The sequence below is a fragment of the Falsiroseomonas frigidaquae genome (assembly GCF_012163145.1).
GTDB lineage: Bacteria > Pseudomonadota > Alphaproteobacteria > Acetobacterales > Acetobacteraceae > Falsiroseomonas > Falsiroseomonas frigidaquae.
On record NZ_JAAVTX010000005.1, the window covers coordinates 113,225 to 167,806 of the forward strand.

Annotated in this window: 55 protein-coding genes, 1 tRNA gene and 1 pseudogene (2 of these 57 only partly in view); 22 read left to right on the forward strand and 35 right to left on the reverse strand. The window is 71.0% G+C overall.

The window, feature by feature from the left end:
* The 3 genes in view from ubiM to HB662_RS16760 are tightly spaced (at most 56 nt apart) and all read right to left on the reverse strand, a layout consistent with a single transcriptional unit that may run on beyond the window.
* Positions 1-771: the 5' portion of a 5-demethoxyubiquinol-8 5-hydroxylase UbiM gene (gene ubiM / locus HB662_RS16750; RefSeq protein WP_168050976.1), read on the reverse strand. The gene continues 417 nt to the left of window position 1, outside the view; only the first 771 of its 1,188 coding nucleotides appear in the window; the start codon lies at positions 769-771; its stop codon lies beyond the left edge, outside the window.
* Positions 772-827: 56 nt separating this feature from the next.
* On the reverse strand, positions 828-1,505 hold the full coding sequence (locus HB662_RS16755; protein ID WP_168050977.1) for a TVP38/TMEM64 family protein: 678 nt from the start codon (positions 1,503-1,505) through the stop codon (positions 828-830).
* A complete protein-coding gene (locus tag HB662_RS16760) occupies positions 1,505-2,293 on the reverse strand; it encodes a glycosyltransferase family 2 protein (RefSeq protein WP_168050978.1) in 789 nt (262 codons plus the stop codon). Before HB662_RS16760 ends, HB662_RS16755 begins: the two co-directional genes overlap by 1 nt.
* A 118-nt stretch (positions 2,294-2,411) precedes the next feature.
* On the opposite strand from HB662_RS16760, the gene HB662_RS16765 reads away from it, so the two are divergent.
* From HB662_RS16765 to tldD, 3 genes are read left to right on the forward strand one after another with little or no spacing between them, the layout of a single operon-like run.
* A complete protein-coding gene (locus HB662_RS16765) occupies positions 2,412-3,497 on the forward strand; it encodes a COX15/CtaA family protein (protein ID WP_168050979.1) in 1,086 nt (361 codons plus the stop codon).
* Positions 3,494-5,728 (forward strand): PAS-domain containing protein, encoded by a 2,235-nt coding sequence (locus HB662_RS16770; RefSeq protein ID WP_168050980.1) that lies wholly within the window; start codon positions 3,494-3,496, stop codon positions 5,726-5,728. Before HB662_RS16765 ends, HB662_RS16770 begins: the two co-directional genes overlap by 4 nt.
* A 60-nt stretch (positions 5,729-5,788) precedes the next feature.
* Positions 5,789-7,228, forward strand: coding sequence for a metalloprotease TldD (gene tldD, locus HB662_RS16775; RefSeq protein ID WP_168051790.1), 1,440 nt, complete (start codon positions 5,789-5,791; stop codon positions 7,226-7,228).
* A gap of 80 nt (positions 7,229-7,308) precedes the next feature.
* Here the strand turns inward: tldD and HB662_RS16780 are convergent, their stop codons facing one another.
* The 4 genes from HB662_RS16780 to HB662_RS16795 form a co-directional block, all read right to left on the reverse strand.
* On the reverse strand, positions 7,309-8,322 hold the full coding sequence (locus HB662_RS16780; protein ID WP_168050981.1) for an aldo/keto reductase: 1,014 nt from the start codon (positions 8,320-8,322) through the stop codon (positions 7,309-7,311).
* 86 nt (positions 8,323-8,408) lie between these two features.
* Positions 8,409-9,101, reverse strand: a complete 693-nt coding sequence (locus HB662_RS16785; RefSeq protein ID WP_168050982.1) for an ArsR/SmtB family transcription factor — start codon at positions 9,099-9,101, stop codon at positions 8,409-8,411.
* Between the two features lie 85 nt (positions 9,102-9,186).
* Positions 9,187-9,387 carry a DUF1127 domain-containing protein gene (locus HB662_RS16790; RefSeq protein WP_209443343.1) on the reverse strand — a complete coding sequence of 67 codons (201 nt, stop codon included), beginning with the start codon at positions 9,385-9,387 and terminating at the stop codon, positions 9,187-9,189.
* A 205-nt stretch (positions 9,388-9,592) separates the two neighbouring features.
* The gene (locus HB662_RS16795) at positions 9,593-10,252 is read right to left on the reverse strand and encodes a DUF1796 family putative cysteine peptidase (protein WP_168050983.1); all 660 of its coding nucleotides are present in this window, start codon (positions 10,250-10,252) and stop codon (positions 9,593-9,595) included.
* Between the two features lie 85 nt (positions 10,253-10,337).
* Between HB662_RS16795 and HB662_RS16800 the strand changes: the two genes are divergently transcribed.
* Both HB662_RS16800 and HB662_RS16805 read left to right on the forward strand, forming a co-directional pair.
* On the forward strand, positions 10,338-11,516 hold the full coding sequence (locus HB662_RS16800) for a pyridoxal-phosphate-dependent aminotransferase family protein (protein WP_168050984.1): 1,179 nt from the start codon (positions 10,338-10,340) through the stop codon (positions 11,514-11,516).
* A gap of 44 nt (positions 11,517-11,560) precedes the next feature.
* Entirely contained in the window at positions 11,561-11,965 is a 405-nt protein-coding gene (locus HB662_RS16805) for a GNAT family N-acetyltransferase (protein WP_342449527.1), read from the forward strand.
* Here HB662_RS16805 and HB662_RS16810 read toward each other — a convergent pair.
* From HB662_RS16810 to HB662_RS16820, 3 genes are read right to left on the reverse strand one after another with little or no spacing between them, the layout of a single operon-like run.
* On the reverse strand, positions 11,950-13,191 hold the full coding sequence (locus HB662_RS16810; protein WP_209443344.1) for a 3-phosphoshikimate 1-carboxyvinyltransferase: 1,242 nt from the start codon (positions 13,189-13,191) through the stop codon (positions 11,950-11,952). The genes HB662_RS16805 and HB662_RS16810 overlap by 16 nt on opposite strands.
* 2 nt (positions 13,192-13,193) lie before the next feature.
* The gene (locus tag HB662_RS16815; RefSeq protein ID WP_168050986.1) at positions 13,194-14,537 is read right to left on the reverse strand and encodes a glutamate--cysteine ligase; all 1,344 of its coding nucleotides are present in this window, start codon (positions 14,535-14,537) and stop codon (positions 13,194-13,196) included.
* A gap of 49 nt (positions 14,538-14,586) precedes the next feature.
* Entirely contained in the window at positions 14,587-15,306 is a 720-nt protein-coding gene (locus HB662_RS16820; RefSeq protein ID WP_168050987.1) for a 16S rRNA (uracil(1498)-N(3))-methyltransferase, read from the reverse strand.
* A gap of 29 nt (positions 15,307-15,335) precedes the next feature.
* On the opposite strand from HB662_RS16820, the gene ubiA reads away from it, so the two are divergent.
* Genes ubiA through HB662_RS16840 form a run of 4 tightly spaced genes read left to right on the forward strand, consistent with a single transcriptional unit; the run spans position 15,336 to position 17,726 of the window.
* Positions 15,336-16,235, forward strand: coding sequence for a 4-hydroxybenzoate octaprenyltransferase (gene ubiA / locus HB662_RS16825; RefSeq protein WP_168050988.1), 900 nt, complete (start codon positions 15,336-15,338; stop codon positions 16,233-16,235).
* Positions 16,232-16,876 carry a 50S ribosomal protein L11 methyltransferase gene (locus HB662_RS16830; protein WP_168050989.1) on the forward strand — a complete coding sequence of 215 codons (645 nt, stop codon included), beginning with the start codon at positions 16,232-16,234 and terminating at the stop codon, positions 16,874-16,876. The genes ubiA and HB662_RS16830 overlap by 4 nt, the downstream gene beginning before the upstream one ends.
* Complete coding sequence (locus HB662_RS16835) at positions 16,876-17,280, forward strand: hypothetical protein (protein ID WP_168050990.1); 405 nt, start codon at positions 16,876-16,878, stop codon at positions 17,278-17,280. Before HB662_RS16830 ends, HB662_RS16835 begins: the two co-directional genes overlap by 1 nt.
* 23 nt (positions 17,281-17,303) lie before the next feature.
* Positions 17,304-17,726 (forward strand): hypothetical protein, encoded by a 423-nt coding sequence (locus HB662_RS16840; RefSeq protein ID WP_168050991.1) that lies wholly within the window; start codon positions 17,304-17,306, stop codon positions 17,724-17,726.
* Here HB662_RS16840 and HB662_RS16845 read toward each other — a convergent pair whose 3' ends face one another.
* Positions 17,727-18,983, reverse strand: coding sequence for a c-type cytochrome (locus tag HB662_RS16845; protein ID WP_168050992.1), 1,257 nt, complete (start codon positions 18,981-18,983; stop codon positions 17,727-17,729).
* Between the two features lie 69 nt (positions 18,984-19,052).
* On the opposite strand from HB662_RS16845, the gene HB662_RS16850 reads away from it, so the two are divergent.
* A complete protein-coding gene (locus HB662_RS16850) occupies positions 19,053-19,823 on the forward strand; it encodes a creatininase family protein (RefSeq protein ID WP_168050993.1) in 771 nt (256 codons plus the stop codon).
* 7 nt (positions 19,824-19,830) lie between these two features.
* A complete protein-coding gene (locus HB662_RS16855) occupies positions 19,831-20,472 on the forward strand; it encodes a hypothetical protein (RefSeq protein ID WP_168050994.1) in 642 nt (213 codons plus the stop codon).
* Here the strand turns inward: HB662_RS16855 and HB662_RS16860 are convergent.
* Entirely contained in the window at positions 20,469-22,154 is a 1,686-nt protein-coding gene (locus tag HB662_RS16860) for a M10 family metallopeptidase C-terminal domain-containing protein (protein ID WP_168050995.1), read from the reverse strand. The genes HB662_RS16855 and HB662_RS16860 overlap by 4 nt on opposite strands.
* A 312-nt stretch (positions 22,155-22,466) precedes the next feature.
* On the opposite strand from HB662_RS16860, the gene HB662_RS16865 reads away from it, so the two are divergent.
* Positions 22,467-22,541: transfer RNA gene (locus tag HB662_RS16865), tRNA-Gln, on the forward strand.
* A 120-nt stretch (positions 22,542-22,661) separates the two neighbouring features.
* On the opposite strand, the gene HB662_RS16870 is transcribed toward HB662_RS16865, so the two are convergent.
* From HB662_RS16870 to HB662_RS16880, 3 genes are all read right to left on the reverse strand, one after another.
* A complete protein-coding gene (locus HB662_RS16870; RefSeq protein ID WP_168050996.1) occupies positions 22,662-23,228 on the reverse strand; it encodes a CAP domain-containing protein in 567 nt (188 codons plus the stop codon).
* A gap of 146 nt (positions 23,229-23,374) precedes the next feature.
* Positions 23,375-26,530, reverse strand: coding sequence for an efflux RND transporter permease subunit (locus HB662_RS16875; RefSeq protein WP_168050997.1), 3,156 nt, complete (start codon positions 26,528-26,530; stop codon positions 23,375-23,377).
* A gap of 26 nt (positions 26,531-26,556) precedes the next feature.
* Positions 26,557-27,672 (reverse strand): efflux RND transporter periplasmic adaptor subunit, encoded by a 1,116-nt coding sequence (locus HB662_RS16880; RefSeq protein ID WP_168050998.1) that lies wholly within the window; start codon positions 27,670-27,672, stop codon positions 26,557-26,559.
* Positions 27,673-27,865: 193 nt separating this feature from the next.
* Between HB662_RS16880 and HB662_RS16885 the strand changes: the two genes are divergently transcribed.
* Positions 27,866-28,453 (forward strand): TetR/AcrR family transcriptional regulator, encoded by a 588-nt coding sequence (locus HB662_RS16885; RefSeq protein WP_168050999.1) that lies wholly within the window; start codon positions 27,866-27,868, stop codon positions 28,451-28,453.
* 50 nt (positions 28,454-28,503) lie between these two features.
* Here the strand turns inward: HB662_RS16885 and HB662_RS16890 are convergent, their stop codons facing one another.
* Together HB662_RS16890 and HB662_RS16895 are read right to left on the reverse strand one after the other, a co-directional pair.
* Positions 28,504-29,427: a polysaccharide deacetylase family protein gene (locus HB662_RS16890; protein ID WP_168051000.1), complete on the reverse strand. Its 924-nt coding sequence runs from the start codon at positions 29,425-29,427 to the stop codon at positions 28,504-28,506.
* Positions 29,424-29,906, reverse strand: coding sequence for an ureidoglycolate lyase (locus tag HB662_RS16895; protein ID WP_168051001.1), 483 nt, complete (start codon positions 29,904-29,906; stop codon positions 29,424-29,426). The genes HB662_RS16890 and HB662_RS16895 overlap by 4 nt, the downstream gene beginning before the upstream one ends.
* A gap of 267 nt (positions 29,907-30,173) precedes the next feature.
* On the opposite strand from HB662_RS16895, the gene HB662_RS16900 reads away from it, so the two are divergent.
* A complete protein-coding gene (locus HB662_RS16900; protein ID WP_168051002.1) occupies positions 30,174-30,947 on the forward strand; it encodes an SDR family NAD(P)-dependent oxidoreductase in 774 nt (257 codons plus the stop codon).
* Between the two features lie 9 nt (positions 30,948-30,956).
* Here the strand turns inward: HB662_RS16900 and HB662_RS16905 are convergent, their stop codons facing one another.
* The 13 genes from HB662_RS16905 to HB662_RS16965 form a co-directional block, all read right to left on the reverse strand.
* Complete coding sequence (locus HB662_RS16905) at positions 30,957-32,204, reverse strand: molybdopterin molybdotransferase MoeA (RefSeq protein WP_168051003.1); 1,248 nt, start codon at positions 32,202-32,204, stop codon at positions 30,957-30,959.
* A gap of 12 nt (positions 32,205-32,216) precedes the next feature.
* Positions 32,217-32,720: a molybdopterin-guanine dinucleotide biosynthesis protein B gene (gene mobB / locus HB662_RS16910; protein WP_168051004.1), complete on the reverse strand. Its 504-nt coding sequence runs from the start codon at positions 32,718-32,720 to the stop codon at positions 32,217-32,219.
* A 78-nt stretch (positions 32,721-32,798) separates the two neighbouring features.
* Positions 32,799-34,001 (reverse strand): formate dehydrogenase subunit gamma, encoded by a 1,203-nt coding sequence (locus HB662_RS16915; protein WP_168051005.1) that lies wholly within the window; start codon positions 33,999-34,001, stop codon positions 32,799-32,801.
* Positions 33,998-34,594 carry a formate dehydrogenase FDH3 subunit beta gene (gene fdh3B / locus HB662_RS16920; protein ID WP_168051006.1) on the reverse strand — a complete coding sequence of 199 codons (597 nt, stop codon included), beginning with the start codon at positions 34,592-34,594 and terminating at the stop codon, positions 33,998-34,000. Before fdh3B ends, HB662_RS16915 begins: the two co-directional genes overlap by 4 nt.
* Before the next feature lie 2 nt (positions 34,595-34,596).
* Positions 34,597-37,521, reverse strand: coding sequence for a formate dehydrogenase subunit alpha (locus HB662_RS16925; protein WP_168051007.1), 2,925 nt, complete (start codon positions 37,519-37,521; stop codon positions 34,597-34,599).
* An 18-nt stretch (positions 37,522-37,539) separates the two neighbouring features.
* Positions 37,540-37,755, reverse strand: a complete 216-nt coding sequence (locus HB662_RS16930) for a twin-arginine translocation signal domain-containing protein (protein ID WP_168051008.1) — start codon at positions 37,753-37,755, stop codon at positions 37,540-37,542.
* A gap of 16 nt (positions 37,756-37,771) precedes the next feature.
* On the reverse strand, positions 37,772-38,392 hold the full coding sequence (locus tag HB662_RS16935) for a TorD/DmsD family molecular chaperone (protein ID WP_342449528.1): 621 nt from the start codon (positions 38,390-38,392) through the stop codon (positions 37,772-37,774).
* A gap of 108 nt (positions 38,393-38,500) precedes the next feature.
* Positions 38,501-38,773, reverse strand: a complete 273-nt coding sequence (locus HB662_RS16940) for a hypothetical protein (RefSeq protein WP_168051009.1) — start codon at positions 38,771-38,773, stop codon at positions 38,501-38,503.
* A gap of 86 nt (positions 38,774-38,859) precedes the next feature.
* Positions 38,860-39,516 (reverse strand): DUF3306 domain-containing protein, encoded by a 657-nt coding sequence (locus HB662_RS16945; protein ID WP_168051010.1) that lies wholly within the window; start codon positions 39,514-39,516, stop codon positions 38,860-38,862.
* Positions 39,513-40,034, reverse strand: coding sequence for a DUF3305 domain-containing protein (locus tag HB662_RS16950; RefSeq protein ID WP_168051011.1), 522 nt, complete (start codon positions 40,032-40,034; stop codon positions 39,513-39,515). Before HB662_RS16950 ends, HB662_RS16945 begins: the two co-directional genes overlap by 4 nt.
* Positions 40,035-40,134: 100 nt before the next feature.
* The gene (locus HB662_RS16955) at positions 40,135-41,196 is read right to left on the reverse strand and encodes a DUF6352 family protein (RefSeq protein WP_168051012.1); all 1,062 of its coding nucleotides are present in this window, start codon (positions 41,194-41,196) and stop codon (positions 40,135-40,137) included.
* Positions 41,193-41,732, reverse strand: coding sequence for a DUF6505 family protein (locus tag HB662_RS16960; RefSeq protein WP_168051013.1), 540 nt, complete (start codon positions 41,730-41,732; stop codon positions 41,193-41,195). Before HB662_RS16960 ends, HB662_RS16955 begins: the two co-directional genes overlap by 4 nt.
* Positions 41,729-42,451, reverse strand: a complete 723-nt coding sequence (locus HB662_RS16965; protein WP_168051014.1) for a biotin/lipoate--protein ligase family protein — start codon at positions 42,449-42,451, stop codon at positions 41,729-41,731. The genes HB662_RS16960 and HB662_RS16965 overlap by 4 nt, the downstream gene beginning before the upstream one ends.
* Positions 42,452-42,562: 111 nt before the next feature.
* On the opposite strand from HB662_RS16965, the gene HB662_RS16970 reads away from it, so the two are divergent.
* The 6 genes and pseudogenes from HB662_RS16970 (at position 42,563) to HB662_RS16990 (ending at position 47,085) form a co-directional block, all read left to right on the forward strand.
* Positions 42,563-44,614: a 4Fe-4S dicluster domain-containing protein gene (locus HB662_RS16970; RefSeq protein WP_168051015.1), complete on the forward strand. Its 2,052-nt coding sequence runs from the start codon at positions 42,563-42,565 to the stop codon at positions 44,612-44,614.
* Positions 44,615-44,670: 56 nt separating this feature from the next.
* Positions 44,671-44,916 carry a type II toxin-antitoxin system CcdA family antitoxin gene (locus tag HB662_RS16975; protein ID WP_168051016.1) on the forward strand — a complete coding sequence of 82 codons (246 nt, stop codon included), beginning with the start codon at positions 44,671-44,673 and terminating at the stop codon, positions 44,914-44,916.
* A gap of 13 nt (positions 44,917-44,929) precedes the next feature.
* Positions 44,930-45,010 (forward strand): annotated as a pseudogene (locus HB662_RS30080) (hypothetical protein); the annotation flags it as partial.
* A gap of 1 nt (position 45,011) precedes the next feature.
* Positions 45,012-45,257, forward strand: coding sequence for a CcdB family protein (locus HB662_RS16980; RefSeq protein WP_245185703.1), 246 nt, complete (start codon positions 45,012-45,014; stop codon positions 45,255-45,257).
* Between the two features lie 27 nt (positions 45,258-45,284).
* The gene (locus HB662_RS16985) at positions 45,285-46,295 is read left to right on the forward strand and encodes an NADP-dependent oxidoreductase (RefSeq protein WP_168051018.1); all 1,011 of its coding nucleotides are present in this window, start codon (positions 45,285-45,287) and stop codon (positions 46,293-46,295) included.
* 4 nt (positions 46,296-46,299) lie between these two features.
* The gene (locus HB662_RS16990) at positions 46,300-47,085 is read left to right on the forward strand and encodes a hypothetical protein (protein ID WP_168051019.1); all 786 of its coding nucleotides are present in this window, start codon (positions 46,300-46,302) and stop codon (positions 47,083-47,085) included.
* Positions 47,086-47,097: 12 nt separating this feature from the next.
* Here the strand turns inward: HB662_RS16990 and HB662_RS16995 are convergent, their stop codons facing one another.
* The 5 genes from HB662_RS16995 to pdxH form a co-directional block, all read right to left on the reverse strand.
* Positions 47,098-48,534, reverse strand: coding sequence for a calcium-binding protein (locus tag HB662_RS16995; RefSeq protein WP_168051020.1), 1,437 nt, complete (start codon positions 48,532-48,534; stop codon positions 47,098-47,100).
* A 145-nt stretch (positions 48,535-48,679) separates the two neighbouring features.
* Positions 48,680-49,390 (reverse strand): pirin family protein, encoded by a 711-nt coding sequence (locus tag HB662_RS17000; protein WP_168051021.1) that lies wholly within the window; start codon positions 49,388-49,390, stop codon positions 48,680-48,682.
* A gap of 135 nt (positions 49,391-49,525) precedes the next feature.
* Complete coding sequence (locus HB662_RS17005; RefSeq protein ID WP_168051022.1) at positions 49,526-50,404, reverse strand: universal stress protein; 879 nt, start codon at positions 50,402-50,404, stop codon at positions 49,526-49,528.
* Positions 50,405-50,475: 71 nt separating this feature from the next.
* Positions 50,476-51,939: an AAA family ATPase gene (locus HB662_RS17010; RefSeq protein ID WP_168051023.1), complete on the reverse strand. Its 1,464-nt coding sequence runs from the start codon at positions 51,937-51,939 to the stop codon at positions 50,476-50,478.
* Positions 51,936-52,478 (reverse strand): pyridoxamine 5'-phosphate oxidase, encoded by a 543-nt coding sequence (gene pdxH, locus HB662_RS17015; protein ID WP_168051798.1) that lies wholly within the window; start codon positions 52,476-52,478, stop codon positions 51,936-51,938. The genes HB662_RS17010 and pdxH overlap by 4 nt, the downstream gene beginning before the upstream one ends.
* Positions 52,479-52,696: 218 nt before the next feature.
* Between pdxH and fabI the strand changes: the two genes are divergently transcribed.
* Positions 52,697-53,488 (forward strand): enoyl-ACP reductase FabI, encoded by a 792-nt coding sequence (fabI, locus tag HB662_RS17020; RefSeq protein ID WP_456305476.1) that lies wholly within the window; start codon positions 52,697-52,699, stop codon positions 53,486-53,488.
* An 85-nt stretch (positions 53,489-53,573) separates the two neighbouring features.
* Positions 53,574-54,582, forward strand: the 5' portion of a protein-coding gene (aroC, locus tag HB662_RS17025; protein ID WP_168051025.1) for a chorismate synthase. 95 nt of this gene lie beyond the right edge of the window; the window shows 1,009 of its 1,104 coding nt (coding positions 1-1,009); it begins with the start codon at positions 53,574-53,576; the stop codon falls past the right edge of the window.

A 54,582-nucleotide genomic window follows, 5' to 3' on the forward strand; every position in this document is an offset into this window, starting at 1 on the left:
CAGGGTCATCGCGCCGAGCCGCCGCTGGTAGCGCCGCGTCACCTCCGCCCCGAATTCCTCCGCCGTCATCGCCATCGCCGCCTCGGCTTCCGCCGGCAGCAGCGTCAGCACGGCGGAGGACATGGCGCCGTTCAGCGGCAGCATGGCGATGGTCTGGCCATGGCCGAACCACTCGGTCGCGACGCCGCCATGCGGCGCTTCATGCGCCACGCGCGCCACGATCATGGTGCGCCCGAAATCCAGCATCTCCGCACCGATGCCCGCCAGGCGCCGCGCCGCCGAGAAGCGTGAATCGGCGGCGACCACGACCCGTGCCGTCACCGCCTCGCCGCCCTCCAGCGTCACCGTCGCGCCCTGCGGCGCCAGCGCCAGGCCGGTGACGGCGCGGCCAGCGACCAGCCGCGCCTCGGTGGTGGCGGCCACCTGGAACAGGGCGCGCCGGATCAGCTGGTTCGGCACCAGCCGCCCAAGCGGTTCTCCATCCCGCCCGGGCGCGAAGCGCAGCGCCAGCGGGTTCGCGCCGTTCAGCACCTTCGCCTCCCGCAAGGGCGCCGTCTCAGCCATGGGAATATGCGCCCAGGCCCCAAGATCGCGCAGGATGCCCTGGGAGCGATGGGTCAGCGCAATCTCGCGCCCATCGAAGGCCGGGTCGGCGATCGCCGCTTCCGGCGCGCGTTCCAGCAAGGTGATCCGCAGCCCGCTGCCCGCGAGCCCGCATGCCAGGGCAAGCCCCGCGGGGCCGGCTCCGATGATGGCGACATCCGTGTCCATGGCCACTCCTTCTCCCGGACCATCTCGGGCGTCCATGATCCCGCGCAAGCCGCGCGTCAGTTTTCGCTCTGCAGCGCCTGCCCGGCCCGGTGCCGCCGCAGCAGCACGAGGCCGATCGCCGCCGAGACGACGAAAAGCCCGACGCCGAGGGCCAGTTGCCAAGCCCCCTCCACCCGGATGCCCTTGCCGAGCAGCGCGAAGATCACCGTCTGCGGCAGATAGCCGATGGCGGAGGCCGCCAGGAACGGCCCGGCGGCCAGCCCCGCCATGCCCCCCAACAGGTTCAGCGCCAGGTTGTTCCCCACCGGCAGCAGCCGCAGCGCCAGCGTCGCCTCGAAGGGGCTCTGGCGCAGCGCGTCGCGCAGCGGCCGCAGCCGGTGGCCGAAGCGCCCCTGCATCCGGCGTTCCGCCCAGCCGCGCCCGAGCAGCCGCGCCCAGGCATAGGATGCGGCGCAGCCCAGCATCTGCGCCGCCAGCCCCAGCCCGGTGCCGAGCAGGGTGCCGAAGCCATAGCCGCCGAGGAAGGCGATGCTCTGCCGCGGCACGCCGGCCGCGGTCAGCGCGGCGCCGACCAGCACGAAGACCAGCTCGCCCCACAAACCTTCGTTGCGCAGTTCGCGATCGACCCAGCCGGTGCCGGGCACGCCGCCCATCTGCCGCAGCAGCGCCCCGGCCGCCACCAGCCCGGCCGCCAGCAGCAGCAGCTTCCCCAGCGATCGCCAGCGCTCGGGCATCAGCCTGCGGGCGGGGTCGGAACCCGCTCGGCGACCGGCCGCTTCCAGCGCCGCTGCAGCCAGATCACGCCCAGCATGTCCGACAGGCTGACCACCAGCCGGTCGAGCGTGCCGTAGTTGGACTGGCCGCGCAGCCGTGGCCGGTGGTTCACCGGCTCGCTCACCACCCGCCCACCGGCCCGCAGCACCAGGGCCGGCAGATAGCGGTGCATGTGATCGAAGCGCGGCAGGTCGAGAAACAGGGCGCGCGGAAACACCTTCAGCCCGCAGCCGGTATCCGGAGTCGCATCGCCCAGCAGCCGGGCGCGGATCGCATTCGCCATCCGGCTGGTCACCCGCTTCACGCCGCTGTCCTTCCGCCGCGTGCGGTGCCCGGCCACCAGCAGGTCGCCGCTGCCCTCCGCCTGCGCGCGGCGCCACAAGGCGGGGATGTCCGCCGGGTCGTTCTGGCCATCGCCGTCCAGTGTCGCGATCCAGGGCGCCCGCGCCGCCAGCACGCCGCTGACCACGCCGGCCGATTGCCCGCAGGACACGGCATGGCGCAGCACCACCACGGGATGCCGTGACGCGGCCTGCAGCAGCTGGTCGCGGGTATCGTCGGTGGATCCGTCATCGACGCAGACCACCTCATAGGGGTGGCCTTCCAGCGCCTGCGCGATCTCCTCGATCAGCGGCAGCACGTTGGGGCCCTCGTTCCGCATGGGAATGACGACGGAAATCGCCGGGAGCGGGGAAGCCGGGTCGGCGGTGATCGGCCGGTCCGGCCTCGGGGACAGGTCGGGGGCCATGGGCGGGCGGGGTAGCAGGGGGCGCCGCGGGCGGCAAGCCGGGGCCGCACGCACGTATTCTGCACCTCGTGTGCTGCTCGTGTGCTGCACCTTGGCGCGGTGCCTTATATAAAGCGACATGCCCTTCGATCCGCCCCCGTCCCCCCTTTCCGCAACGCAGCGCCGCGACGCCCGCGCCGTGGCCTTCTGGCTGTTCGGAGTCGCCGGTCTCGTCTGGATCATGGTGGCGATCGGCGGCGCCACCCGTCTCACCGGCTCCGGCCTGTCCATCATGGAATGGGCGCCGCTGTCGGGCACGCTGCCGCCGATGAGCGAGGCGGAATGGCAGCGCCTGTACGATCTGTACCGGACCATCCCGCAGTATGCGTTGGTCAACCAGGGCTTCGGCATCGACGGCTTCAAGCAGATCTTCTGGCTGGAGTGGATCCACCGCTTCTGGGGCCGACTGATCGGCCTGGCCTATGCCGCGGGCCTAGCCTGGTTCTGGCTGCGCGGCCGCATCCCGGCCGGCAGCAAGCCGCGGCTGCTCGGCCTGCTGGCACTGGGCGGGCTGCAGGGTGCGATCGGCTGGTACATGGTCGCCTCCGGCTTCGAGGCGGACCGCACCGCCGTCTCCCCCTACCGGCTGGTCATCCATCTCGGCCTGGCCTTGCTGATTTTTTCCGCTCTCGTCTGGACCGCGCTTGGACTAATGCGACCGCAGGGCACGGCACCGGCGGAGGCGCGGCCGGTGCGGCGGATGCTGAAGGTGGCGGCCTGGACCCTGGTCGGCGCCATGCTGGCCGGCGGCTTCGTCGCCGGCATCCGCGCCGGGCTGACCTTCAACACCTTCCCGCTGATGGATGGCCAGCTCGTGCCGGATGGCTACTGGCTGCTGTCGCCGGCCTGGACCAACCTGACGGCCAATGTGGCCGCCGTGCAGTTCAACCATCGCCTGCTCGCCACGCTGACGGCGCTGTTCGCCATCGGCGCCGTCTGGGCGGCATTGCGGCGCCTGCCGGAAGGTCGCGCACGCCGCGCGGTGCTCGGCTTCGGCGCGGCGGTGGCGCTGCAATACGCGCTGGGGATTGCCACCCTGGTCTATGTGGTGCCGGTGGCGCTCGGCACGCTGCACCAGGCGGTGGCCGTCCTGGTGCTGACCACGGCGCTGGTGGCGCTGCACGCGCTGCGGCCGGCGCCGAAACCCCCGGCCCGACCAGCGTGAGCACCGCCCCGGCCGCGACGTCCGACCTGCTGCCCGCGTTGTTCGCGGCGCTGCCGGTTGCGATCGCGGTCTATGACGGGGACCACCGGCTTGTCATGGCGAGCGATGCGAGCTTCCGCTGGCATGGGCTGGAGCCGTCCGTCGCGCCACCCGGCATCCGGTTGCAGGAGATGGTCCGCATCCTGGCCTGGGGCGGCGCATATGGGCCCGGGGACCCGGAACAGCTGGTCCGCGCCGTGCTCGCCGTGGACCGCACCCGGCCCAGCAGCCGCCTGGTCCGCAGCCATACCGGCCGGGTCGGCCTGGTCGAAAGCCGCCCGATTGAAGGCGGCGGCTTCCTGACCTGCACCACCGATGTCAGCGCGCTGAGCCGCGCCGAGGCCAGTTCCGCCGCCCGGGTCCGGCTGCTGGAGATGGTGCTGGCCCGGCTGCAGGGCGGTGTCGCGGTGTTCGATGGCGCCATGGAACTGGCCCTGTCCAACCCGGCCTATGAGGGGCTGATCGGCCTGTCCGCCGGCGGCATCCGCCCCGGCATGACGCATCGCGACATCCTCCGCTTGCTGGTCGACCGCGGCGAGATGGACGCCGATGAGGCGGCGGAGACGGCGGAACGCATGGCGCTCGGCCGCTTCCGCCCGGGCAGCCGGCAGCGCGTCCGGCCGAATGGGGATGTGCTGCGCGTCGGCAGCCAGCCGCTGCCGCCCGGCGGCTTCATGATCGAGGTGGACGACGTCACCGCCCTGAAGCGGGCGGAGGATGAGGCCAGCCGCCGCGCCGCCCTGCTGGATGGCGTGCTGGACGCGCTGCCGCACGGCGTCTGCGTCTTCGGCCCGGACCGGCGGGTGAGCCTGTTCAACCGCGCCTATGCCTCCATCATGGCCGGCTCCCCCATCACCGTCGGCGAGGGGCTGGAGGAGATGGTGGCCCGCCGGCTGGCGGAGGGTGAGTTCACCGAGGCGGAGGCGGCGCTGGTCCGCCGCCGCCCGGCCGACTCCGGCAGCGACGGCCTGCTGCGCCACATCCGCCCGAACGGCACCGCCGTGGAAAGCCGCGTGGCACGGCTGCCCGATGGCGGCCATATCAGCGTGCTGACCGATGTGACCGCGCTGCACCGGGCGGAGGGCGAGGCCACCCGCCGCGCGGAAATGCTGGAGGCGATGCAGGGCTCGATCCGGCACGGCATCAGCATGTACGGCCCGGACCACCGGCTGCTGATCACCAACAGCCGCACCGAGGCGATGATCGGCCTGCCCCCCGGCTTCCTGACGCCGGGCCGGCACGTGGATTCGGTGCTCGACGAACAGGTGCGCCGCGGCGAGATTCCGGCCGAGGCCGCGGCCCGCGCCCGGGCGAACGACCGCAGCAGATCCTACCGCTACCACCGCAGCACCAGCGACGGCCGGATGCTGGAGATATCCTCCGACCCGATGGCCGGTGGCGGCTTCGTCATGACCTTCAGCGACGTGACGGACGAATACCGCATCCGCGCCGAGCTGGAGGCCGCCCGCGCCGCGGCGGAGGCGGCCTCCGAGGCCAAGTCCCGCTTCCTGGCGACGATGAGCCACGAATTGCGGACGCCGCTGAATGCCGTGATCGGCTACTCCGAGGCCCTGGCCGGGGAGCACGACCGCAAGCGGCTGGAGGATTACGCCCGCTCGATCAACGAGGCCGGCCGCCACCTGCTGCTGCTGATCGACGACATCCTGGACGTGGCGCGCAGCCAGACCGGCGCGCTGGAGATCGCCCGGGCGCCGGTTGCCCTCGGCCCGCTGCTGCGCGCGGCCGGTGCCGCGGTGGCGGAGGAGGCGGAGCGCGCCGGCCTGACCCTGACGCTGGAGGTGCCGCCGGACCTGCCGAGCCTGATGGGCGACACCCGCCGGCTGCACCAGCTGCTGGTGAACCTGCTGTCCAATGCCGCCAAATTCACCCCCGCCGGCGGCCGCATCACCCTGTCCGCCAAGGTGACGGCGGAGGGGCTGGCGATCAGCGTCGTGGATACCGGCATCGGCATCGCGCCGGAGGACCGGGAGCGGGTGTTCGAGCCCTTCACCCAGCTGGACAATTCGCTGTCCCGCCGCTTCCATGGCTCCGGCCTTGGCCTCTACATGGCGCGCACCCTGGCCGAGGCGCTGGGTGGCAAGGTTGGGCTGGAGGCGCCGCAGGGTGCGGGAACCGTCGCCGTGCTGCGCTTCCCGGCCAGCGCGCTGATCGCGGAGGCCGGGGGGGCGTGAAGCCCATCCCGGCATCCCATATGCTACCGCAGCACATGCACGCCGCCCGCTGACAAAGGAATTCCCGTGACCGATGCCCTGGCCGCCACCGATGCGCTGTTCTTCGCCAAGCTGGACCGCGCGGCCGCGGAGCGCCTGACCCGCGCCGCCACCGAGGGCGCCGAGGATGGCGAGCTGTTCCTCGAACACCGCGAATCCGAGGCGATCACGCTGGAAGACAGCCGCATCCGCTCCGCCAGCTTCGACGTGACCAGCGGCTTCGGCCTGCGCAGCGTGGCCGGCGAGGCCGCCGGCTATGCCCATGCCGCGGAGATCACCGAGGCCGCGCTGGGCCGCGCGGCGGAGACGGTGAAGGCGGTGGCCGCCGGCCATTCCGGCACGCTGGATGTCGGCCCGCGCGCCACCAACACGCAGCTCTATTCCGAGCTGAACCCGCTCTCCGCCATGGAATTCGCCGCCAAGACGGCGATGCTGGCGGAGATCGACGCCTATGCCCGCGCCCGCGACAGCCGGGTGAAGCAGGTGATGGCCTCCATCTTCGGCGAGTGGCAGGCGGTGCAGATCCTGCGCCCGGACGGTTCCCGGGTTGCCGACCTGCGCCCGCTGGTGCGGCTGAACGTCTCCGTCGTGGTGGAATCGAACGGGCGGCGGGAGACCGGCAGCACCGGTACCGGCGGCCGCTTCGCCTATGAGCGGGTGCTGAACGCCGCCACCTGGAAGGCGGCGGTGGAGGAAGCGCTGCGCCAGGCGCTGCTGAACCTCGACAGCGTCCCGGCCCCGGCCGGGGAGATGGAGGTGGTGCTCGGCCCGGGCTGGCCCGGCATCCTGCTGCATGAGGCGATCGGCCACGGGCTGGAAGGGGACTTCAACCGCAAGAAGACCAGCGCCTTCGCCGGCCTGCTCGGCCAGCGCATCGCCTCCCCCGGGGTCACCGTGGTGGATGACGGCACCATGCCGGACCGCCGCGGCAGCCTGACCGTGGATGACGAGGGTACGCCATCCGGCCGCACCACGCTGATCGAGGACGGCATCCTGGTGGGTTTCCTGCAGGACCGGCAGAATGCCCGGCTCATGGGTGTGGCGCCGACCGGCAATGGCCGTCGCCAGTCGCACGCCCATATCCCGATGCCGCGCATGACCAACACCGTGATGCTGAACGGCGACCGCGATCCGGGCGAGATCCTGGCCAGCGTGAAGCGCGGCATCTACGCGGTGAATTTCGGCGGCGGCCAGGTGGACATCACCAACGGCAAGTTCGTCTTCTCCGCCTCCGAGGCCTACCTCATCGAGGACGGCAAGCTCGGCGCGCCGGTGAAGGGCGCCACCCTTATTGGCAACGGGCCGGATGCGCTGACCAAGGTGGCGATGGTCGGCAACGACATGGCGCTGGACCCTGGCATCGGCACATGCGGCAAGCAGGGCCAGGGCGTGCCGGTGGGCGTCGGCCAGCCCACGCTGAAGATGACGGGGCTGACCATCGGCGGGACCGCCGTGGGGTAACTCGGCGGGACCGCCGTGGGGTGACTCGGCGGGACCGCCGTGGCGGTAACGCGCCGGGACCGCCGTTTAGCCGGCCTGGGTCAGGCGCCGCCAGGTAGCGGCGCCTCCGGGTGCACCAGGCCGGCCTGGCGCAGATCGCGCCAGAATTCGGCCGGCACCGTCTCCTCCAGCGCGGCGCGGTCCTCGGCGATCCGGGCCGGCCGGCTGGCGCCCGGAATCACCGCGACCACCGCCGGATTGGCCAGCGAGAACTGCAGCCCGGCCGCCTTCATGCTCACGCCATGCCGCTCCGCGATCGCCTTGATCCGCGCCACCTTGTCGAGGATGGCGGGCGGTGCCGGCGCATATTCGAAGTTGGGCCCGCCGACGAGCGCGCCGGAGCTGTAGGGACCGCCGACCACGATGCCCAGGCCACGCCCGGCCACCAGCGGCATCAGCCGCTGCAGCGCCCGATCGTGGTCCAGCAGCGTGTAGCGCCCGGCGAGCAGGGAGCCATCCGGCCGCGGCTCCTCCAACCCGAGCAGCAGCTCGACCGCCTCCACCCGGTTGACGCCGAGCCCCCAGGCCTTGATCACGCCCTCATCCCGCAGCCGGTCGAGCACCTTGAAGGCGCCCTGGCGCGCGCGCTCGAACATGTCGATCCATGCGTCGCCGTAGAAATCCTGCGCCACGTCATGCACCCAGACGATGTCGATGTGGTCCGTCCGCAGGCGCTTCAGGCTGTCCTCGATGGAACGCAGCGTGGCGTCCGCGGAATAGTCGTTCACCACGCGGTTCGGGCGGCCGTGCTTGAAGACCTCGCTCTTCTCGCCCTGGTCGCGGGCGCCGACATCCTCGACCTCGTCCAGGACCAGGCGGCCGACCTTGGTGCTGATGACGTAGTCCGCGCGCGGCTTGCCGGCCAGCGCCTGGCCCATGCGGAGCTCCGCCAGGCCGGCGCCGTAGAAGGGCGCATTGTCGAAGTAGCGGATGCCGTCGCGCCAGGCGGCCTCGACGGTTGCCAGCGCCTCCTCCTCGGGGATGTCGCGGAACATGTTGCCGAGCGGCGCCGAGCCGAAGCCAAGCTTGCCGGGGAGAATATCCTTCAATGCCATGGGGGTGATCCTTGCTGTCGCCGGGACAACGCCGCCAACGCTCGAAGTGCCGCGGTCCCTGCGCGATTTGATCCGCCGCGGCGGCGTCATTCCAGCTCGATTCCGAAGGCCTGGCGCAGCCCGGCCTCCCCGGCGCGGGTCACCAGCACGGCGCGGGAAGCCGGCACCCGCTTCACCCAGCCGAGCTCGAAGCAGCGCGTGCAGATCGCCGCGCCCAGCCCGCCAGCCAGGTGATGGCGCCGCTCGCTCCAGTCCAGGCAGGGGCGGCAGAAGGCGCGGCGCGATCCGCCGGCATCGGGCGTGATGCCAAGGCTGCCGAGAAAATCCTGGCCGGCCGGCGTGACCGCGCCGCCATCGGTGGCGAGTTCCACCTGGCCCCGCGCCGCCATGGCATCCGCGATCGCGACGCCCAGCCGGCCGGCCAAATGGTCGTAGCAGGTGCGCGCGTTCCGCATCGCCGCATCCGCCGGGCCGACCCGGCGCGGCCGCGCCGGCGGCGGGGCGCTGCCGGCCACCATCATGATCGCCTCCAGCATCCGCGCCACGGCCGGGCTGGCCAGGCGGTGGTAGCGGTGCCGCCCCTGGCGCTCCATCGCCAGCAGCCCGGCGGCGGAGAGGCGGGCCAGGTGGCCGCTGGCGGTCTGCGCGGTGATGCCGGCGACGCCGGCCAACTCGCCCGCCGTCAGGGCGCGGCCATCCATCAGCGCGTTCAGCATGGCGGCGCGCGCCGGGTCGCCCACCAGCGCGGCGGTCTCGGCCATGGCGGCGTTGGTGGACATGGCGCGGCTCCCGGTCGTCTCGGCGAAGCATGGGCCAGAACTGCCCGGCATGCTTCGGTGCAGGCCGAAACATGGCCGTCCACCTTCAGCTCCGCCAGCAGGGTTTTGCCACCTCCCGCGCCACCGCGGCATCGGTCAGGCCGAGGTCTCGCCGGAGATGCGGACACAACCCGGCCAGATCCTGCCGGCTATGGTGCCGTGCGAGGCAGCCGGCCAGCCAATCCAGCGCCAGCCACCAGAATCGGGGGCGATGGCTGATTGCGAGGGGTTGCGCGAGGGCAGGCATGGCGAGGCTCCGACTGGACCCCGCCAGGATGCGGCGCCGGTACCGCCCGGTGTTTCGGGCGCAGCCGAAGCGGGTTTCTCGGAGACCGTCTGGGAAAACTGGCGGCTGAGGGTTCGCGAGGGGTCTCGCGTTCCGGAAAGGCTTGCAACGCCCCCGGGGCGGAAAGCCCAGCGAAACCGACCCGCCGATGTTCCCGGACGGTCTCTCAGACCTCCGCCGTCACATGCCGCTCCAGCACCGCGCGCCACTGATCCGCATCGCCGTCATGGTCGCTGTCATCCGGCTCCAGGATCGCGAGCCGGAAGCCGGCCTCGCGCGCATCCGGGGTGATGCGGTGCGCGTAGGCGACGAACAGCAGGCTGTTGCCATCCGGCCCGAACACCGCGGCCACCGCCGCCGCCAGGTCCCGCATCCGCTGCCCGGGCAGGCGGAAATCCATCGGCTGCGGCGCGCTGTCGCGCACGCGGTTCAGATTGTTCTGGGTGTTGGAGACGATGAAGACGCGCCGCTCCAGCGCCCGCAGCGCCAGCATCCGGTCCCAGCGCCGGCGCAGGCGGTCCTGCAGCGCGGCGAACGCCGCCGCATCATCCACCGGATCATGCCACAGCCACACGCCATGCCGCGCCCAGAAGGGCCGCTGCGCCGGCAGCAGTTCCGCCCGCGTCTGCGGCACCCGCACCTGGCCGCGCAGCCAGCGCGATGCGGCACCGGCCGGGGTCAGCGACCAGTCGAAGGGCAGCGAGCGCAACTCCATCGTCGGGTCCAGCCGGTCCCGCAGCAGCTTCACGTTCAGGCTGATATGCCGCGCCGTCTGGCAGGAGGTGCCGAGGCTGACCACGGCCGCGCGCTGGCCGACCAGGGACATGCATCACACCATTCGCTGTGGCTTTCCTTTTGGCCAGTTTGCGCGGAGAAGGAAAGCGGGGCCCGACCCCGGGGAGACAGGCAAGATGACACCGCGCGGCCGCCATTTCTTCGCCAATCCAGGTCCGACCAACATCCCGGACAGCATCATGCAGGCGGTCAGCCACCACACGGTGGATTTCAACGGCCCGGATTTCCTGGAGGTCTATGACGCCTGCCTGGCCGGGCTGAAGCGCGTGCTGCGGACGGAACAGCACCTGTTCATGTACACCGGCACCGGCCACGCGGCGTGGGAGGCGACGCTGGTCAACCTGCTCTCGCCCGGCGACCGCATCCTGGTGATCGAGACAGGCCATTTCTCGGAAAACTGGGGCAAGATGGCCGCTGATCTCGGCATCGAGGTCCAGACGCTGGCGGCCGATTGGCGCCGCGGGCTGGACTACGCCGCGCTGGATGCGGCGCTGGCGGCCGATACGGGCCATGCCATCAAGGCGGTCTGCGCCGTGCATAACGAGACCTCCACCGGCATGACGCTGGACCTGCCGCGCATCCGCGCCGCGCTGGACCAGGCCCGCCACCCGGCGCTGCTGCTGGCGGACATCATCTCCTCCCTCGGCTCCATCGAATTCCGCTTCGACGATTGGGGCATCGATGCCGCGGTGGGCGGCAGCCAGAAGGGGCTGATGCTGCCGGTCGGCTTCTCCTTCACCGGCGTCTCGGACAAGGCGATGGCGGCGCACCAGTCCTCCGCCTTCCCGAAGCACTATTTCAACTGGACCACGATGCTGACGCGGCGCCACCGCAGCTTCATCGGCACCGTGCCCATCGCCCTGTTCTACGGGCTGCGGGAGGCGCTGCGCCTGATCGAGCAGGAGGAAGGCCTCGACAACGTGCTGGCCCGCCATGCGCGGCTGGCCGAAGCCACGCGGCGCTGCGTGCGGCATTGGGCAGGCAACAACGGGCCGCAGCTGTTCTGCCTCTCGCCCGAACGCGTCTCCGATTCCGTCACCTCGGTCCTGATGCCGGAGGGGCATGATGCGGAGGCGCTGCGCAAGCGCGTGGGCACCATGAACGTGGCGCTGGGCACCGGTCTGTCCCGGCTGAATGGCAAGGTGTTCCGGATCGGCCATCTGGGCGACCTGAACGAGCCGATGCTGCTCGGCACGCTGGCGGCGACGGAAATCGGCCTGCGCCTGCAGGGCGTGCCGCATGCCGCCGGCGGCTCGGAAGCCGCGATCGCCTACCTCGCGGAGACGGCGCCCTGATCCGCCGCGCCACGCCGGCGGAAGCCCCGGCGCTGGCTGCGCTGGTGGAGCGCGCCTATGCGCCCTGGGTGCCGATCACCGGCGCCCGGCCGCTGCCGATGGATGACGACTACGCCGCCCGCTGCGAGTCCGGCCAGGCCTTCGCCCTGGAGCAGGATGGGGCGCTGGCCGGGCTGATCGTGCTGGTGGATTTCCCGACCCATCTCTGGATCGACAATGTCGCGGTGGAGCCGGCGCTGAAGGGCCAGGGGCTCGGCCGGGCGCTGATGGGTTTCGCCGAGACGGAAGCGCGGCGCCGCGGGCTGCCAGAGCTCCGCCTGCTGACCAATGCGCTGATGGCGGCGAACATCGCCCTCTACACCCGCCTCGGCTTCATCGAGACGGAACGGCGGACGGAGAAGGGTCGCGCCCGGGTCTATATGGCAAAGCGGCTTCAGCCCTCCGGCTGAAGCGCCACGCCCAGGCTCTCCAGGTCGCGCCAGTAGTCCGGATAGGTCTTGGCGACGCAGCCGGGGTCCAGGATGGTCACGCCCGGCACCATCAGCCCCACCAGCGCCAGGCTCATCGCGATGCGGTGGTCGGCATAGGTCTCGATCCGCGCGGGCCGGAAGGCTTCCCGCGGCTGCGGCGTCACCAGCAGGTCATCGCCGACCTCCACGGCCAGGCCGGGGGCGATGCGCGACAGTTCCGTCGCCATCGCCGCCACCCGGTCGCATTCCTTCACGCGCAGATTGGCGATGCCGGTGAAGCGCACCGGCGTGGCGTTGAAGGCGGCGAGCGCGGCCAGCGTCGGCACCGCATCCTGCATCTGCGACCCCTCGATCTCCGCCGGCAGATGCGGGAACAGCCGGATCAGCGCATGGGCCTGCGCATCCGGCTGGGTGAAGGACTCTGTGCCGAGGTCGATCGCCCCGCCCGTCAGCACCTCCGCCGCCCAGAGATAGGTGGCGGCCGAGGCGTCGGGCTCCACATGCAGGTCCGCCGCCCGGTAGCCACCAGGCTGCACCAGCCAGGCCGCCGCACCCTCCTGCGCCACCATCGCGCCGAAGCGGCGCATGGCGGCGACGGTCAGGTCGATATAGCCGCGCGCGCCGATCGCATCACCCGCCAGCGAAACGCGCACCGGCTTCGCCCCGCAGGCCGCCAGCATCAGCAGGGCGGAGACATATTGGCTGGACAGGCCGGCATCCACCGTCACCGCCTCGCCCGCGAAGCCGCCGCGGCCCTGCACCGTCACCGGCGGGCAGCCCGTGGGCGCGGAAGCCTCGACGCCCAGCGCCGCCAGCGCGGCGACCAGCGGCGCGATCGGGCGCTTCTGCATATGGGCATCGCCGGTCAGCACCACCGGCCCATCCGCCAGCGCGGCGGCCGCGGTCAGGAAGCGCGTCGCCGTGCCGGCATTGCCGAGGAAGACCGGCTCCGCCGGCGCGCGCAGCGCCCCGCTGCCGGTGACGATGAAGGCGGTCGCATCCGGCTCCTCCACCGCCACGCCCATCGCCCGCAGCGCATTGGCCATGTGCCGCGTGTCGTCGCTTTTCAGCGCGCCGGTGATGCGGCTGGTGCCGCGCGCCAGCGCCGCCAGCAGCAGCGCCCGGTTGGTGATGGATTTCGACCCCGGCGGCGCCACGCGCCCGCGGAGCGGCCGGCCCGGCGGGGTGATGGTCAGCGCCGCCATGGTCATGCCTCCGCTTCGGCGAAGATGCGGGAGACGTCGCCGCCCCAGGCCGTGTCCCAGCGTTGCAACCAGCGCTCCGCCTGGGTGATGCCGGATTCGGCGATTTCGGACAGCGGCGCCAGGTACACCTCCTCCCCCAGCCCGCGCGCCTTCAGCCCCTCGCGCGATATCGCCACCGCATCGCGGGCGATCGCCTGCAGGGTGCGGCCGTGGATGGTCGCCGCCAGCGCCTGCTTCGGCACCGCGTTGCGCAGCAGCTTCATCTCCTCCACCGTCCAGCCGCGGATCAGCCCGGCGGCGGCCTTCTGGGCGGCATCGTCATACAGCAGCCCGGTCCAGAAGGCGGGCTTGGCCATCAGCATCGCCGGGCTACCGGCATCCGCCCCGCGCATCTCCAGGAAGCGCTTCAGGCGCACATCGGTGAAGACGGTGGTGACGTGGTCGGCCCAGTCGCCCATGGTCGGCTCATGCCCGGCCAGCTTCTCCGCGCGGCCTTCCAGGAAGGCGCGGAAGGACACGCCGGCGGCGTCGATGTACTGGCCATCGCGCATGATGAAATACATCGGCACGTCGAGCACGAACTGGGCGAAACGCTCGAAGCCGAAGCCCTCCTCGAAGGCCACGGGCGGAATGCCGGTGCGGTCCGGGTCGGTATCCGTCCAGACTCGCCCGCGCAGCGTCAGCAGGCCCGAGGGCTTGCCCTCGATGAAGGGGGAATTGGCGAACAGCGCGGTGGCCAGCGGCTGCAGCGCGAGCGACACGCGCAGCTTCTCCACCATGTCGGCCTCGTCGCCGAAATCCAGGTTCACCTGCACCGTGCAGGTGCGCAGCATCATATCCAGCCCCATGCCGCCGACCTGCGGCATGTAGCGACGCATGATGGCGTAGCGCCCCTTCGGCATCCAGGGCATCTCCTCCCGCGTTGCCAGCGGGTGGAAGCCGAGCGGGGCGAAGCCGAGGCCCAGCGGCCCGGCAATCTCATGCACCTCGCGCAGATGGTCGCCGAGTTCGACGCGCGTCGCGTGCAGGTCTTCCATCGGCGCGCCGGACAGCTCGAACTGCCCACCCGGCTCCAGGCTGACGGAGCCGCCGTCGCGCTTCAGGCCGATGACGTTGCCGGCATCCAGAATCGGCTCCCAGCCCTTGCCCTGCAGCCCCTCCAGCATCGCCTTGATGCCGCCCGGCTCATAGGGCGGCGGCGCGAACTCTGCCCGTGAAAAGCCGAATTTCTCGTGCTCCGTGCCGATCCGCCAGGCGGATTTCGGCTTGCTGCCAGCCGCGAACCACTCGGCCAACTGGCGCGTGGAGGTGATCGGCGTCAGGTCGGCCTCGCCGGGATTCGACATGCGGTGCGTTCTCTTCCTGGCGTCCGGCCGGGGCGGCTGCCTCGTCCGATCAGGCCCAATCGCCCAGTAGCGCCTGCAGCGCTGCCAGGCCGGCCACGGCCGCGGTCTCGGCCCGGAGGATCCGGGGCCCGAGCGCGGCGGGCACTACAAAGGGCCGCCGGCGCAGGTCGTCAAGCTCCGCCCCCATGAAGCCGCCCTCCGGCCCCACCAGAAGGGCGAGCGGCGCACCGGGCGGCAGCGCCAGGGCGCGGGCCGGGACAGCGACGCTGCGCTCCATCGCCACCACCAGCGGCACGCCATCCCAGGCATCCAGCACGCGGTGCAGCGGCGCGGCCTCCGTCACCTCCGGCACCGCAAGCCGTTCGCATTGCTCGGCGGCGCCGCGGGCGATCGCGGACAGGCGCGCGGCATTGGCGCGGTCGGCGACGGTGCGGCGGGTCAGCACGGGCTGGATTCGGGTGGCGCCGAGCTCCGTCGCCTTCTCCACCACCCAATCCATCGCATCCCGCTTCAGGGCGGCGACCAGCAGGCGGCATTCCGGTTCCGGCACCGGGGCGCGGGCCTGCGACTCCACTGCGAATCGGGCGCGGTCCTTGCGGATGGATTCGATGCGTGCCGCCCATTCGCCGTCGCGCGGGTTGAACAGGCGCACCTCGTCGCCCGGGCCGCGGCGCAGCACCGTGCCGATATGATGCGCCTGGCCGGGCGCGGCCTCCACAACCAGCCCCTCGGCCAGTGTGTCGTCCAGGTACAGTCGAGGGATGGACATCCGGAACCTCCGCGGACAGGTATAGGGCCATGACCGGCTGGACCGATATCCGCGCTTCCGGCTGGGTGGCCCGCCTGCCCCCCGGCTGGCGGCCCTATGCCCTGCTCGGCCGCTTCGACCGGCCGATCGGTGCCTGGCTGCTGCTGCTGCCGGGCTTCTGGGCGTTTGCCGTGGCGGCGCCGGGATGGGCGGAGGGGTTGCGCCTGGCGCTGCTGTTCACGCTGGGCGCCTTCGCCATGCGGGCGGCAGGCTGCGTGGTGAACGACCTCTGGGACCGCGACCTGGACCGGCAGGTGGAGCGCACCCGCGGCCGGCCGCTGGCTGCCGGTACCGTAACGCCCTTGCGGGCGATGGTCTTCCTCGCCGCGCTCTGCGTGGTCGGACTGCTGGTGCTGGTGCAATTGCCGCTGGCGGCGATCTATGTGGGCCTGGGCTCGCTGGTACTGATCGCGCTGTATCCGCTGGCGAAGCGGGTGACGGACTGGCCGCAGGCGGTGCTGGGCCTGGTGTTCTCCTGGGCCGCGCCCACCGGCTATGCGGCGGCGACCGGCGGGCTGGGCTGGCCGGCGCTGGCGCTGTGGGCCGCCGGGTTCTTCTGGATCCTGGGCTACGACACGATCTACGCGCATCAGGACCGGGAGGATGATGCCAAGGTCGGCGTCCGCAGCACCGCCCTGAAATTCGGCCGCGCCTCGGCCCGCTTCGTCGGCGCCTGCTATGCGGCGATGCTGGCGCTGCTGGTGGTGGCGGGGCTGCTGGCCGGCCTGGCCTGGCCTTTCCTGCCCGCGCTGCTGCTGCCGGCGGCGCTGCTGGCCTGGCAGGTGCGGACACTCGATATCGGCGACCCGGAGCGCTGCCTGATGCTGTTCAAGTCGAACCGCGAGGTCGGCTTCGCCATCGCGCTGGCCTTCCTGGCCGGCCGGTTGTGAGCGACGCCGAAGCGTTCATCCGCGCCCATACCGCAATCGCCCGCCCGGCCCTGGTGCCGGAACTTCGCCTGCACCTGGCCACCGAAATCACCCCGATCTGGCAGGCCACCGAGGCCTGGCTGGCCGAGGAAGGCATCGAGCCGCCCTTCTGGGCCTTCGCCTGGCCCGGCGGCCAGGCCCTGGCGCGCACCGTGCTGGACCAGCCCGCGCTGGTCGCCGGCCGGCGCGTGCTGGATTTTGCCGCCGGCTGCGGCATCGGCGCCATCGCCGCCGCGCTGGCCGGTGCCGCGGTGGTGGAGGCGGCGGAAATCGACCCTCTCGCCCTGGCCGCCACCCGGCTGAACGCGGCGCTGAACGGCGTGGCGGTGGCGACGCCGGATGGCGATGTGGTGGGCAGCGCCTGCCGCTGGGACCTGATCCTGGCCGGCGATGTCTGCTACGAGGCGCCGATGACGGCGCATATCCTGCCCTGGCTGCGCGCCATGGCGGGTGGCGGTGCCGAGGTGTGGATTGCCGATCCCGGCCGCGCCTACCTGCCGGTGGCCGGCATGGAACTGCTCTCCACCCATCTGGTACCGACGACGCGGGAGCTGGAGGACCGGGACACCCGGCAGGTGACCATCCACCGCCTGCTGGCCTGATGCTCCTCACGGCGCGGCGCTTCCTGGAGACGCTCTGGCCGGAATGGCATGCGGAGCGTGGCCGGCCCCGGCCCGCCATCCCCTCCACCGGCACCTGCGGCCGCTCCGCCACCTTCCTCCAGCGCGTCCTGGCGGAGGTCGGGCGCGAGGCCGAGGTCCGCCATGGCTGGTTCCTGGCGCCGGCCGGTCCGGCGCGCCATGCCTGGGTGGAATCGGGCGGGCTTATCCTGGATCTGACGGCGGACCAGTTCGGCGCGCCGCCGATCCTCGCCTGCCCGGCACCGGATGCCCGCTACCGCCCCGGCCCGGATACCACGGCCCCGAACTTCCAGGCGGCGCGCACAACGGCGGTGGCGGCGGTCTGGCCGCGCTGGCAGGCCTTCGTCGCCTTCAACCTGCCTTGAGCCTGCGCTGTCATGATCGGGCCATGCGCCCCATCCTGATCCTGCTCACCCTTCTCCTCGCGCTGCCCCAGCCCCTGCCGGCCGGGGCGCAGACACAGCGCCAATATGACAGCCAGGGCCGCGCCACCGGCCGGGCGGAGACCCGCGGCGACACCACCCGGTATTACGACAGCCAGGGCCGCAGCCTCGGCCGCAGCGAAAGCCGCGGCGGCGTCACCCGGCATTACGACGCCCAGGGACGCGCCACCGGCCGCAGCGAGGATCGCGGCAACACCCAGCGCCACTACGATTCCCAGGGCCGCAGCACCGGCCGCAGCGAATACCGGGACACCACCCGGCGGGACTATGATGCCAGCGGCCGCAGCCAGGGCCGCGCGGAAAACCGCGGCGACACCACGCGCTTCTACGACAGCCAGGGCCGCGCCACCGGGCGGGTGCAAAAATAGCTACCGCGTCGCCGCCTCCAGGAAATCCAGCAGCGCGGCCAGTTCCTCGGCATTGCCCACGGTCTGGATCGGCATCCGCGTGCCGGGCGTCACCTCATCCGGCCCGCGGGTGAACAGATCCGCCACCGTCTCCCGCGTCCAGACGATGTCGCCCCGCGCCAGGCGCTCGGAATAGGCATAGCCGGGCAGCGTGCCCATGCGGCGGCCGAAGATGCCGTGCAGATGCGGCCCGGCCATCGGCGGCGCATCCGCATCCAGCGCATGGCAGGCGGCGCAGGCGCGGAACACGCGGGCGCCCTGCGGATGCGGCCCGGCCGGAATGGCCTCGCTGGCCAGGGCATCCACCGGACCCATCGGCCGGCCGGTCGTCGCATTCCAGCGCCGCACCCGGCGATCCGTGCCGCCGGTCCAAAGGCTTGCCCCATCCGCCGACCAGGCCACGGACCACACAGGCAACCCCGGCCCCTCCAGCGTATGGCGCAGCCGCAGGGAGGCCGCGTCCCACAGCGTGACGCTGCCGCCGAGTCCGGCCGCCGCGACCTGCGTGCCGTCCGGGGATGCGGCGAGCGCCACGATCGGCCGGGCGCCGGCCTGCACCGCCCGCACCGCGCCATCCGGCCCGACCAGGCGCAACATCCCCTCCGCCCCGCCGACCGCCAGCACGCCTTCCGGCAGGGCGGCCAGCGCGTTGAGGGGCAGGCCGAACTCGGCCAGCGTCAGCGGCGCCTCGCCCGCCGGCCAGACCCGCAGCGTGCCGTCGAAGCCGGCGGTGGCGACCAGGCCGTCGCTGCGGAAGGCCACGGCGTTCACCTGGCCCTGGTGGCCCTCCAGCACCTTGACCGGCGCAACGCCCGCCAGGTCCCAGACCCGCGCGGTGCCGTCCCAGGATGCCGAGGCCAGGAGGTCACCCTGCGCCGCCAGCCCGGCCACCGGCCCCGCATGCCCCACCAGCACCCGAACCGGCTCCGGCCCCGGCTGCGGTGGCCACAGCGCCACCTGCCCATCCTCTCCGCTGCTGGCCAGCAGGCCGCCGGGCAGCGCCGCCAGCGCGTTCACCGCACCCTGGTGCCAGCGCAGCACAGCCCGCGCCCGCAGCCCGCCCGGCTGCCACAGGATGATCGCCTGGTCGAAGCCGGCCGAGGCCACGCCGCCATCCGGCGCCACCGCCAGGGCCCGCACCGGCCCGCCATGCACCGCCTCCTGCGCAATGGCGGATGCGGGCAGTAACAGGGCGAGGAGGATTGGCAGAAAGCGCATGCCTGACAGGATGGCGCCTTCGCGCCGCTGGTCTAGCCTGTTCCCACAACCAGACGGGAATGTGCGGGGATGACGAACGATATCGCCACGGAAGTATTCTGGGCACGGCTGACCGCCGCCGAGATCCAGGCGCGCGCGACGCCGGAGACGGTGGTGCTGATCCCCGTCGCCTCCATCGAGCAGCACGGCCCGCACCTGGCCGTCGGCGTGGATACGGTGCTGGCGGGCGCGGTGGCGGAACGCACGGCGCGCCGCCTGCTGGCGGGCGGCACGCCAGCGCTGGTCACGCCGACCATCTGGTCCGGCCTGGCCGAGCACCACATGGCCTTCGGCGGCACCATGACCCTGGACCTCGCCACCTTCTCCGCCCTGGTCGGTGGCATCGCCCGCAGCGTGGCGCGGCACGGGTTCCGGCGCATCGCCCTGGTCAATGGCCATGGCGGCAATACCGAGGCGATCGGCAGCGTCGCCATCGAGATGACGCGCAGCCTGGGCGTGCCGGTAGTGGGGCTGACCTACTGGCTGGCCAATGCCGACACTTTCGGGGCGATCCTGGAGAGCCAACCCAACGTCATGCATGCCTGCGAGGCCGAGACCTCGATGATGATGGCGCTGGCGCCGGATTGCGTGCGCACCGACCGCATCCAGGCCGCCGTGCCGAAGCGCTTCGCTCCCCCCGCCCCGCCCGGCTTCAAACGCAGCCGCCCCTTTGCGGAGATGACCGATACCGGCGTCATCGGCGACCCGCGCAGCGCCAGTGCGGAGAAGGGCGAGCGGCTGCTGGAGGCGGCGGCGAAGCGTCTGTCCGAGGAGTTTTCGCGGCCGGAGCTGTGGGCGTAGGGACGCGATGATGCGTCTTCCTCTCATGCATCGCCGGCGGCTTCTCCCGGCCTTCCTCCTGCTGGCGGCCCTGCTCGCGCCGGGCGTGGTCGCAGCGCAGGAGGCGCGCGAGACCTCCGAGATCATCACGGTCGAGGTCGCGGGCCGCACCTTCCGCCTGCCGCTCGCCTACCTCCCGGCGCGCCCACCGGCGGAGGCGCTGGAGCGGATGCGACGGCAGCAGGTGAACCGCTGGAACAGCTTTGGCTTCGCCTTCCAGATGCCCGGCGGCCAGCCGCTGCCCGCGCCCATCGCGACCACGGGACGGCTTTATCTGCGGCCGGAGGAGATGCGGCCTAGCGAGCCAGAGGGCTACGCCGTCCTCATCTCGCCTGTGCTGCGCGTGCAGGAGTGGCGCGAGGGCATGCCGGCGGAGTGGCGCATTACGCCTCCCGAGCGACGACTTCGCAATATTCTGCTCGATACCAGGTGGCATGAATATGGTACGCATACCGGAATGATCGAAATACGGCCACTCGCTGGCCAGGAGCATATTGGCATCTATTACTACGGGTCGCGCCTGTACCCAGAGTTAGGGTTGGCGGCGTCTTTTCTCATGAATTGGCAGGCGCTGGTGCTGCTGAAAACCTGGGAAGTCCGTCAGCTCTAGGCCACGATATCCGCCGCCGTCAGCTGCCCCCGGGTCAGCCCCGCCAGCAGCACGCCGTCGCCCTCGCCGAGGTCGATCCGCAGCCCGTCCGAGACCTGCACCGCCAGCGCCAGCATCGCGCTGGCGCTGCGGCCGAAGCCGGTCAGCGCCAGCAGGTCGGTGCCGCTAACGAAATCCTCGATGCGGTCGAAGTCGTCGCCGTGGCGCAGCACGAACATGTCGGCGCCGGCGCCGCCCAGCAGCGTGTCGTTGCCGCGCCGCCCTTCCAGCATATCCGCGCCGCCATGGCCCTCCAGCCGGTTCGCCGCGGCGTTGCCGAGGATCAGGTTGCCCATGGCGTTGCCGATGCCGGTCACCGCTCCGTCACCGAGCACCAGCGCCTCCACCGCCTCAGGCAGGGTGACGGTGGCGACGGCGCCGAGGATGGTGTCCGTGCCCTGGCCAGTCAGCTCCACCATTACATCGCCGGGATTATCCGCCTGGTAGCGGTCATGGCCGGTGCCACCGACCAGGGTATCGGCGCCGGCGCCGCCATCCAGGATATCGTCCCCGGCCCGGCCCTCCAGCCGATCCTTCCCGGCGCCGCCCTGCAGGTGGTTGGTGGCGTCGTTGCCGGCCAGGGTATCCGCCCCCGCCCCGCCCACCGCGTTCTCGATCAGGGAGGCGGCATTGTCCTCGAACAGCAGGGCGTTGAAGACATTGCCGCGCGCCAGCACCTCCTGCCCCACCCTGGTATCCAGCCGGGCGAGCTGGTCCGTGGCGGTGACCGACCAGCCGCCGGGGGCGAGGTCCACGGCGACACCGCCGGCATAGGCCGAGAAATCAAAGGTATCGATGCCGCCGCCATCCCAGACCGTCAGGAACACCCGGTTGGCGCCCGGCGCGCCCTGGCCGGCGCCGTCGATCAGCGTCTCCCCGGTCGCGGGGTTCCAGCTGTAGCGCGTGTTGCCGGCCTGGGCGGTGTAGTCCGCGCCATAGAGGTGCTGCAGGGCGGCGATGTCCAGCATCATCCAGCCCTGGGCATAGTCATGCGTGCCGTTGGTGTAGCCGCTGGTGGTGGTGGAGCCGGTATGGGACCGGTAGGACATCACGGTGAATTCCAGCGTGTCCCAGTCCCGCGGCATGGCGCCGAAGCCGTTCGCCGCCTCATGCGGGTGCTTAAGGCCCAGCGCGTGGCCGAGCTCATGCACCGCCACCATGAAGCCGTAGCTGCCGAGCGTCGGCGTGGTGTAGCTGCTGCGGCTGCCGAACCAGACATCGCCGCCCTCCCGCCCATTCGGATAATAGGCCCAGGCGGTGGAGGGCACGGAGGACCGGGCGATGCGGAGATCGGCGGTCCAGTCCTCCGCCGCCTCGAAGATCGCCAGGTTGGTGAAGCCGGTGACGGAGACGCCAGGGCTGCCCGGGCCGCCATCGGCCTGGCCGAGCAGGATCTTGCGCACCGCGTCGCGCATCATGCTGCTGACCGGCGCGAAGCCGCGGGTCGGTTCGCTGGTGCCGTACCAGGCCTCGTAGTCGCTGCCGCTGTCGGGGAAGGCGAAGCTCAGCGGGTCGCCCATGTCCCAGGCATAGCCGCTGAGCAGCCCATCCACCCCGGCATGGCCCGAGCTGGTGAACTGGAAGCGTGGCGCGGTTTCCTGCGGCTGATCCGCACCCAGGGCCGTGGCGGCGGCCTCGAACACGGAAGTCCCGCCGGGCGAGGCCCCACCCTGGGACCGGCAAAGCCAGCACATGGCGCGTGGTCCGGAACACCCGGCGCATTGGCCCGCGGCGTCGCCCAGGGCCGCTTTTGCGGCCGAGGGGTCACCCGGTGCCGGCCCTCCGCATGTTGCGGGGCCTGGAGGCAGGGCCCGCGCCGGCAGGCCCCGTGGCGGCATCCTGGCAGCGGGCGATGAAGCGGCGGTGAATCCCGGGATCGATTTCGCGACGCCTGGGGCGGTTGCAGCCGGCCGCCGGCTGCGCTACCCGATGCGCCGTCCCGCGACATGCAGGATTGGGGCGTCGCCAAGTGGTAAGGCAGCGGTTTTTGGTACCGCCATTCCCAGGTTCGAATCCTGGCGCCCCAACCAGATCACGGATCCCGCTGCACAAGCATTTTCAAGCCTTGCAGCTTCGCACGGCGAGTCGGAAAATGCGTTGGAACAACAAGCTAGAGCCGTTTCGCCGTCTTCGCTTTCGGTGAAAGGGCTCTAGCGTTGCCGCACTCCGGTCCGGGGCCGATCCGGGCCGGGACCGGCGAAGGTCTGCACCACGGCGATCTGGCCGCCCTGCACCGCCACCCCGAAGCCGAAGCGATCCAGCCCGCGCCGCAAGATGTTCTCGCGGTGCCCGGTGCTGGCCATGAAGCCTTCATGGAAGCGCCGGATGCGCGCCGCCTCGACCTGCGGCCCGCAGCCCGTGCAGCGGCCGATATTCTCCGCGATCAGCCCGGGCGGCGCCCCGCCGGCCTCGATGTAGCGGTCGCGGACGGAACTGCCGTCCGGCGCCTCATGCGCGAAATAATCCCGCCGCAGCATGTCCGCCGCATGCGCCTGGGCGGCTTCGTCCAGGTTCTCCCCCGGGCGCAGCGGATCGAGGTCCTGCGCCGCGCGGGACCGGTTCACCAACTCCAGCGCCTGCGCGCGCAGCGCCGCCATATTCGACGGCTCGGCTGCCAGGACGGGGGATGCACCGAGCAACGCAACCCCGGCCAGGACCGGAAGCGACAGCAGCGCATGACGCAGGCCGCGACGGGGAAACCGGTAGTGGTCAGGCATCGAGGATCCTCCCTGTGCCTGGCCATGCTAGAGCCGTTTCATCGAAAGCGGAGACGGCGAAACGGCTCCATCCATTCGTTCCCACGCATTTTCCGAGGCGCCTCGCGAAGCCGCGAGGCTTGAGAATGCTGCGCCGGCAAAGCCTCTCAGGCCGTCACGGGCGCGGCGGCAGGGGTGGCCTGGCGGCGCGCCATGGCGCGCGCCACCACATAGAACAATGGCGTGAACAGCAGGCCGAACAGCGTCACGCCCAGCATCCCGTAGAACACCGCGATGCCGAGGCTCTGCCGCATCTCCGCGCCCGCGCCGGTCGCCACCGTCAGCGGCAGCACGCCGAGGATGAAGGCCAGGCTGGTCATCAGGATCGGTCGCAGCCGGGTCTGCGCCGCCGCCGCGGCAGCCTCCCACCGCGTCGCGCCGGCCAGCTCCGCAGCCCGCGCGAATTCCACGATCAGGATCGCGTTCTTCGCCGCCAGCCCGACCAGCACCACCAGCCCGACCTGCACCAGCACGTTGTTGTCGAGGCCGGAGAAGCCGACGCCGAGCAGCGCCGCCAGCACCGACATCGGCGCGATCATCACCACCGCCAGCGGCAGCAGCCAGCTTTCATACATCGCCGCCAGCACCAGGAAGACGAAGACCACAGCCATGCCGAAGGCGATCGGCGCGGTGTTGCCGGCAATGCGTTCCTGCAGCGCCAGCTCGGTCCATTCATAGGAGAAGCCCTCCGGCAGGCTGGTGCGCAGCACCTCCTCCATCGCCGCGATGGCCTGGCCGGTGGAGATGCCGGGCAGCGCCGCGCCCTGCACCTCCGCCGCCGGGAACAGATTGTAGCGCGGCACGCGATAGGGGCCGGAGGTCTCGTGGAAGGTGGCGATGCTGCCCAGCGGCACCATGCCACCCGTATCGCTGCGGGTGCGCAGCCGGGCGATGTCCTCCACCCCCATGCGGTGCTGCATGTCCGCCTGCGCCGTCACGCGCCAGGTGCGGCCGAGCAGGTTGAAGTCGTTGACGAAGGCGGAGCCCATGTAGATGCCCATCGCCTCATGCACGCGGGAGATCGGCACGCCCAGCATCTCGGCCCGGGTGCGGTCGATCTCGGCGCGGATCTGCGGCGTGGCGGTGTTGAACAGGCTGAAGGCGAAGGCGATGCCGGGGGCGCCATTGGCCGCCGCCAGCACCTGATGCGTCGCCTGCTCCAGCGCCTGCGGGCCGCGGCCGGCGCGGTCCTGGATCATCAGCTTGAAACCGCCGCCGGTGCCGATGCCGGGCACGGAGGGTGGCGGCAGCACCAGCACCTGGGCGTCCGATTCACCCATCAGACGGCCCTGCAGATCGGCCAGGATGCTGTTGCCGGTCACGCCCAGCGCGGCGCGTTCCTCGAACGGCTTCAGGCTGGCGAAGACCACGCCGGTATTCGGCGCGTTGGTGAAGGTGGCGCCGTCGAAGCCGACGAAGGCCACGGCGCTCTCGACGCCCGGGGTTGCCAGGATGGTGTCGGAGGCGCGACGCACCACCGCATCCGTGCGGCTCAGGCTGGAGCCTGGCGGCAGCTGGAAGGCGGCGATGAAATAGCCGCGGTCGAGCTGCGGGATCAGGCCGGTCGGCGTGGTCAGCACGGAATGGCCCGTGGCGGCCAGCAGCCCGGCATACAGCAGCAGCAGGATCACCGGCAGCCGCACCAGCCGGCGCGTCAGCCCGCCATAGCCGAGCGACAGCCGGTCGAACACCCAGTTGAAGCCGCGGAAGAACAGCCCGACCGGCGCCAGCAAGCCGCGCGGCTTGCTGTGGCCGTGCGGCTTCAGCAGCAGCGCCGCCAGCGCCGGCGACAAGGTCAGGGACACCAGCGCGGATAGCAGCGTGGCGACCGAGATCGTCACCGCGAACTGCCTGTAGAAGGTGCCGGAGATGCCGGTGATGAAGGCGGTCGGCACGAAGACCGCGACCAGCACCAGGGCGATGGCGATCAGCGCGAAGCCGACCTCGTCCATGGTGCGCCGCGTCGCCTCCAGCGGCGACAGGCCATCCGCCATGTGGCGCTCGACATTCTCCACCACCACGATGGCGTCATCGACGACGATGCCGATGGCGAGGATCAGGCCGAACATGGTCAGCGTGTTCAGCGTGAAGCCCAGCATCAGCAGCACGGCGAAGGTGCCGATGATGGAGACCGGGATGGCCAGCAGCGGAATTACCGCCGCGCGCCAGTTCTGCAGGAACAGGATCACCACCAGCACCACCAGCAGCACGGCCTCCGCGAAGGTGTGCAGCACGGCTTCCATGCTCTGCGCGATGAACCGGGTGGGGTCGTAGACCACGCTCCAGCCGATGCCGGGCGGGAAGCTGCGGGCCGCCTCCTCCATCGTCGCCCGGACGGCGGCGGCGGTTTCCAGCGCGTTGCTGCCGGGCCGCTGGAAAATGACGATGGCGGTGGCGATCTGGTTGTTCAGCAGCGCGTTCACCGAATAATCCGCCGCACCGATCTCCGTCCGCGCGACGTCGCGCAGCCGCACCGGCGCGCCGCCGTTCCCGGTGGCGATCACCTGCTCATCGAATTGCTCGGGCGTCTCCAGCCGGCCCTGCGCCTGCACGCTGGTCTCGAAGGCACCGGCGCCATCGGCGCGCGGAGCCTGGCCGATGGCGCCGGCCGCGACCTGGGCATTGGCGCGCTGCAGCGCCTGCACCACCTCGCCCGGCGCCAGTCCGCGGGCCGCGACGCGGTCCGGATCAAGCCACACCCGCATGGCGTAATCGCGTGCGCCAAAAACCTGCGCGTCGCCAATGCCCTCGATGCGTGACAGCCGGTGCTTGATCGCGAGCGTCGCGTAGTTGGAGACGTATTCTGCGCTGCGGCTGGCATCCGGGGAGGTCATGTGCACGACCATCAGCAGGTCGGGCGAGGCCTTGCGCACCGTGATGCCGAGGCGGCGCACCTCCTCCGGCAATCGCGGCTCGGCCACCGCCACGCGGTTCTGCACCAGCACCTGCGCCTGGTCGACATCGACGCCCTGGCGGAACACCACGCTGATGGCGAGCCGGCCATCGCCGGTGGCCTGGGAGGAAAGGTACAGCATGCCGTCGACGCCGTTCACCTCCTGCTCGATGGGGCCGGCGACGGTCTGCGCGATGGTCTCGGCGGAAGCGCCGGGATAGGTCGCCGTGATCTGCACGGTGGGCGGCGCGATGTCGGGGTATTCGGCCACCGGCAGGCGCAGCGCCGCGATGGCGCCGACCAGGACGAGGGCGATGGAGATCACCGCGGCGAAGACCGGGCGATCGATGAAGAAGCGGGCGAGGCGCATGGCGCGGGACCTTTGCTAAGCCGGCTTCAGCGGGCGGAGGCGAGCGGGCCGGTGCCGATGCGGCCCTGCTGGGCGGTCACCCGCGTTCCGGGTCGGGCGCGGTGCAGGCCGCCGATGATGACGCGGTCCTCCGCACCCAGCCCCGCGCGCACCACGCGCAGCCCGTCGACCAGCGGTCCGAGTTGCACCGGGCGCGGCGCCACCGTGCCGTCCGCCGCCACGGTCAGCACCATGCGGCCGGACTGGTCCGCCACCACGGCGGCATCCGGCACCATCAGCGAGGCCACCTCCCCGGCGAACAGGCGCAGCCGGGCGAAGCTGCCGGGGGTCAGGAACAGCTCGGGGTTCGCGATGGCGGCGCGCCCGCGGATGGTGCCGCTGCGCGGGTCGAAGGTGCTGTCGACGAAATCGACGCGGCCCTCATGCCCAAACTCGCCCTCGTCGAGGAGCCGAAGCTGGACCTGCGCGCCAGCCTCGCCACGGGCGGTCCGGAGGGTGCCGCGGGCGGCGCGGGCGTAGCGCAGGTACTGCGCCTCGCTGGCGTCGAAGCTGACATAGACCGGGTCCAGCGCCACCAGCGTGGTCAGCAGCGTCTCGCCCTGCTGCACAAGGTTCCCGGCATCGACGCGGCGGTCGCTGACCCGGCCGGGCCGCGGGGCGCGGATTTCGGTGAATTCCATTTCCAGCTCCGCCTGGCGGAGTGCCGCCTGGCTCGCGGCGAGGCCGGCCTGCGCCTCGCGCAGCGCGCTGCGGCGGGTGTCCTGCTCGGCCTCGGGGGCGATGCGCTGGGCGGTAAGGCCGGCGAAGCGCCGCAACTGCTGCTGCGCCAGGGTCAGCCGTGCCTCGTTGCGGGCAACCTCGGCGCGGGCGCTCTCGACGGCGATCTCGAAGGGGCGCTGGTCCAGGGTGAACAGCAACGCCCCCTCCGGCACCACGGCGCCGTCGCGGAAATGCACCTGGGTGACCTGCCCGGACACGCGCGGGCGGATCTCGACGCGGGCCGAGGCCTCGATCCGCCCGGTGTATTCATCCCATTGCGTGACGGAGCGGGCGAGCGGGGTGGCGACGGTGACCGGCGGCGGGGCCGGCTGGGCTGCAACCTCCCCCGCCAGGCTGACCGCAAGCAGCGCCGCAGCAGGCATCGGAAGCGCCCGACGCAACCATTCCGACCATATATTTCCGTGACTTGCAGGCTGCAGGGACTTGTTTAAAGGGGTCGCCATGACAATCTCCGGGGCCGAATGATACCGACCGGTTCATCCCTAGGTAAGTGACCGGTCGGTATCATCAAGAGGTGCCGCTGCTGCAGCGCAGCGAAAAGGAGGTTCCGCCGCCATGTCCACCGTGCCCGCCGATCGTCCGAAGGCTGCCGAGCGCATCCAGGCGGCGGCGAAGGATCTGTTCTACCGCCAGGGCATCCGCGCCACGGGGATCGAGGAGGTCTGCCGGGTGGCCGATGCGACGAAGATGAGCCTGTACCGCAGCTATCCGAGCAAGGATGCGCTGGTGGCGGCCGTGCTCAGCCAGGATTCAGCCTGTTACGACCAATGGGTGCTGGAGGTGACGCAGGCCTGTGCCACCCCCGGGGACAAGCTGCGGGCGCTGGTCACCGCGATGGTGCACAAGCTGTCCGACGCCGAGTACCGCGGTTGCCCGCTGCTGCTGGCGCAGGCGGAGTTCCCCGACCGCGACCACCCGACCCATCAATGGGTGGCGGCGCAGAAGGCCCGCATGCGGGATGGGCTGGTCGAACTCGCCCGGCAGGCCGGCGCGGCGGAACCCGGCCTGCTGGGCGACGGCCTGTCCATGCTGATGGACGGCGCCTGGGCCAGCCTGCCCTATCTCGGGCCGGAGCGGGCTGGCCAGGTGGCGCGGCAGGGCGCCGAGGCGCTGCTGCGCGACGCGCTGCCACAGGGCGGCTGAGGCTTCCTCAGCGCCGCCCTCGGTGCGCCCAAGCGGGCCTGGGCCCGGCTCTACTCGTTGAGGCCCTTGCCCGGATAGGGGTGCGTCGCCGTCCAGTGCTTCGCGATGTCCACGCGCCGCGCGATCCAGACATCGCGGCGCTGCATCATGTAGTCGAGCAACCGCCGCAGCCCGGCGGCGCGCGCCGGGTGGCCGATCAGCCGCATGTGCAGGCCCACCGACATCATCTTCGGCGTTCGCGCGCCTTCCTCGTACAGCGTGTCGAAGGCATCGCGCACGAAGCTGAACCACTGCTCCGCGGTGCCGGTGACGCTGTTGTACTTGCCGTCATTGTTGGTCAGCGAATAGGGCACCACCAGCCGCCCCTGCCCTTCCACCGTGACCCAAAAGGGCAGTTCCTCGCCGTAATAGTCGCTGTCGTACAGGAAGCCGCCATGTTCGGTGACCAGGCGGCGCGTATTCACCGAGGGTCCGTAGCGGCAGTACCAGCCATCCGGCTTCTGGCCGAGCGTACGTTCCAGGCTGGTGACGGCGCGCGCGATATGCTCGCGTTCCTCCGCCTCGGTCAGCTCATAGTGCTTCACCCAGCGCCAGCCATGGCAGCAGATGTCGTAGCCCGCATCCCGGATGGCGGCGGCGGCTTCCGGGTTGCGTTCCAGCGCCAGCGCGCAGGCGAAGATCGTCACCGGCAGGCCGCGTTCCTGGAACAGCCGGTGCAGCCGCCAGAAGCCGACGCGGCTGCCATATTCGAACATCCCTTCGGCTGCCAGGTCACGACCCTTCGGCACCGGCGTCGTGCCGTGCGATTCGGTATGGCCGTTTTCCGTATAGCCCTCGCCATCCTGCACGGAGGGCTCGGAGCCTTCCTCGTAGTTGATGACGAAATTCACCGCGAGCCGCGCGCCGCCCGGCCATTGCGGATCGGGCGGATTGCCGCCGTAGCCGATGTAGTCGCGCTTCACCTCGTAGGTCATGCAGGGTCTCCACTGAGATCGACTTCGAAGGGCGCGACCTGGACGAATTCCTCATCCGCCGCGGTGCCGTCCTTCCACATGAACACCGCGAAGCGCCCGGGCCGCTCGATCACGGTGAAGGGGTGGTGCCAGACATCGGCGCCATAGGTCACGCCCTGGCCTGGCTGCGCGAGGAAGGCCTGTGCGCGCGCCATGTCCGGCCCGCCATCCACGCCATGCGGCGCGACGATCGCGATGAAGCGCGCCGCATCCATCGGCACAAAGGATTGCGAGGAATGGCGGTGCCGCTCCATCGTGGTGGAGGAGATCGGCAGCGCCGTGGGCACCTTGCAGGTGAAGGACAGGCTGGGGGCGGCGGTGGCCCGGCGGTTGGACAGCGCCGCGTCGCTGGCGATGCGCCCGGGCGCCTGCGGTGCGCAGAACACATCGCCGAAGGGGGCGAAGGCTTCGCTGGTCAGGGGTGTCGCGATCAGGCGCATGCGGCGGCCTCGGCTGTTGGCGGGAAGGGTGGCCCGGACATCAGCCTGCCTCGCGGGGACCCGTCGCTCAATACGCAGGCGGTCACGCTGTCACAACGGCCGGTGGAGCGGCTAAAAGCGCCGCCGTTGCCGTTCTGCCGAAAGATTCGGCGGCGGTTGCACGTAAGGTGGCGCGGCGGCCTGCCCCGGCCGGCCGGACCTTGCCCTTCCGGGTTGGCACACCGGTCGCATGCCGCCGGCAGCGCGGAATGAGGGAGAGATCGCCAGATGCGCCTGAAGGACAAGGTCGTGGTCGTCACCGGCGGTGCGTCGGGCATCGGCCGCGCCATTTCCATCCTGTTCGCCCGCGAAGGCGCCACGGTCGCGATCGGCGACCTGACGGAGGATGTGAAGGAAGGCGGTGCGCCGACACGCGACCTGATCGAGCAGGCCGGCGGCACCGCGCGCTTCCACCACTGCGACGTGGCGAAATGGGACGATGTGGATGCGCTGGTGACGAAGACCGTGGCGGAATTCGGCAGGCTCGATGTCATCGTCAACAACGCCGCCACGCTCGGCAGCGGCACAAGGCTGCTGGAGACGAGCGAGGCGGATTGGGACCATGTGATGGCGGTGAACGCGAAGGGCGTGTTCTTCGGCTGCAAGCGCGCGATCCAGCAATTCCTGACGCAGCCCGTGGTCGGCGATGCGCGCGGGCGCATCGTCAACATCTCCTCCCAGCACGGCATGGTCTGCGCGCCGGGCAAGATCGCCTACGGCACCGGCAAGGCGGCCGCGGTCTACATCACGCGCCAGGTCGCGGTGGATTATGCGGAGGACCACATCATCTGCAACGCCGTGGCGCCGGGCCGCATCCTGACGGGCAAGCCGCTGGGCGGGCCGGGCTCCGATTCACTGGACTACTCGAAGGCGCGCACGCCGATGCCCCGCCTGGGCCGACCCGGCGACGTCGCCAGCGCCGCGCTGTTCCTGGCCAGCGAGGAGGCCAGCTACATCACCGGGCACAACCTGATGGTGGATGGCGGCTGGATGGCCTATTGAGCGCCGCCGTCAGAAGACGCCGCGGAACGGCAGCACGACGATGCGGTCGCCGGGGCCGACGACCGTGACGTCCTCCGGCAATTCGGCCAGCGCGTCGGATTGGGTCAGGGAGGTCAGCAGCCCCGCACCCTCGCGCGGAAATTTCTCCGCCCGCGGCAGGCCATCGCCTGCCACCAGGCGCACCCGCACATATTCGCGCCGGCCGGCCTTCTTCCGGTAGGCGAAGCCGGCCTCGGCCGGGAAGCGCGGCAGGGGCTCGGGCCGCGCGCCGGCCAGCCGCAGCACCATCGGCCGCGCCAGGTGCAGGAAGGTGACCACGGCGGCCACCGGATTGCCCGGCAGCCCCACCACCGGGGTGCCGCCGATCACCCCCATCGCCGCCGGCCGCCCCGGCTTGATCGCCAGGCGCCAGAACACCAGGCGACCGCCCTGCTCGATCGCCGCCTTCACGTGGTCGGCCTCCCCGGTCGAGACGCCGCCGGAGGTCAGCAGCAGGTCATGCGTCGCCGCGGCGCCGGTGAGCGCTGCGGCGGTGGCGGCCGGCTCATCGGGCAGGATGCCGAGGTCGCTGGCCTCCACCGGCAGCCCGGCCAGCAGCGCCAGCAAAGTGAAGCGGTTGGAATCATAGGTCCGCGCCGCGCCCAGCGCCGTACCCGGCTCGGCCAGTTCATCGCCGGTGGAGAAGACGCCGACCCGCACCCGCCGCCGCACCGCCAGGCTGGTGAGGCCCAGCGCCGCGACCAGGCCGATATCCTGCGGCAGCAGGCGGCGGCCGGCTTCCAGCGCCACCGCGCCCTGCGCCACATCCTCCCCGGCCGGGCGGCAATTGGCGCCGCGCTTCAGGCCCGGCACGAGCAGCACCGCGCCATCTTCCTCCCGCGCATCCTCCTGCATCATCACCGTATCGGCGCCACCCGGCATCGGCGCGCCGGTGAAGATGCGGATGGCGGTGCCGGGGGCGATGCCGTTCATGGCCTGGCCCGCCTGCAGCCGCGCCACCACCGGCAGCCGCGTCTCGCCCGCAGCCGCAAGATCGATGTGGCGGAAGGCATAGCCATCGACCGCCGCGTTGAAGAAGGGCGGCAGCGGCAGCGGGGCGCGCAGATCCTCCGCCAGCACGCGGCCCAGCGCCTGCAGCAGCCCCGCTTGCTCCGAACCTGGCAGCGGCGGGACACGCTCCGCGATCAGGGCCTGCGCCTCGTCCACGGACATCAAGGGTCCGCCGAAGGCGAAGCAATCGTCGCTGAGCTGCGCCATGCCGGCCTCCCCTCACCCGCGCAGCGGAATCGCCCGCGCCAGCACCAGATCGGCGATGCCGCCGATATCGTCCAGGTGCAGATGCGGCAGGCCGGGGACGGGCGGCGGGGTATCGGCGGCGATGCCGATGATGGCGGGGTCATCGGGATGCAGCCAGGGCTTGGCGTTGGCGGCGCGGAACACCTCGATCTTCGGATGCGGGTCGCGCTTGAAGCCCTCGACGATCACCAGATCCACCGGCTCGAAGCGGGCCAGCAGATCCGGCAGGGCCGGTTCCGCCGCGCCGCGCAGTTCCGTCATCAGCGCCCAGCGGCGGGAGGAGGAGACCAGCACCTGGCGCGCCCCGGCCTGGCGATGCGCGTGGCTGTCCTTGCCCGGCTGGTCCACGTCGAATTCATGATGCGCGTGCTTGAGCGTGGAGACCGCCACGCCCCGGGCCGTCAGTTCCGGGATCAGGCGCGTCAGCAGCGTCGTCTTGCCGGAGCCGCTCCAGCCGGCCAGTCCGATCAGGCGCAAGGTCAGGGGATCCCGGAAAATGGAAAGGGCCGGCCGTGGCTTCACCACGGCCGGCCCCGGTTGGGCAAGTGGGACGGTTCAGTCCGCGCCGAGCGGGCGTGCGGCCGCCGGCCCGACGACGGTGGTACGGGCCTTCGCCAGTTCGTCATCGACCCACATCGAATGGTGTTCCTTCGCCCAGTTCAGATCCACCTGGCCGGAACCCATGGCGTCGAAGGCGCCCTTCATGCCGATCGAGCCGATGTAGATATGCGCCAGCATCGCGGCCACCATGAGCACCGAGAGGATGCCATGCACGGTGTGGGCAAGCTGCTGCCCGGCCATGTCGGTGACGGTGAAGGGGAAGATCAGCACATAGCCGGAGATGGCGACCAGCGTGCCGCCGATCACGGTGATCCAGAACACCATCTTCTGCCCGGCATTGAAGCGCCCGGCCTGCGGATGCTCCCGCCCGATGAAGCCACCGCCCGTCTTCAGCCAGACCAGGTCCAGCCTGTTCGGGATGTTGTCCTTCACCCAGATCAGGAACAGCAGCAGGATGCCCAGGGTGAAGGGGAAGGCCAGGTAGTTGTGCGCGATCTTGCCCCACAGGCTGAACGCGGTGAACGCCTCCGGCCCGATGATCGGCAGCAGCAGGAAGCGGCCGAAGGTGAGGTTCAGGCCGGACAGGCCGAGCACGATGAAGCTGCTCGCCGTCATCCAATGCGCCACGCGCTCGAACAGGTTGAAGCGCTGGATGGTGCGGCCGGCGGGGCCGGCCTCGGTGGTCAGCCGGCCCTTGGCCAGGAAGAACAGCAGCAGGATCGCCAGCATGCCGAGCACGGCCACGCCGCCGACCCAGGTCAGCGTACGGTTGTGGAATTCCCGCCAGTCCCGCCCCTCGGGCTGGATCAGCGTGGCGGCCTGGCGGTCCGGGATGGTGATCCGGCCGCCGATACGCTCTCCGCGCAACGCCGCCTGAAGCTCCATCTCCTCGGCCGAAAGCTGGCCGCGGTCACTGAAGGGCGCCGGCGTCGGCGGTACGTTGGAAGGCTGGCGCGCCTGTGGCGCGGTCACCGCCCCGGCCGCGGCAGGGGCCGGCGTGCCGGTGGGCGCATCGCCCTGCGCGGTGGATTCCGGCACCTGCCCGGCGGGCTGCGAGCCGCGCCCGGCACCGACTTCCGGCACCGGCGCCTGGATCTCGGGGGCGCCGGCGGCGGGCGCGCCGGGCTGGGATTGCCCGAAGGCGGGCGCCGCGAGCAGCAGCGCCATCAAGGCAAGGGTGGGGGTGCTGCGGGTCATACCGTCACCGTCTCGCGATAGGCGGTGCGCCAACCCCAGGCGCCGGCGCCGTAGCCGCGGGCCTGCACGCGTTCGCGGTAGATGGTGGCGATCATCTCGCCGTCTCCTGCAAGGAGCGCTTTCGTGCTGCACATCTCGGCGCAGAGCGGCAGCTTGCCCTCCGCGATGCGGTTGGCGCCGTACTGCGTGTATTCGACGATGGTGTTGTCCTGCTGCGGCCCACCGGCGCAGTAGGTGCATTTGTCCATCTTGCCGCGGCCGCCGAAATTGCCGACGCGCGGATACTGCGGCGCCCCGAACGGGCAGGCGTAGAAGCAGTAGCCGCAGCCGATGCACAGGTCCTTGTCGTGCAGCACGATCGCATCCGCCGTCGTGTAGAAACAACTGACGGGACAGACCGCGGCGCAGGGCGCGTCGGTGCAGTGCATGCAGGCCATGGAGATCGATCGCTCGCCGGGCCGGCCATCATTGATGGTGACGACGCGGCGGCGGTTGATGCCCCAGGGCACCTCATGCTCGTTCTTGCAGGCGGTGACGCAGGCGTTGCATTCGATGCAGCGGTCGCTGTCACAGAGGAACTTCATGCGCGCCATGATTAGGCACTCCTGATCTGGCAGAGCGTGACCTTGGTTTCCTGCATGAAGGTCACCGGATCGTAGCCATAGGTGGTGATCGCATTCACGCTCTCACCCAACACGATCGGGTCGGTGCCCTGCGGATACTTGCTGCGCTGGTCCTCGCCCATGAACCAGCCGGCGAAGTGGAAGGGCATCCAGGCCACGCCACGGCCGACCCGTTCCGTCACGAGCGCCTTCACCCGCGCCTTGGAATTGTTCTCCGGCCCCATCACCCAGACGAACTGGCCGTCGCGGATATTGCGGGTAGCCGCATCCTCCGGGTTGATCTCGACGAACATGTCCTGCTGCAACTCCGCCAGCCACTTGTTGGAGCGCGTCTCCTCGCCGCCACCCTCGTATTCGACCAGGCGGCCGGAGGTGAGGATGATGGGGAAGTCGGGTGCAACCTGGTGGCTGCGGTTCTGCACGGATTGCCCGAGATGCGGCAGGCGGAATCCGCGGCGGTCCGGCAGGGTCGGATATTGCGCGATCAGGTCGGTGCGCGGCGTGTAGATCGGCTCGCGGTGCACCGGCACAGGGTCGGGCAGGTTCCACGCCACGGCGCGCGCCTTGGCGTTGCCGTAGGGCACGCAGCCATGCTCCATCGCCACGCGGATGATGCCGCAGGACAGGTCGGTGGCCCAGGAGAAGTTGCCGCCGTTGCTCTCGATCCAGCCGCGCTCGGCCTCCGTCAGCTCCTCGTACCAGCCGAGGCGCTTCAGCACGGCGACGGTGAATTCCGGGTAGCCGTCCTGGATCTCCGAACCCACGGAGTAGGAGCCCTCCGCCAGCAGCGTCTTGCCCTCCCGCTCCACGCCGAAGCGGGCCCGAAAAGTGCCGCCGCCGTTCTTCACATGCAGGTTCGTGTTGTACAGGACGTGCGTGCCGGGGTGCTTCATCTCCGGCGTGCCCCAGCAGGGCCAGGGCAGGCCGTAGAATTCATTCTCCACCGGCGTGCCGGCGGCGCCGCGCAGGGTCACCAGGTCGAACTTGTCCTGGTGTTCCATGTGCAGCTTCAGCCGCTCCGGCGACTGGCCGGAATAGCCGGTGCTGATCGAGCCGCGGTTGATCTCGCGCAGGATGCTCTCGGCGGTCGGCGCGTTGTCGCGGATCTCGTAGGGCTTGAACATCTCCGCCTGGATGCGGATCGGCATGCCCTTGCGCTCCGCCGCGCCATCCAGCGCCCCGGCCAGGCGGTACATCAGCTCGTAGTCGGTCTTCGATTCGAACAGCGGCGCGACGATGCGGCTGCCCCATTGCAGGGACCGGTTGGAGGCGGTGCGGCTGCCGTCGCATTCGAACTGCGTGCTGGCCGGCAGCAGGTAGGTGTTTTCCTTGCGGTTCGACAGCACCGCGAAGGTGGTGGGGTGCGGGTCCGCGACCACCAGCAGGTCCAGCGCCTCCAGCCCCTTCACCGCCTCAGGCATGCGGGTGACGGTGTTGCCGCCATGGCCGACCACCAGCATGCCACGCAGCCGGTCGCGCTGCTGGATCTGGTCCTTCGGCAGCGTGATGGCATCGAAGTAGCGGGTCGTCGGGATGCCCGGCGTGCCCATCATCGCCGGGCTGTCGAAGCGCGGCACCATGTCTTCGTAGCGCACGTTCCAGACGCGCGACCAATGCCGCCAGGCATTCTCGTCAATGCCGTAATAGGCCGGCAGCGAGGTGACATCGAGGCCGAAATCGGTGGCGCCCTGCACGTTGCAATGGCCGCGGAAGATGTTCGCGCCGCCGCCATTGTTGCCGACATTGCCGGTGGCCAGCAGCAGGATGGAGAAGGCGCGCACATTGGCGGTGCCCACCGTCTTCTGCGTGGCGCCCATGCACCAGATCAGAGTTGACGGCTTCTGGGTCGCGAAGGCCTCCGCCACCTTCTTCAGCTGCGCGCCCGGCACGCCGGTGACGCGCTGCACTTCCTCCGGCGTCCACTTCGCGCATTCGGCGCGGATCTCGTCCATGCCGTAGACGCGCTGGGCGATGAAGTCCTTGTCTTCCCAGCCATTGGCGAAGATGTGGTGCAGCATCCCCCAGATGATCGGGATGTCCGTGCCCGGCCGGATGCGGACAAATTCATTGGCGTGGGCCGCGGTGCGGGTGAAGCGCGGGTCGATGACGATCAGGTTCGCGCGGTTGCGTTCCTTGCCCGACAGCACGTGCTGGAGCGAAACCGGATGCGCCTCCGCCGGATTCCCGCCCATGATGATCATGGTCTTGGAATTGCGGATGTCGTTGTAGGAATTGGTCTGCGCGCCATAGCCCCAGGTGTTCGCCACGCCGGCGACGGTGGTGGAATGGCAGATGCGCGCCTGGTGATCGACCGAATTGGTGCCCCAGAACGCCGCGAACTTCCGGAACAGATACGCGCCCTCGTTCGAGAACTTCGCGCTGCCGAGAAGGAACATGCTGTCCGGTCCGGAATCCTGCCGGATCGTCATCATCTTGTCGGCGATTTCGTTCAGCGCCACGTCCCAGGACAGGCGCTGCCACTGGCCGCCCACCAGCTTCATCGGGTATTTCAGGCGCCGGTCGCCATGCACCAGCTCACGCACCGAGGCGCCCTTGGCGCAATGCGTGCCGCGGTTGATCGGGCTGGCCCAGGTCGGCTCCTGCCCGGTCCAGACGCCGTTCTGCACTTCCGCCGTCACGGTGCAGCCGACCGAGCAATGGGTGCAGATGTTCTTGATGCGCTGGACCGGCATGCTGTGGTCCTGCACGCCCATGGCGGCACCCGGCGCCGCCTGCGCCCGCGAAGCCCCAAGCGAGCCGAGCGCCGCAAGCCCGGCCCCGGCGAAGCCCGCCTGGCGCAGGAAGCTGCGGCGGTCCAGCCCGCCGGATGAAAGGCCCTGGTAGGCGGCGGCAAGGCGCTGGCGCGCGGCCTTGCCTTCGGAGCGCTTGATCAGCATCTGGCGTGCTCCCGGTTCTTATTCGTAACGGTTGGTGCGATAGAAGGCCTGCACATGCGCCGAATCCGGCTGGTACCGTGCGGCCAGGCGCTGCGCCTCGTTTTCCTTGCGGGCCTCGCGCGACGGCACGCTGTCCGCGCGCTGCGCCAGGGCCGGCGTGGCCACGGCCGCACCCAGGCCGAGCGCTTTCAGGAAACCGCGGCGGACGGGCTTTTCGGCTGCCTGTTCGCTCATCTTGGCTCTCCCCCGATCAGGCCGGCAGATCCGCTGCCGCGGCCTCGAGTTCCACGGCAAGGCGACCGAGTCGCCCCACCGCACGATAGAAATCCGCCGTCTCCGCCTTCTCCAGGTCCGCGAAGAAGCGCGCGGCCCAGGGGCGGATGTGACGGGTGAAGAACGGCAGGGATGCGTCCGGCTCGCCTGGAAAGGCGCCGGCCAACAGCCCTGCATAGGCTTCGCACAGGAAGGCGATATGGTCTTCCGGTTCCGCAACGCCCTCGGCCCGCAGGATGCCGAGCCGCGCCAGATCACCACGCAGATCGGCGAGCGGCCGCTCATGCAGGAAGCCGGTCAGGTAGTAGCTGGCATAGGGCAGCAGCTCACCGCGCCCGACCCCGATGAACAGGTTGAAGAACTCCCGCTCGGTCGCATCGGCCCGGCACCGGCCGGCCGCTTCGGCGAGGGCGCCATAGGCCGCGCCAAGCTCGCCGGTCTCGGCGCGCAGGGCCCGCATGCGGATCAACAAGCCGGCATCGGGCGCCGCGCCCAGCAGGCGGCCCAGCAGCGCGAACAACCGCGCTCGCTCGGCATCCACCGGGTCGAGAACCACTTGCGCCTGTTCTTCCTGCATCCCGCCGACTTTGTCCGCCACGACGGTCGCGCAGCTCCCCAGCCACATGCGCCCGCCGCAAGGAAACCAGCGAAGCGCAAAGATCGGATTTAGGCAAGGCTTTGATTATTAACTGAGAATCGTTCTCATCTACCCTCCAGGGCCGTCCTCGAAGGGGCTGACCGTGGTCCTGAGATGCATGAAGCCGCCGGCCACGCGATCCAGCGTCGCCTCGTCCAGCGGTCGCGGCGCGGCATGCGGGCCGGGAAGCTCCGCGGCGTCGATGGCGTAGCCCGCCGCGCGGAAGGCGGCGGCGGCCGCCACCGGATCGGCGCCCGGCTGCAGGGAAGGTGCCAGGCGCTCGACCAATGCGGGATGGGCGACCAGGTCGCTGGCCAGGCGGTCCAGTTCAGCGCTGCTCATCGGCTGTTCCTGCGGTGTCCAGGCGGCAAATACCGCGCCCGGCGCTTCGCCGGTCAACCCATTGGCCGCGCACGAAATCCGGCGGTTCAGCCGGGCATGGCGCCGCCATGGCGGCGGCGCGGCACCGGCGGGTCCTCGGCCGGCAGCGCCGCCTGCTGCAGCGCGTCCGGCACCGACGCCACCTCGCCCCCCTCATCGTATTCGGCATCGTGGTCAGCTTCGGCCGCCAGCTGTGGCGCTGCCGCTTCTTCGGCGGTGGCGACGGACGGACCAGGCTGTGGTGCCTCCCCCTCCGGCCGCTCTCCGATCGCCTGGGCCAGCAATTCCTTCAGCTTGCCGCCGATATCCAGCGAAAAGCCGGGCGGCATGCCGGCCGGGTTGTTGTAGTCCCAGGCGTAATCCGCGGGGCCGATGAAATCGCGGATCGTCGGGTCCAGCGACCACATCCGCCGCAGCGCCGCACCGCGCAGCGCGGCCGGGACGCCGGGGCGGAGGAACAGGGTGAAGTCGCTGGATTCGGTCAGATCCTCGATCCGTGGCAGGGCCGACAGGTCGATTTCCGGCACGCCGGGAATCGGGCAGGCCTGTGGCGCGGGGGATTTGAACCCGCCCTCCGCCATGGCGTCCGCTCCCGGCGTGACTTCAGGCTCCGGCGTGACATCAGGCCCTGGCGTGACCTCAGGCTCTGGGCGGCGCTTCAGGCGGGACCAGCGGCTGAGGAAGCCGTCTTCCGCGTCGCTCATTCCTCCCCCTCCGCGATGCGGCTGCGATGTGCCAGGGCCTCCGGGTCCGCCTGGTCGCGCTTGCGCTTCCAGAAGCCGCGTTCCTTGTGATGCCGGGCGACGAATTCCTGCAGCACCGCATGCAGGCGCGGCGGCATGGGCAGCGATTCCAGCAAGTCCTGCCCGACATCGGCATAGAGATGCGCCTCCCCCGGATCGGCGGTGACGGTCTGCAGCGTCCAGCCGGAAACGGTCTCCGCCGGCCGCAGCAGCACCCAGACCAGCGGCTGCGCGGAGGCAAGGTTGTGGCGGTAATTGTCGGTGTCGGTCGGGTACAGCGCCACCTCCGCGCGTCCGGCGAAGAACACGGTGCGGCCCGCCTCCTCCCGCAGCACGGTCCAGGGCGGCAGGTCCGGCGCCTCCTCCAGCACCTCGATCGCGCGCCAGGCGTATTCGGCCCAGCGGGTCACGCCGCGGCGGCGTTCCACCAGCACGGCCAGCGGGATGAACAGGCTGTCCGGGTTAACCGCGCGGGTCATGCGCACCGCTCCGCGGTGGGGGTCATGCGCACCGCTCCACGGTGGCGGTCATGCGCACCGCTCCACGGTGGGGGTCATGCGCACCGCTCCACGGTGGGGGTCATGCGCCATTCTCCCGCGCCCGCAGCGGCAGGCCGGCGACCAGGTTCTGCGGCTTCATCCGCAGCTTCTGGGCCGCATCCATGGCGAGTGCCAGATACACCGGCTTGCCCGCGACGCGCGGCAGCACGCGGGACGATTCCTGAAAATCCAGCACGCCGAGCCAGAGGATGCGCGCCAGCCGCGCCTGCTTCACCTTCCTGCCCTGCCACAGATCATTGGCGATGCCCGTCGCCTCCGCATCCAGCCCGACATGCCAGGTCCAGTTGCGGTCCTCGATCACCGGCACCGGGCGGATCGTCACCTCCTCCCCCATCACATGGCCGATGAAGCGTTCCAGCGCGCGCGCCAGCCCGTGCTGGCCGGGCCGGTTCTCGGCGATGTCGAGCGCGAAATCATGTGCATCCGACCGCCCGCGATAGAGCGGCGCATTGTCCTCCGACAGCACATCCAGCTCGACCTCGCGGGGCGGCGATCCGGCCTCCACCAGCAACTGCCCGAGCGCGCCGAAGCCGCCATCGGCGCCGCGCATCTCCAGCACTTCCTCATCGGCCAGCAGCAGCGCGCCCTGGTGGATGGCGGCGCGCTGCGGGCGGAAGAACAGCTCCGCCGCACGCAGGGTGAAGGCATCCTCCACCCCCTCCAGCGCGGCTCGGGTCACGAGGTGGGTCAGCATCTGCAGGAAGATCGGCGGCACGCCCTGCACGCCGCCGCGGAACAGGTCGAGCCAGGCTGCTTCCAGGCTCGGCTGCGCCGCCACCCGGTCGCGGAAGCCGAGGAACACCGCGAAATTCTCCCGCGCATCCGCATCCGCCAGCCGCGCCAGCTCCGCGGCCGCCACCGCCCGCATCGGGTCGGCCAGCAGCGCGGCATGCAGCGCGCGCTCCGCCGGGCAGGCCTCCTCCGGCGGCACCAGCTCCGGCCGGGCGCAGAAGGCGCGCCAGAGATCGGGCGTGCCGAGGATGCGGCCCTGCTCGTCCCGGTCGCACAGATGGTGGCCGGAAGCGACCCAGAAATCGCCCGGGGCCAGGCCGAGGGGGGCCAATCCTGCGGGGGCGCTCATGGCCGGTTCAATCGGGTCAGGTCGGGGTGCTCCACGGCTTCGTCCTCGCTCTCCACCACGGCGAAGACCGGCAGGCTGGTGAACTGGCTGTGCGGCGTCTCGCGCCGATGCAGGGTGCGGAAACGCTCCCGCACCTGGCCGTCCTCGACGCTGCGGGACAGGGCGAGCACCGTGCCGGGCGGATGGTCGCAGAGGCTTTCGGCGAAGGCGATCTCCTCCCGCGCCGCGTCCTCCGCCGCCGCGTCATCGGGCGCGCCATGGCGGGTGCGGATGTGCCGGGCGAGCGCGGCCAGCGCCGCAGCCCGTTCCACCTCGCTCGCCTCCGCCACTTCGACCAGGGTGGACCAGCCGAAGGAGGTCAGGCCGAGGAAGCCGCCCCGGAACGCCTGACGGCGCTTGCCGGACAGGGATTCCGGCGCCTCGTCCCAGAATTCGAAGCCACCCGGCACCGCCCATTCGCCCGGCTCGGCCGGCTCGGCGAAGATCACGGTGTCGGAAGGGTCGAGCCGCAGGGTGCGCGGCAGGCGATGCGTCATGCGGCCTCCATCAGTGCGGCGGCCAGCGGGTGCAGGCGGCGCGTGCCATCCTGTTCCAGCACCAGCGCGCCGGTCGCCGGGTCCAGCCCACGCCGTGCCTCGCCCATCCAGGGCGCGGCCTCCATGCGGGACAGGTACCGGTCGGCCAGGCGGCGGAAGCCGCCCTGCGGGCCGGGGTGCTGCCATTCGGCCAGCCCCGCCATCAGGTGCCGCGCCCAGGCGGCGGTGAGCTCGGCGGCGGAGACATCCTCCTCCGCCCAGCCTTCCTCGCGCAGCGCCGTCTGTTGCAGGCCATGGCCGGGTTCCCAGCCGGCGGGGAAGGTCAGCCGCGCCTCGATGCCCACCACCAGCCAATCCGGCACCGCCTCCTCCGCCGCGCCATGCGGCCAGGCGAGGCGGGCCCGGCCGATGCGGCCGCCATTGACGTGGATCGTGGACGGCCAGCCAAGGGTGATGGCGACCTCCGCCGGGCCATAGGCGCCCAGCGCATCAGCCAGCGCATTGGCGGCGGCGAACAGCGCCGGGCGGGCGGCGGCCAGCGGCAGTTCCGGCTCCAGCACCACCGCCGCCTCGATCCGCGCGACGGAGCGCACCCAGGCCAGTGTGCCGGCGCCATGCTGCGGGGCGAGTTCCACGGCGCGGCGCAGGGCATCGCCACCCTCGCGCAGGGCAATGACGGGGCTGAAGGCGGTGGGCAGATCGGGCAGGCCGGTTGTCACGGCGGCGGTGTCTTTCCCGGTGTCCCTCGCAAGGGCGCGAGGCTGGGGATATATGACGGGTCAACCACCTGGCCTAGAGCCGGGGCAGGCACGAGGACGCCCGGCGCCCGCATGACCCGATCCCCCATCACCTTCGCCTGCACCTGCGAGGACACGATGCCGCTGGATGGCCGCGCCATCGCACGCGGCTGCGCCGGCGGCGCGCCGCGCCTCGCGGAACAGCTTTGCCAATCGCAACTCGACCGGTTCCTTGCCGCCCTGGCGGAGGATGTACCGGTGACGGTCGCCTGCACCGCCCAGGCGCCACTATTTGCCGAGGTGGCGGAGGATGCCGGCTTCGCGCAGCCGCTCGACTTCGTGAACATCCGCGAGACGGCCGGCTGGTCGGCGGAGGCGAAGGCCGCCGGGCCGAAGATGGCGGCGCTGATCGCCGCCGCCGCCGTGCCGATGCCCGCGACGCCGCTGGTGCCGCTGAAAAGCGAGGGCGTCACCCTGATCCTTGGCCGGGACGAGGCTTCGCTGCATGCGGCCGAACGCCTGGCGGGCGCGCTGGATGTGACGGTGTTGCTGGATGGCAGCGCGCCCATCGCCCCGCTGCGGGCCGCGGAATTCCCGGTGGCGCGGGGCCACGCCCGCAGCGCGACCGGCTGGCTCGGCGCCTTCGAGGTGGTGGTGGATGGCCACGCCATGCCGCGCCCTTCCTCCCGCACCGCCTATGAATGGGGGCCGCGGCGCGATGGCACGGTCAGCCGCTGCGACGTGCTGCTGGACCTGACCGGCGGCGCACCGCTGTTCCCGGCCGCGGAAGTGCGCCAGGGCTATCTGCGCGCCGACCCCGCGGATGCCGCCGCGGTGGAACGCGCGATCGGCGCGGCGAAGGATCTGGTGGGCGAGTTCGACAAGCCGCGCTTCATCGACTTCGATGCGGGGCTGTGTGCCCATTCGCGCAACAAGCGCGTGGCCTGCACCCGCTGCCTGGATCTGTGCCCGACCGGCGCCATCACGCCCGGGGCCCTGACGCGCCGCGACAGCGTGGTGATCTCCGCCGAGATCTGCGCCGGCTGCGGCGCCTGCGCCGCCGTCTGCCCCACGGGCGCCGCCAGCTACGCCCTGCCGGCGTCGGAGAACCTGCTGCGCCGGCTGCGCGCCCTGCTGCTGACCTATCGCGAGGCGGGCGGCGAGGCGCCGGCGGTGCTGGTGCATGATGCCGAGCATGGCGAGGCGCTGATCGACGCGCTGGCCCGCCACGGCAGCGGCCTGCCGGCGCGCGTGCTGCCGCTGCGGGTGAACGAGGTCTCGCAGCTCGACCTCGCCTTCCTGCTGGCCGGCTTCGCCTGGGGTGCGGCGCAGATCCGCCTGCTGCTGCGCGGCCGCCGCGCGCATGGGGTGGAGGGCGTGCTGCGGAACCTGGATTTCGCCACGCAGATCCTGTCCGGCCTGGCGGTGCCCGAACACGGCGCAGCCCGCGCCGCCGCGATCGAGACGGACGACCCCTTCACGCTGGGCGAGCAACTGGCCGGCCTGCCCCGCCGCGGCCTGCCCTTCCCGCCCGCCACCTTCCTGGCCATCGGCACGCCGCGGGAGATGCTGCGCCAGGCCGGGCGTGCCCTGGCCGAGGGAATGAACCGGCGGGAGGCGGTGCTGCCGATGCCCGCACTCGCCCCCTTCGGCCAGGCGAAGGTGGATACGGCGGGCTGCACCCTGTGCCTGGCCTGCACCATGGTCTGCCCGACCGCCGCCTTCACCGCGAACCCCGAGACACCGCAGCTCCGCTTCCTGGAGGATGCCTGCGTGCAATGCGGCCTCTGCGCCACGACCTGCCCGGAGAAGGTCATCACGCTGGAGCCGCGGCTGAACCTGGCGCCGGAGGCGGCGCGGATGCAGGTTGTGAAGCAGGAGGACCCCTTCTGCTGCGAACGCTGCGCGAAACCCTTCGGCGTGAAGTCGCAGATCGACCGGGTGACCCGCAAGTTGCAGGAAGGCGGCCACTGGATGTTCCGTGACCCAAAGCAATTGGCACTGCTGCGGCTGTGCGAGGATTGCCGCCCCTTCGCCGCGACCGATGCCGCGCTGGACCCCTATGCCGGCCCCGACCGCCCGGTGGCCAAGACCACGGAGGATTGGCTGCGGGAGGCGGAGCGGGCGAAGCGGGAGACGTCCTGATTGCGGGCGCGCCGTCGCCCGCCTAGCTTGATGTGGCGTAGGCAGGAGCTTTCCGCATGAACGCCCCCTTCCCCGGCGGCAAGCGCCCGGTGGTGCAGGAGTTGGACGAGGCGCTGGTGCAGCGCGCGGAGAAGCTGAACCGCGACCTGCCCGGCACGATCGAGCGGCTGCTGGAAGCCCATCTCGCCGAACAGGATGCGAAGCTGGCCGAAAGCCGCGCGGCGGCGGAGGAACATGCCCGCTTCACCAACGCCTTCATCGAGAAGCACGGCTTCTGGGCCGAGGAATACCGGCAATTCTGACGACCTGCCGCTGATGGCGCAGTTCGACGTGCACCGGAACCTCGGCGCCGACCGCGCCGCCGTTCCCTTCGTGGTCGTGCTGCAATCCCGGGCGCATGACCATGTGCCGACACGCCTGGTCGCGCCGCTGCTCGATGGCGGCGCGGCGGCACCACTGCGCCCACCAGCCACCCCTACCCCGCTTCACCGTGGCGGGCCGCCCGGTCATCCTCGACATCCTGCAGACCACCGCCATCCCGCGCGGCGCCCTCGGCCCATTGGTCGGCTCGCCGGCCGATGACAACAGCGCGACGCGCATCGTCGCAGCGGTGGACGAGGCGATCTCGCGCGCCCATGGCTGAGCGGACAACCCGGAGGACCCAGCAATGATGAACCAGCAGATCCTGCTCGCCCGCCGCCCGCAGGGCGCACCCGTCGCCGAGGACTTCCGGCTGGTGGAAACCCCGATCCCTGATCCCGGCCCCGGCGACGTGCTGGTGCAGCACCGCTTCATCTCGCTGGACCCCTACCAGCGCGGCCGCATGGATGACGTGAAATCCTACTCCGCCCCGGTCGCCATCGGCGGCGTCATGGAATGCGGGGCGGTGGGCCAGGTGGCGGCCAGCAGCGATGCCAGGTTCCGCGAGGGTGACTGGGTGCTGGGCGGCTTCGGCTGGCAGAGCTATTCGGTGCGGCCGGCCAAGTCGCTGATCGCGATCGACCCGGATGAGGCGCCGCCCTCCACCGCGCTCGGCGTCCTCGGCATGCCGGGGCTGACCGCCTGGGTCGGGCTGGAGGATATCGGCCAGCCCAAGGCCGGGGAGATGCTGGTGGTCTCCGCCGCCTCCGGTGCCGTGGGCCAGGTGGCGGGCCAGCTTGGCAAGATCCGTGGCGCCAAGGTGGTGGGCATCGCCGGCGGCGCGGAGAAATGCGCCTTCGTGAAGGACACGCTGGGCTTCGACGCCGCGATCGACCACCGCGGCAACCTCGATGCGCAGCTCGATGCCGCCTGCCCGGATGGCATCGACGTTTATTGGGAGAATGTCGGCGGCGCGGTTCAGGCGGCGGTCTTCCCGCGCTTCCGAGATTTCGGCCGCATGGTGATGTGCGGCATGATCTCGCAATACAACACCGCCCCCGGCGCCGCCGCCGCGGGGGCGCCGCCGGGGCCGAATCTCGGGCCCGTGGTGCGCAAGCGGCTGCGCATCCAGGGCTTCATCGTCTCCGACACCGGCTGGCCGCGCTATGGGCAGTTCCGCAAGGAAATGCTGGGCCATATCAAGGCCGGGCGGATCAAGTGGCGGGAGGATGTGGCGCACGGCCTGGCCAATGCCCCCGCCGCCTTCATGGGGATGCTGGAGGGGCAGAATTTCGGCAAGCAGCTCGTCGCGCTGGACTGAGCCGATGCAGGACGCCGTGCTGGCCGAGAGGCTGGCCGGCACCCGCGTGCTGCTGTGCTACGGCCTGCTGGGGGAGGTGATCGCCGGCCTCGCCCCGGTCGGCCTCGACTACATGGGCGCGCAGCTGGCCTGGCTGGCCGGGCTAGGCGTCGCGGCGCAGGTGGTGAAGCTGCCAACCGCCGCGCCGGTCGGTGTCAATGCCGGGCGGATCGCCGCCGCCATGCTGGCCGATCCGCGCCCTTCCATCCTGGTCGGCCATTCCAAGGGCGGGCTGGAGGCGCTGGCGGCGCTGCTGCGGCCCGGCATGGCGGAACGCTGCCGCGGATTCATCGCCTTGCAGACGCCCTTCCTCGGCTCCCCGGTCGCCGACCTGGTGCTGCGGCGGCGGCCGGTGCTGCTGGCGGTGCATCATGCGGCCCGGCTGTCGCGGCTCGGCACCGGGCGCGGGCTGCGGGACCTGACGACGCCGGTACGGCAGGACTGGATGCGCGCCCATGCGGCGGAAATCGCGGCGCTGACCGCCGCGCTGCCGGTGCTGACCCTGGCCACCGATCTCGGGCCGGAGGGCGGCGACTGGCACGACGGAATCTACCATCCGCTAGCGCGCTGGATGCTGGCACAGGGCGCCGGGCCGAATGACGGGCTGGTACCGGTCGCTTCCGCCCTGCTGCCCGGCGCGCAACAGAAGGTGCTGCCGGGTTGCCACCGCGCGCTGGTCACGCGCGGCCCCGGACGGGACCCGGTAGGGGTGCTGCGTGAGGCGCTGCGGCAGCTTGCCCCAGCGCCTTGAGCGAAGCGCGCCTCAGCCGAAGATCACGTCGCCTTCCGCCAGGGCGGAGACGCCGCGCAGCGTCGCGATCAGCACCGCGTCGCCGCCCCCCGGCCCGTCCATATCCATGCTCAGATCGCCATTGGTGGTGTTGAACAGAAGGGTCGGCCCCTCCCCGCCCACAGGCGCCTCACCCTGCACCAGCGGCCCGCTGAACGGCAGGAACAGGCGGATCTGATCCTCGCCGCTGACAAAGCCGCGGATGATGTCGCCGCCATCCTCGAAGGAGGTGTAGACAAAGACGTCCTGGTCGCCATCGGCCTGGGTCTGGATCAGGTCGGAGCCGACATTGCCGAAGATCGTATCGGCACCGGCGCCGCCGATCAGCGTGTCGTCCCCGGCGCCACCCAGGATCAGGTCGATGCCGGCGCCGCCATTGACCAGGTCGTTGCCCCAATTGCCGTAGAGCAGGTCGTCGCCCGCGCCGCCCAGCACGCTGTCATCGTCGTCGCCACCATCCAGCGTATCGGCGCCGTCGCCGCCATTCAGCAGGTCGTTGCCGGCGTCGCCATCGATCTCGTCGGCGCCGGCATTGCCCTGGATGCGATCGGCGTCGTCGCCGCCCGAAATGAAGTCGTCGCCGTTCTCGCCGCGCATCGTGTCGGCGCCGTCGACGCCATACATGAAGTCCCGGCCGCCGCCGCCCCGCAGGATGTCCTGGCCTGCGCCGCCATCCATGTCGTCATTGCCATCGCCACCGGACAGCACGTCGTTGCCCGCGCCGGCGAAGATCCCGTCGCCACCGGCACCGCCAAGCAGATGGTCGTCGTCGGCACCGCCCTGCATGAAGTCGTTGCCGTCGCCGCCGGTCAGCGTGTCGTTGCCTTCATCGCCATACAGCGCGTCGTCGCCGAAGCCGCCGACCACGCGGTCATCATCCGCACCACCCTGGAGGTAGTCGTTGCCCGCTCCACCGATCAGCGTGTCGTTGCCGCCCTCGCCATAGCTCCCGTCATCGCCGGCCATGCCCATGATGAGGTCGCCACCCTGGCCGCCATGCACGGTATCGCGCTGCGCACCGCCTACCAGCGTGTCGTTGCCGCTGCCGGTGACGATCAGGCTGCGGAAATCGTCACGTTCGTCGCGGTCCTGCGGCGTGGCGAGATCCGGGCTGAGATGGATCGAGACATGCTCCACCTGGGTATCGCCGGGCGGGTCGAGCAGGTTGGCGGTGAAGCTGGCGACGCCGTCGACCAGCAGCGCCTCGCCGGGCTGCGGCACATAGCTGAAGGCCCAGGTGAAGGCGAAGCTCGGCTCGGTCGGCGTGACCAGTTCCGACACGCCATTGCCCCAGTCATCGACCTGCACGGAGACCGCCTGCAGCGGCCCGGTGGTGAACAGCCAGACCGGCGTGATCGCGGTGAAGCCCAGGAACTGGACTCGGCCAAGATTGACGACATCGACAAGCATGCAGGCGCTCCCTTGGGGCGGCGCCACCGTTCGGGCGCCCCACAATGGATAAAGGCGCGCAACGTTCTGGAAATCAATGCCGGAAATCTAGCCACATGAGACGAATCGGCGACCCCGGGGCTAATCCCTGGGGCCGCCTCACCGGCTACTCCTTCGCCACCTCGACCATCACCAGTTCCGCATCCTCCTCGGCCGTGATCTGGATGGCGGGCTCGTCGACGATGCCGGCGCCGTCGCGGGTGGCCAGCGAAGCGCCGTTCACCGTCGCCGCGCCCTTCGCGACAACCAGATAGGCGGCGCGGCCGGGCTCCAGCGCCTGGGTCAGCGTCTGGCCCTTGGCCAGCGTCGCCGCCAGCACCGCGCCATTGACGTTGATCGGCAGCGCGCCCGAGCCGGCATCGCCCGGGCGGCCGGAAGCCAGCACCTCGAACCCGGCGTCACGCGCCACCTTGGGGAATTCCTTGGCACCCCAGTTCGGCTTTGCACCACGCACATCCGGCGTGATCCAGATCTGGAAGATCTTCGTCACATCGGGTTCCAGGTTGTACTCGGCATGCACCACGCCACTGCCGGCGGACATGATCTGGACGTCCCCCGCCGCCGTGCGGCCCTCATTGCCCAGATTGTCCCGGTGCGTGATGGCGCCCTCGCGGACATAGGTGATGATTTCCATGTCGCGATGCGGATGCGCATCGAAGCCCGTGCCGGGGGCGATCTCGTCGTCGTTCCACACGCGCAGCCGGCCCCAGCTCATGCGCTTCGGGTCGTTGTAGTTGGCGAAGGAGAAGTGGTGCTTCGCCTTGAGCCAGCCATGGTTGGCGCCGCCGAGGCTGGCGAAGGGGCGGACATCGATCATCGATTTTCTCCGTTCCTGCGCCCCGGTACGGAACCGGGGCGCTTCTGTTGGACGGAGAGATAGGCGTGCCGGCCCGGCGGCGCAGCAACGAAGCCGGGATGGGGGCCATTCAGCCGGTGAATGACCCCGGCCGGATCAGCGGCACATCAGGATCGGGATTTCCGCATTCTCCAGCACATGCCGGGTGACGCCACCCAGGATCAGCTGGCGCAGGCGGGAATGGCTGTAGGCGCCCTGGCACATCAGGTCGGCGCCGAAATCCCGTGCCGCGCCCAGCAGGCCCGCGCCCACTTCGCGGGTCTGCGACTTGAAGGCGACCACCTCGGCGTCGATCTCGTGCCAGCGCAGATAGGCCTGGATGCCCTCCGCCGCCGGGCCGCGCCGCTGGTAGTCCTGGGAATGCAGGATGCGGACGGCCTGGGCGCGGTGCAGCCAGGGCAGCGCAGCCGCGACGGCGGCCGCACTTTCCGCACTGCCGTTCCAGGCGATGCAGACGCGGGAGCCCATCACCTCCGGCGCCGTGCGCGGCGCGATCAGCACCGGGCGGCCCGAATCGAACAGCACGGCATGCAGCGCGTCGGAGGAGGAGACATCCTCATCCGCCTCCGGATGCGGCACCACCGCCATGTCGTAGAGGCGCGACTGCTGCGCGACGATATCCTCCTCACGCCCCGCGATCGCCTCGAAGGACAGGGTGACGCCGGGCACCTTCAGCGCAGTGTTCGGGTCCGCGGCCATGGTCAGGTCGCCATGGGTGGCGGTGAACTTCTCGAACAGCGCGCGGACGCGGCCGGCGCGTTCGCCGGATTCGCGCTCGGTGGCGGCCATCATCTCCTCGATCATGGCGCCCGACAGGCCTTCGCCGGCCAGCGGCGCGACATCGCGCGCATCGACGCGCACATGCAGGCAGTGCAGATGCGCGCTCCAGATCCGCGCGACCATCAGGCCCGTGGCGAGCGCGGCTTCCCCGGCCGCGGTACCGGTCAATGGCAGCAACAGGCGGCGATAAGCCATCGCGCCTCTCCTTCATCCAGATTTGGGTGCGAAAAGCCTTCCCGAGGACTTTATGCCCTAGTTTCGCGGCGTCACGCCAGCGTGGCCCGCGCAGGCCCCAGCGGTGCGGTGGCGTCCAGCACCTGCCAGGTGATCGGCCCCGGATCGGCCGCCGCCGCCTGGTCCAGCACATCGACCGTGGCATCGGAGGCATCGCGGCCCTCGGCGGTTCGTGCGGCAACGCGGCGGCGCAGCAGGTCCAGCGGCGCGGCCAGCCAGAAGCCGATGAAGGGGTACGGCGCGGCGGCCGATTCGGCCGCCTGGCGCTGCGCCGGGTCGAGGAACACCGCATCCAGCACCACGCTGTGCCCGGCCGCCAGCGCCTGCCGGGCGGCGGCGAAGATCTCGGCATGCACCGCGCGGCTTTCCGCCTCGGCATAGGCTTCGGGCGGCAGCCGTGCCTCCGGCGCCACGCCGGCGCGGCGCTTGCGCGTTTCATCCGTGCGCAGGTGCAGCGCGCCGGGGGCGACGCCGAGATCGGGCGCGATCTGCCGGGCCAGCCAGGTCTTGCCGGTGCCCTGAAGGCCACCCACCGCCACCAGCCGCGGCGGAACCTGGCGCAGATGCGCCTCCGCCGCCGCCAGATAGGCCAGCCCATCCGCGCCACGGCGTGCCGTGACATGCGCCCGCACCATGGCCCGCAGCGCCATCCAGAAGCCGAGCGCCGGCAGTAGGCCGAAATCGCCGGTGCGCGCCAGGTAGCGGTTCATCACCCGGTTAGCCGCCGGGCGCTGGCCGGACCGGCACAGATCCATCAGCAGGAAGGCGAGGTCGTAGCCGGTATCGGTGGTGGCCAGCGCCTCGTCGAATTCCAGCGCGTCGAAGGGCGTTGGCCTTCCCTGCCACAGGCACAGATTGCCCAGATGCAGGTCGCCATGGCAGCGCCGCACATGCCCCGCCGTCGCGCGCGCCGCCAGATGCGGGCCGAGCGCCGCAAGCCGCGCGGCCATGCCGGCGCCAAGTGCCGCGACGCGGTCCTCCGGCAGGCCGGTGGCGCGGCAGTCGCGGATATTTCCCGCCAGCACGCGGGCCATGGCGGCGGGCGCATCGAAGCCGGGCGGCGCCGGGGCTGCGGCCTGGTGCAGTGCCGCCACGGCATCCGCGGTTGCATCCAGCAATTCCGGCGTCAGCGCGCCACGCCGGGCGATGACATCGAGAAAGTCATCCTTCGGCACCGGCGCCATGCGGAGCACCCACTCCACCGGCTCGCCCGCGCCATCCACAGCAAGGGTGCCATCCGGCGCGCGGGTCACCGGCACCACGTCCCGGTACAGGCCGGGCGCATGGGGCTGGTTCAGCTCCAATTCGCGCCGGGCGAAATGCTGCCGCGCCGCCAGCCCGGAGAAATCCAGGAAGCCCAGGCGGACCGCCTTCTTCAGCTTCCACACCGTGTCCCGGCCGATGAAGACGGCCGAGATATGCGTCTCCACCGGATCCGCCCCCGCCAGGCGCCGCAACAGCGCCGCGACCGGGGCCTGATCCTGGGGAATGGTCACGGGTACAGCATCTCGATCCGCCAGCCGGCGCCGTCCCGGTGGAAGACGCGGCGCTCATGCAGCCGGAACGGCATGTCGCGCCACAATTCCATGCGATCCGGCAGAAGGCGGAAACCGGACCAATGCGCCGGGCGGGGGATCTCGCCCAGGCCGAAGCGCAGCGTCTGCTCCGCCACCGCCTTCTCCAGCGCGAAGCGGGATTCGAGCGGCCGGGACTGCCGGCTCGCCCAGGCGCCGATGCGCGAACCGCGGGCGCGGGAGGCATAATAGGCGTCGGCCTCCGCCGCGGTCACCGGTTGCACAGCGCCTTCCACCCGCACCGAACGCTGCAGGGTCTTCCAGTGGAAGCACAGCGCGGCGAAGGGGTTGGCGGCGAGTTCCTGGCCCTTGCGGCTTTCGAGGTTGGTGTAGAAGACGAAGCCGGCCTGATCGACGCCCTTCAGCAGCACCATGCGGGCCGAGGGCCGCCCCTCCGGCGTCGCGGTGGCCAGGCAGACCGCGTTCGGGTCGTTCGGCTCCGTCTTCGCCGCCTCCGCCATCCAGGCCTCGAAGATGGCGATGGGGTCTTCGGTTGTAGGCGAATCCAAGGGGCATACTCCTGGGCAGGCGGGGCCAGACAGGTGTGAGGCCCCTTGCCCGTGACAAGGGCATGTGCCACCACCGGGGGCCCATCGCAACCAGCCTCCGGTGCCCCCTTTCCATGCCAGATGACGTCACGTCCGAAGCTGCCAGCACGGGAGTGCCCACGGGTACGCTGATGGCGGGGAAGCGCGGCGTCATCATGGGCGTCGCGAATGACCGCTCCATCGCCTGGGGCATCGCGCAATACCTGGCCGCCCAGGGCGCCGAGATCGCCTTCACCTATCAGGGGGAAGCGCTGGAGCGCCGGGTGCGGCCGCTGGCCGAGAGCATCGGCAGCAAGCACGTGCTGCCCTGCGACGTGACCGACGATGCCAGCGTGGACGCGGTGTTCGCGACGCTGGGCCGGGAATGGGGCGGGCTGGATTTCGTGGTCCACGCCATCGGCTTCGCCGACAAGCAGTTCCTGCGCGGCCGCTACATGGATACGCCGCGCGCGGCCTTCCTGCAGGCGATGGATATTTCGGTGTACTCCTTCGTCAGCGTGGCGCAGCGCGCCGTGCCGCTGATGAAGCCGGGCGGATCCCTGCTGACCATGTCCTACCTGGGCGCGGAACGGGTGACGCCGCATTACAACGTCATGGGCGTGGCCAAGGCGGCGCTGGAGGCCAGCGTGCGCTACATGGCCGCCGACCTCGGCAAATCCGGCATCCGGGTGAACGCGATCTCGGCCGGGCCGATCAAGACGCTCGCCGCCAGCGGCATCGGCGACTTCCGCTACATCCTGAAGTGGAACCAGTACAACGCGCCGCTGGAGCGGAACGTGACGATCGAGGATGTCGGCGGGGCCGGGCTGTACCTGCTCTCCGACCTGTCCTCCGGCGTCACCGGCGAAGTGCACCATGTGGATTGCGGCTACCACATCGTCGGCATGAAGAACCCGGACGCACCGGATATCGCGACGGTCTGAGCGGGGGCGCCCCAAGGGGGTGGCCCAAGGGGGTGTCCCTGAGGGGGTGCCTCTCCGCCGCTTGTTGCGGTAAGCGAGGGGGACCATGTCCCACAACACCTTCGGCCACCTCTTCCGCGTCACCACCTGGGGCGAGTCCCACGGCCCGGCCATCGGCTGCGTCGTCGATGGCTGCCCGCCGCGCCTGGCGCTGACCGAGGCGGATATCCAGCCCTTCCTGGACCGCCGCCGCCCCGGCCAGTCCAAGTTCGTGACGCAGCGCCAGGAAGCCGATGCCGTCCGCATCCTGTCCGGCACCTTCGAGGGCGTCACCACCGGCACCCCCATCGCGCTGCACATCGAGAATACGGACCAGCGCTCCAAGGACTACGGCGAGATCAAGGACCGTTTCCGGCCCGGCCACGCCGACCTGACCTATGAGCTGAAATACGGCGTGCGCGACTATCGCGGCGGCGGGCGTTCCAGCGCCCGGGAGACCGCGATGCGGGTCGCCGCCGGCGCCATCGCCCGCCGCGTGCTGGAGGGCGTGACCATCCGCGGCGCCCTGGTGAACATGGGCGGCGACACCATCGACCGCAGCCGCTTCGACTGGGCGCAGGTGGACCAGAACCCCTTCTTCTGCCCGGACCCAGAGGCCGCCGCCCGCTGGGAAGCCACGCTCACCGCCGCCCGCAAATCCGGCTCCTCCCTCGGCGCCGTGGTGGAGGTGGTGGCGGAGGGTGTGCCGCCGGGCCTCGGCGCGCCGATCTACGGCAAGCTGGATGCGGAACTCGCCAGTGCGCTGATGAGCATCAATGCCGTGAAGGGCGTCGAGATCGGCGATGGCTTCGCGGCGGCCGCCCTGTCCGGGGAAGGCAATGCCGATGAGATGCGGATGGGCCCGGATGGCCAGGTGCTGTTCGGCTCCAACCACGCCGGCGGCATCCTGGGCGGCATCTCCACCGGCCAGCCCATCGTCGCCCGCTTCGTGGTGAAGCCCACCTCCTCCATCCTGACGCCCCGCCAATCCGTGGACCGCTTCGGGGCGGAGGTGGAGGTGCTGACCAAGGGTCGCCACGACCCCTGCGTCGGCATCCGCGCCGTGCCGGTGGGCG

Excerpts from the sequence above, each read along its gene's own strand:
- HB662_RS17005 (WP_168051022.1), bottom strand. The coding sequence starts at position 50,404 with ATGGCTTATCGCCGCCTGTTGCTGCCATTGACCGGTACCGCGGCCGGG.
- HB662_RS16835 (WP_168050990.1), top strand. The coding sequence starts at position 16,876 with ATGCTCCTCACGGCGCGGCGCTTCCTGGAGACGCTCTGGCCGGAATGG.
- HB662_RS16790 (WP_209443343.1), bottom strand. The coding sequence starts at position 9,387 with ATGCCTGCCCTCGCGCAACCCCTCGCAATCAGCCATCGCCCCCGATTC.
- HB662_RS16985 (WP_168051018.1), top strand. The coding sequence starts at position 45,285 with ATGAACCAGCAGATCCTGCTCGCCCGCCGCCCGCAGGGCGCACCCGTC.
- pdxH (WP_168051798.1), bottom strand. The coding sequence starts at position 52,478 with ATGGCGGAGGCGGCGAAGACGGAGCCGAACGACCCGAACGCGGTCTGC.
- HB662_RS16820 (WP_168050987.1), bottom strand. The coding sequence starts at position 15,306 with ATGTCCATCCCTCGACTGTACCTGGACGACACACTGGCCGAGGGGCTG.
- HB662_RS16925 (WP_168051007.1), bottom strand. The coding sequence starts at position 37,521 with ATGCTGATCAAGCGCTCCGAAGGCAAGGCCGCGCGCCAGCGCCTTGCC.
- HB662_RS16945 (WP_168051010.1), bottom strand. The coding sequence starts at position 39,516 with ATGAGCGACGCGGAAGACGGCTTCCTCAGCCGCTGGTCCCGCCTGAAG.
- HB662_RS16905 (WP_168051003.1), bottom strand. The coding sequence starts at position 32,204 with ATGGCGCAGCTCAGCGACGATTGCTTCGCCTTCGGCGGACCCTTGATG.
- HB662_RS16845 (WP_168050992.1), bottom strand. The coding sequence starts at position 18,983 with ATGCGCTTTCTGCCAATCCTCCTCGCCCTGTTACTGCCCGCATCCGCC.
- HB662_RS16995 (WP_168051020.1), bottom strand. The coding sequence starts at position 48,534 with ATGCTTGTCGATGTCGTCAATCTTGGCCGAGTCCAGTTCCTGGGCTTC.
- HB662_RS16785 (WP_168050982.1), bottom strand. The coding sequence starts at position 9,101 with ATGTCCACCAACGCCGCCATGGCCGAGACCGCCGCGCTGGTGGGCGAC.
- HB662_RS16970 (WP_168051015.1), top strand. The coding sequence starts at position 42,563 with ATGACCCGATCCCCCATCACCTTCGCCTGCACCTGCGAGGACACGATG.
- HB662_RS16855 (WP_168050994.1), top strand. The coding sequence starts at position 19,831 with ATGATGCGTCTTCCTCTCATGCATCGCCGGCGGCTTCTCCCGGCCTTC.
- HB662_RS16815 (WP_168050986.1), bottom strand. The coding sequence starts at position 14,537 with ATGTCGAATCCCGGCGAGGCCGACCTGACGCCGATCACCTCCACGCGC.
- fabI (WP_456305476.1), top strand. The coding sequence starts at position 52,697 with ATGGCGGGGAAGCGCGGCGTCATCATGGGCGTCGCGAATGACCGCTCC.
- HB662_RS16885 (WP_168050999.1), top strand. The coding sequence starts at position 27,866 with ATGTCCACCGTGCCCGCCGATCGTCCGAAGGCTGCCGAGCGCATCCAG.
- HB662_RS16850 (WP_168050993.1), top strand. The coding sequence starts at position 19,053 with ATGACGAACGATATCGCCACGGAAGTATTCTGGGCACGGCTGACCGCC.
- HB662_RS16975 (WP_168051016.1), top strand. The coding sequence starts at position 44,671 with ATGAACGCCCCCTTCCCCGGCGGCAAGCGCCCGGTGGTGCAGGAGTTG.
- HB662_RS17000 (WP_168051021.1), bottom strand. The coding sequence starts at position 49,390 with ATGATCGATGTCCGCCCCTTCGCCAGCCTCGGCGGCGCCAACCATGGC.
- HB662_RS16955 (WP_168051012.1), bottom strand. The coding sequence starts at position 41,196 with ATGAGCGCCCCCGCAGGATTGGCCCCCCTCGGCCTGGCCCCGGGCGAT.
- HB662_RS16800 (WP_168050984.1), top strand. The coding sequence starts at position 10,338 with ATGACACCGCGCGGCCGCCATTTCTTCGCCAATCCAGGTCCGACCAAC.
- HB662_RS16755 (WP_168050977.1), bottom strand. The coding sequence starts at position 1,505 with ATGCCCGAGCGCTGGCGATCGCTGGGGAAGCTGCTGCTGCTGGCGGCC.
- HB662_RS16875 (WP_168050997.1), bottom strand. The coding sequence starts at position 26,530 with ATGCGCCTCGCCCGCTTCTTCATCGATCGCCCGGTCTTCGCCGCGGTG.
- HB662_RS16915 (WP_168051005.1), bottom strand. The coding sequence starts at position 34,001 with ATGACCCGCAGCACCCCCACCCTTGCCTTGATGGCGCTGCTGCTCGCG.
- HB662_RS16890 (WP_168051000.1), bottom strand. The coding sequence starts at position 29,427 with ATGACCTACGAGGTGAAGCGCGACTACATCGGCTACGGCGGCAATCCG.
- HB662_RS16840 (WP_168050991.1), top strand. The coding sequence starts at position 17,304 with ATGCGCCCCATCCTGATCCTGCTCACCCTTCTCCTCGCGCTGCCCCAG.
- HB662_RS16960 (WP_168051013.1), bottom strand. The coding sequence starts at position 41,732 with ATGACGCATCGCCTGCCGCGCACCCTGCGGCTCGACCCTTCCGACACC.
- HB662_RS16980 (WP_245185703.1), top strand. The coding sequence starts at position 45,012 with ATGACCATGTGCCGACACGCCTGGTCGCGCCGCTGCTCGATGGCGGCG.
- HB662_RS16950 (WP_168051011.1), bottom strand. The coding sequence starts at position 40,034 with ATGACCCGCGCGGTTAACCCGGACAGCCTGTTCATCCCGCTGGCCGTG.
- ubiA (WP_168050988.1), top strand. The coding sequence starts at position 15,336 with ATGACCGGCTGGACCGATATCCGCGCTTCCGGCTGGGTGGCCCGCCTG.
- HB662_RS16765 (WP_168050979.1), top strand. The coding sequence starts at position 2,412 with ATGCCCTTCGATCCGCCCCCGTCCCCCCTTTCCGCAACGCAGCGCCGC.
- HB662_RS16795 (WP_168050983.1), bottom strand. The coding sequence starts at position 10,252 with ATGTCCCTGGTCGGCCAGCGCGCGGCCGTGGTCAGCCTCGGCACCTCC.
- HB662_RS16990 (WP_168051019.1), top strand. The coding sequence starts at position 46,300 with ATGCAGGACGCCGTGCTGGCCGAGAGGCTGGCCGGCACCCGCGTGCTG.
- HB662_RS16780 (WP_168050981.1), bottom strand. The coding sequence starts at position 8,322 with ATGGCATTGAAGGATATTCTCCCCGGCAAGCTTGGCTTCGGCTCGGCG.
- HB662_RS16810 (WP_209443344.1), bottom strand. The coding sequence starts at position 13,191 with ATGGCGGCGCTGACCATCACCCCGCCGGGCCGGCCGCTCCGCGGGCGC.
- HB662_RS16880 (WP_168050998.1), bottom strand. The coding sequence starts at position 27,672 with ATGCCTGCTGCGGCGCTGCTTGCGGTCAGCCTGGCGGGGGAGGTTGCA.
- HB662_RS16760 (WP_168050978.1), bottom strand. The coding sequence starts at position 2,293 with ATGGCCCCCGACCTGTCCCCGAGGCCGGACCGGCCGATCACCGCCGAC.
- HB662_RS16895 (WP_168051001.1), bottom strand. The coding sequence starts at position 29,906 with ATGCGCCTGATCGCGACACCCCTGACCAGCGAAGCCTTCGCCCCCTTC.
- HB662_RS16900 (WP_168051002.1), top strand. The coding sequence starts at position 30,174 with ATGCGCCTGAAGGACAAGGTCGTGGTCGTCACCGGCGGTGCGTCGGGC.
- fdh3B (WP_168051006.1), bottom strand. The coding sequence starts at position 34,594 with ATGGCGCGCATGAAGTTCCTCTGTGACAGCGACCGCTGCATCGAATGC.
- HB662_RS16930 (WP_168051008.1), bottom strand. The coding sequence starts at position 37,755 with ATGAGCGAACAGGCAGCCGAAAAGCCCGTCCGCCGCGGTTTCCTGAAA.
- HB662_RS16940 (WP_168051009.1), bottom strand. The coding sequence starts at position 38,773 with ATGAGCAGCGCTGAACTGGACCGCCTGGCCAGCGACCTGGTCGCCCAT.
- HB662_RS16870 (WP_168050996.1), bottom strand. The coding sequence starts at position 23,228 with ATGCCTGACCACTACCGGTTTCCCCGTCGCGGCCTGCGTCATGCGCTG.